General features: G+C 50.1%; 59 protein-coding genes and 1 riboswitch (2 of these 60 cut by a window edge). Of the genes, 12 read left to right on the top strand and 47 right to left on the bottom strand.

Annotated elements, in window-relative coordinates; translation table 11 throughout:
• From I8U17_RS03510 to I8U17_RS03605, 20 genes are all read right to left on the bottom strand, one after another.
• Positions 1-428, bottom strand: partial view of a TlyA family RNA methyltransferase gene (locus tag I8U17_RS03510; protein ID WP_198059039.1) — the 5' portion only. Its footprint begins 394 nt before the window's first position; 428 of the gene's 822 nt are visible here — the first part of the coding sequence; it begins with the start codon at positions 426-428; its stop codon lies beyond the left edge, outside the window.
• A 9-nt stretch (positions 429-437) separates the two neighbouring features.
• Positions 438-2,327 (bottom strand): 1-deoxy-D-xylulose-5-phosphate synthase, encoded by a 1,890-nt coding sequence (dxs, locus tag I8U17_RS03515; RefSeq protein ID WP_198054973.1) that lies wholly within the window; start codon positions 2,325-2,327, stop codon positions 438-440.
• Positions 2,308-2,931 carry a hypothetical protein gene (locus I8U17_RS03520; protein ID WP_198054974.1) on the bottom strand — a complete coding sequence of 208 codons (624 nt, stop codon included), beginning with the start codon at positions 2,929-2,931 and terminating at the stop codon, positions 2,308-2,310. Before I8U17_RS03520 ends, dxs begins: the two co-directional genes overlap by 20 nt.
• A 736-nt stretch (positions 2,932-3,667) precedes the next feature.
• Positions 3,668-4,564: a polyprenyl synthetase family protein gene (locus I8U17_RS03525; protein WP_370589208.1), complete on the bottom strand. Its 897-nt coding sequence runs from the start codon at positions 4,562-4,564 to the stop codon at positions 3,668-3,670.
• The gene (gene xseB, locus I8U17_RS03530) at positions 4,565-4,825 is read right to left on the bottom strand and encodes an exodeoxyribonuclease VII small subunit (RefSeq protein ID WP_198054975.1); all 261 of its coding nucleotides are present in this window, start codon (positions 4,823-4,825) and stop codon (positions 4,565-4,567) included.
• Positions 4,818-6,182 (bottom strand): exodeoxyribonuclease VII large subunit, encoded by a 1,365-nt coding sequence (gene xseA, locus I8U17_RS03535; protein ID WP_198054976.1) that lies wholly within the window; start codon positions 6,180-6,182, stop codon positions 4,818-4,820. Before xseA ends, xseB begins: the two co-directional genes overlap by 8 nt.
• Before the next feature lie 26 nt (positions 6,183-6,208).
• On the bottom strand, positions 6,209-7,066 hold the full coding sequence (folD, locus tag I8U17_RS03540; RefSeq protein WP_033101929.1) for a bifunctional methylenetetrahydrofolate dehydrogenase/methenyltetrahydrofolate cyclohydrolase FolD: 858 nt from the start codon (positions 7,064-7,066) through the stop codon (positions 6,209-6,211).
• A gap of 133 nt (positions 7,067-7,199) precedes the next feature.
• Positions 7,200-7,631 (bottom strand): transcription antitermination factor NusB, encoded by a 432-nt coding sequence (nusB, locus tag I8U17_RS03545; protein ID WP_033101930.1) that lies wholly within the window; start codon positions 7,629-7,631, stop codon positions 7,200-7,202.
• Positions 7,632-7,707: 76 nt separating this feature from the next.
• The gene (locus I8U17_RS03550; protein WP_033101931.1) at positions 7,708-8,106 is read right to left on the bottom strand and encodes an Asp23/Gls24 family envelope stress response protein; all 399 of its coding nucleotides are present in this window, start codon (positions 8,104-8,106) and stop codon (positions 7,708-7,710) included.
• Between the two features lie 6 nt (positions 8,107-8,112).
• Positions 8,113-9,465 (bottom strand): acetyl-CoA carboxylase biotin carboxylase subunit, encoded by a 1,353-nt coding sequence (gene accC / locus I8U17_RS03555; protein WP_033101932.1) that lies wholly within the window; start codon positions 9,463-9,465, stop codon positions 8,113-8,115.
• A 23-nt stretch (positions 9,466-9,488) separates the two neighbouring features.
• Positions 9,489-10,007, bottom strand: a complete 519-nt coding sequence (accB, locus tag I8U17_RS03560) for an acetyl-CoA carboxylase biotin carboxyl carrier protein (protein ID WP_198059040.1) — start codon at positions 10,005-10,007, stop codon at positions 9,489-9,491.
• A gap of 345 nt (positions 10,008-10,352) precedes the next feature.
• Positions 10,353-10,910, bottom strand: a complete 558-nt coding sequence (locus tag I8U17_RS03565; RefSeq protein ID WP_033101935.1) for a SpoIIIAH-like family protein — start codon at positions 10,908-10,910, stop codon at positions 10,353-10,355.
• Positions 10,911-10,924: 14 nt separating this feature from the next.
• Complete coding sequence (gene spoIIIAG, locus I8U17_RS03570) at positions 10,925-11,551, bottom strand: stage III sporulation protein AG (RefSeq protein ID WP_033102358.1); 627 nt, start codon at positions 11,549-11,551, stop codon at positions 10,925-10,927.
• 11 nt (positions 11,552-11,562) lie between these two features.
• Complete coding sequence (gene spoIIIAF, locus I8U17_RS03575) at positions 11,563-12,201, bottom strand: stage III sporulation protein AF (RefSeq protein WP_033102359.1); 639 nt, start codon at positions 12,199-12,201, stop codon at positions 11,563-11,565.
• Between the two features lie 9 nt (positions 12,202-12,210).
• Positions 12,211-13,413, bottom strand: a complete 1,203-nt coding sequence (spoIIIAE, locus tag I8U17_RS03580; protein ID WP_198059041.1) for a stage III sporulation protein AE — start codon at positions 13,411-13,413, stop codon at positions 12,211-12,213.
• A gap of 12 nt (positions 13,414-13,425) precedes the next feature.
• Positions 13,426-13,815: a stage III sporulation protein AD gene (spoIIIAD, locus tag I8U17_RS03585; protein WP_033102361.1), complete on the bottom strand. Its 390-nt coding sequence runs from the start codon at positions 13,813-13,815 to the stop codon at positions 13,426-13,428.
• Between the two features lie 15 nt (positions 13,816-13,830).
• On the bottom strand, positions 13,831-14,037 hold the full coding sequence (gene spoIIIAC, locus I8U17_RS03590) for a stage III sporulation protein AC (RefSeq protein ID WP_033102362.1): 207 nt from the start codon (positions 14,035-14,037) through the stop codon (positions 13,831-13,833).
• A 21-nt stretch (positions 14,038-14,058) separates the two neighbouring features.
• Positions 14,059-14,577: a stage III sporulation protein SpoIIIAB gene (spoIIIAB, locus tag I8U17_RS03595; RefSeq protein ID WP_033102363.1), complete on the bottom strand. Its 519-nt coding sequence runs from the start codon at positions 14,575-14,577 to the stop codon at positions 14,059-14,061.
• On the bottom strand, positions 14,574-15,548 hold the full coding sequence (gene spoIIIAA / locus I8U17_RS03600) for a stage III sporulation protein AA (RefSeq protein WP_198059074.1): 975 nt from the start codon (positions 15,546-15,548) through the stop codon (positions 14,574-14,576). The genes spoIIIAB and spoIIIAA overlap by 4 nt, the downstream gene beginning before the upstream one ends.
• Before the next feature lie 127 nt (positions 15,549-15,675).
• A complete protein-coding gene (locus I8U17_RS03605; RefSeq protein WP_198059042.1) occupies positions 15,676-16,083 on the bottom strand; it encodes a CD1247 N-terminal domain-containing protein in 408 nt (135 codons plus the stop codon).
• A gap of 139 nt (positions 16,084-16,222) precedes the next feature.
• Between I8U17_RS03605 and I8U17_RS03610 the strand changes: the two genes are divergently transcribed.
• From I8U17_RS03610 to I8U17_RS03620, 3 genes are all read left to right on the top strand, one after another.
• A complete protein-coding gene (locus I8U17_RS03610) occupies positions 16,223-17,500 on the top strand; it encodes an MFS transporter (protein ID WP_198059043.1) in 1,278 nt (425 codons plus the stop codon).
• Between the two features lie 74 nt (positions 17,501-17,574).
• Positions 17,575-18,387: a phosphosulfolactate synthase gene (gene comA, locus I8U17_RS03615; protein WP_198059044.1), complete on the top strand. Its 813-nt coding sequence runs from the start codon at positions 17,575-17,577 to the stop codon at positions 18,385-18,387.
• A gap of 58 nt (positions 18,388-18,445) precedes the next feature.
• On the top strand, positions 18,446-18,901 hold the full coding sequence (locus I8U17_RS03620) for a DUF441 domain-containing protein (protein WP_198059045.1): 456 nt from the start codon (positions 18,446-18,448) through the stop codon (positions 18,899-18,901).
• A gap of 44 nt (positions 18,902-18,945) precedes the next feature.
• Here I8U17_RS03620 and I8U17_RS03625 read toward each other — a convergent pair whose 3' ends face one another.
• The 10 genes from I8U17_RS03625 to I8U17_RS03665 all read right to left on the bottom strand — a co-directional run bounded on the left by I8U17_RS03625 (position 18,946) and on the right by I8U17_RS03665 (position 28,135).
• Positions 18,946-20,106: a conserved virulence factor C family protein gene (locus I8U17_RS03625; RefSeq protein WP_198059046.1), complete on the bottom strand. Its 1,161-nt coding sequence runs from the start codon at positions 20,104-20,106 to the stop codon at positions 18,946-18,948.
• A 74-nt stretch (positions 20,107-20,180) separates the two neighbouring features.
• The gene (gene efp, locus I8U17_RS03630; protein ID WP_033102366.1) at positions 20,181-20,738 is read right to left on the bottom strand and encodes an elongation factor P; all 558 of its coding nucleotides are present in this window, start codon (positions 20,736-20,738) and stop codon (positions 20,181-20,183) included.
• A gap of 17 nt (positions 20,739-20,755) precedes the next feature.
• A complete protein-coding gene (locus tag I8U17_RS03635) occupies positions 20,756-21,826 on the bottom strand; it encodes a M24 family metallopeptidase (protein WP_198054985.1) in 1,071 nt (356 codons plus the stop codon).
• Between the two features lie 25 nt (positions 21,827-21,851).
• Positions 21,852-22,289, bottom strand: a complete 438-nt coding sequence (gene aroQ, locus I8U17_RS03640) for a type II 3-dehydroquinate dehydratase (protein ID WP_033102368.1) — start codon at positions 22,287-22,289, stop codon at positions 21,852-21,854.
• Positions 22,290-22,521: 232 nt separating this feature from the next.
• Positions 22,522-24,456, bottom strand: a complete 1,935-nt coding sequence (locus tag I8U17_RS18740; RefSeq protein WP_370589209.1) for a PEP-utilizing enzyme — start codon at positions 24,454-24,456, stop codon at positions 22,522-22,524.
• Entirely contained in the window at positions 24,356-25,141 is a 786-nt protein-coding gene (locus I8U17_RS18270) for a PEP/pyruvate-binding domain-containing protein (protein ID WP_370589210.1), read from the bottom strand. The genes I8U17_RS18740 and I8U17_RS18270 overlap by 101 nt, the downstream gene beginning before the upstream one ends.
• 173 nt (positions 25,142-25,314) lie before the next feature.
• Positions 25,315-25,776 carry a pyridoxamine 5'-phosphate oxidase family protein gene (locus tag I8U17_RS03650; RefSeq protein ID WP_033102369.1) on the bottom strand — a complete coding sequence of 154 codons (462 nt, stop codon included), beginning with the start codon at positions 25,774-25,776 and terminating at the stop codon, positions 25,315-25,317.
• A gap of 107 nt (positions 25,777-25,883) precedes the next feature.
• Entirely contained in the window at positions 25,884-26,114 is a 231-nt protein-coding gene (locus I8U17_RS03655; RefSeq protein WP_198054987.1) for a non-oxidative hydroxyarylic acid decarboxylases subunit D, read from the bottom strand.
• Positions 26,115-26,130: 16 nt separating this feature from the next.
• Positions 26,131-27,552: a non-oxidative hydroxyarylic acid decarboxylases subunit C gene (locus I8U17_RS03660; RefSeq protein ID WP_033099152.1), complete on the bottom strand. Its 1,422-nt coding sequence runs from the start codon at positions 27,550-27,552 to the stop codon at positions 26,131-26,133.
• A complete protein-coding gene (locus tag I8U17_RS03665) occupies positions 27,542-28,135 on the bottom strand; it encodes a non-oxidative hydroxyarylic acid decarboxylases subunit B (RefSeq protein WP_198054988.1) in 594 nt (197 codons plus the stop codon). Before I8U17_RS03665 ends, I8U17_RS03660 begins: the two co-directional genes overlap by 11 nt.
• A 226-nt stretch (positions 28,136-28,361) precedes the next feature.
• Here I8U17_RS03665 and I8U17_RS03670 point away from each other — a divergent pair, with 226 nt between their 5' ends.
• The 3 genes from I8U17_RS03670 (at position 28,362) to I8U17_RS03680 (ending at position 30,568) form a co-directional block, all read left to right on the top strand.
• Complete coding sequence (locus I8U17_RS03670) at positions 28,362-29,234, top strand: LysR family transcriptional regulator (RefSeq protein ID WP_198055135.1); 873 nt, start codon at positions 28,362-28,364, stop codon at positions 29,232-29,234.
• 125 nt (positions 29,235-29,359) lie between these two features.
• The gene (locus tag I8U17_RS03675; RefSeq protein ID WP_198059075.1) at positions 29,360-30,289 is read left to right on the top strand and encodes a DUF1385 domain-containing protein; all 930 of its coding nucleotides are present in this window, start codon (positions 29,360-29,362) and stop codon (positions 30,287-30,289) included.
• 18 nt (positions 30,290-30,307) lie between these two features.
• On the top strand, positions 30,308-30,568 hold the full coding sequence (locus I8U17_RS03680) for a hypothetical protein (RefSeq protein WP_033099156.1): 261 nt from the start codon (positions 30,308-30,310) through the stop codon (positions 30,566-30,568).
• A 49-nt stretch (positions 30,569-30,617) separates the two neighbouring features.
• Here the strand turns inward: I8U17_RS03680 and I8U17_RS03685 are convergent, their stop codons facing one another.
• The 4 genes from I8U17_RS03685 to I8U17_RS03700 all read right to left on the bottom strand — a co-directional run bounded on the left by I8U17_RS03685 (position 30,618) and on the right by I8U17_RS03700 (position 33,384).
• Positions 30,618-31,595 carry a patatin-like phospholipase family protein gene (locus I8U17_RS03685; RefSeq protein ID WP_081943625.1) on the bottom strand — a complete coding sequence of 326 codons (978 nt, stop codon included), beginning with the start codon at positions 31,593-31,595 and terminating at the stop codon, positions 30,618-30,620.
• A gap of 53 nt (positions 31,596-31,648) precedes the next feature.
• Entirely contained in the window at positions 31,649-32,080 is a 432-nt protein-coding gene (gene mntR, locus I8U17_RS03690; protein WP_033099157.1) for a transcriptional regulator MntR, read from the bottom strand.
• Between the two features lie 63 nt (positions 32,081-32,143).
• A complete protein-coding gene (locus tag I8U17_RS03695) occupies positions 32,144-32,695 on the bottom strand; it encodes an NADPH-dependent FMN reductase (protein WP_033099158.1) in 552 nt (183 codons plus the stop codon).
• Between the two features lie 221 nt (positions 32,696-32,916).
• Positions 32,917-33,384, bottom strand: a complete 468-nt coding sequence (locus I8U17_RS03700; protein WP_033099159.1) for a hypothetical protein — start codon at positions 33,382-33,384, stop codon at positions 32,917-32,919.
• 221 nt (positions 33,385-33,605) lie between these two features.
• Here I8U17_RS03700 and hutH point away from each other — a divergent pair, with 221 nt between their 5' ends.
• Positions 33,606-35,138, top strand: a complete 1,533-nt coding sequence (gene hutH, locus I8U17_RS03705; protein ID WP_198054990.1) for a histidine ammonia-lyase — start codon at positions 33,606-33,608, stop codon at positions 35,136-35,138.
• 78 nt (positions 35,139-35,216) lie between these two features.
• Positions 35,217-35,510, top strand: a complete 294-nt coding sequence (locus I8U17_RS18745; protein WP_052153851.1) for a DivIVA domain-containing protein — start codon at positions 35,217-35,219, stop codon at positions 35,508-35,510.
• Positions 35,511-35,608: 98 nt separating this feature from the next.
• Here the strand turns inward: I8U17_RS18745 and I8U17_RS03715 are convergent, their stop codons facing one another.
• The 3 genes from I8U17_RS03715 to I8U17_RS03725 all read right to left on the bottom strand — a co-directional run bounded on the left by I8U17_RS03715 (position 35,609) and on the right by I8U17_RS03725 (position 41,085).
• Positions 35,609-36,775 (bottom strand): lactate 2-monooxygenase, encoded by a 1,167-nt coding sequence (locus tag I8U17_RS03715; protein WP_198054991.1) that lies wholly within the window; start codon positions 36,773-36,775, stop codon positions 35,609-35,611.
• 134 nt (positions 36,776-36,909) lie between these two features.
• Positions 36,910-37,641: a metallophosphoesterase gene (locus I8U17_RS03720; RefSeq protein WP_033099161.1), complete on the bottom strand. Its 732-nt coding sequence runs from the start codon at positions 37,639-37,641 to the stop codon at positions 36,910-36,912.
• A 171-nt stretch (positions 37,642-37,812) separates the two neighbouring features.
• Positions 37,813-41,085 carry a vitamin B12-dependent ribonucleotide reductase gene (locus I8U17_RS03725; protein ID WP_232330880.1) on the bottom strand — a complete coding sequence of 1,091 codons (3,273 nt, stop codon included), beginning with the start codon at positions 41,083-41,085 and terminating at the stop codon, positions 37,813-37,815.
• A gap of 109 nt (positions 41,086-41,194) precedes the next feature.
• On the opposite strand from I8U17_RS03725, the gene I8U17_RS03730 reads away from it, so the two are divergent.
• Positions 41,195-41,377 (top strand): hypothetical protein, encoded by a 183-nt coding sequence (locus tag I8U17_RS03730; RefSeq protein WP_198059047.1) that lies wholly within the window; start codon positions 41,195-41,197, stop codon positions 41,375-41,377.
• A 23-nt stretch (positions 41,378-41,400) separates the two neighbouring features.
• A complete protein-coding gene (dat, locus tag I8U17_RS03735) occupies positions 41,401-42,243 on the top strand; it encodes a D-amino-acid transaminase (RefSeq protein WP_198055137.1) in 843 nt (280 codons plus the stop codon).
• A gap of 12 nt (positions 42,244-42,255) precedes the next feature.
• Here dat and I8U17_RS03740 read toward each other — a convergent pair whose 3' ends face one another.
• From I8U17_RS03740 to gcvT, 9 genes are all read right to left on the bottom strand, one after another.
• The gene (locus I8U17_RS03740) at positions 42,256-44,112 is read right to left on the bottom strand and encodes a hypothetical protein (RefSeq protein WP_198054994.1); all 1,857 of its coding nucleotides are present in this window, start codon (positions 44,110-44,112) and stop codon (positions 42,256-42,258) included.
• 323 nt (positions 44,113-44,435) lie between these two features.
• Positions 44,436-45,251: a lipoate--protein ligase family protein gene (locus I8U17_RS03745; protein ID WP_198054995.1), complete on the bottom strand. Its 816-nt coding sequence runs from the start codon at positions 45,249-45,251 to the stop codon at positions 44,436-44,438.
• An 80-nt stretch (positions 45,252-45,331) separates the two neighbouring features.
• Complete coding sequence (gene cdaS, locus I8U17_RS03750; RefSeq protein WP_198059048.1) at positions 45,332-45,973, bottom strand: sporulation-specific diadenylate cyclase CdaS; 642 nt, start codon at positions 45,971-45,973, stop codon at positions 45,332-45,334.
• 297 nt (positions 45,974-46,270) lie between these two features.
• Positions 46,271-48,211, bottom strand: a complete 1,941-nt coding sequence (gene ptsG, locus I8U17_RS03755) for a glucose-specific PTS transporter subunit IIBC (RefSeq protein ID WP_198059049.1) — start codon at positions 48,209-48,211, stop codon at positions 46,271-46,273.
• 206 nt (positions 48,212-48,417) lie between these two features.
• Entirely contained in the window at positions 48,418-49,257 is an 840-nt protein-coding gene (glcT, locus tag I8U17_RS03760; protein WP_198054998.1) for a glucose PTS transporter transcription antiterminator GlcT, read from the bottom strand.
• 153 nt (positions 49,258-49,410) lie between these two features.
• On the bottom strand, positions 49,411-50,178 hold the full coding sequence (gene fadH / locus I8U17_RS03765) for a 2,4-dienoyl-CoA reductase (RefSeq protein WP_232330881.1): 768 nt from the start codon (positions 50,176-50,178) through the stop codon (positions 49,411-49,413).
• 433 nt (positions 50,179-50,611) lie between these two features.
• Positions 50,612-52,069, bottom strand: a complete 1,458-nt coding sequence (gene gcvPB / locus I8U17_RS03770) for an aminomethyl-transferring glycine dehydrogenase subunit GcvPB (protein WP_033099170.1) — start codon at positions 52,067-52,069, stop codon at positions 50,612-50,614.
• Positions 52,066-53,415, bottom strand: coding sequence for an aminomethyl-transferring glycine dehydrogenase subunit GcvPA (gene gcvPA / locus I8U17_RS03775; protein WP_198059050.1), 1,350 nt, complete (start codon positions 53,413-53,415; stop codon positions 52,066-52,068). The genes gcvPB and gcvPA overlap by 4 nt, the downstream gene beginning before the upstream one ends.
• 29 nt (positions 53,416-53,444) lie before the next feature.
• Positions 53,445-54,539 (bottom strand): glycine cleavage system aminomethyltransferase GcvT, encoded by a 1,095-nt coding sequence (gene gcvT / locus I8U17_RS03780; protein WP_033099172.1) that lies wholly within the window; start codon positions 54,537-54,539, stop codon positions 53,445-53,447.
• 165 nt (positions 54,540-54,704) lie between these two features.
• Positions 54,705-54,794: riboswitch (glycine riboswitch) on the bottom strand.
• Between the two features lie 164 nt (positions 54,795-54,958).
• On the opposite strand from gcvT, the gene I8U17_RS03785 reads away from it, so the two are divergent.
• Positions 54,959-56,683, top strand: a complete 1,725-nt coding sequence (locus I8U17_RS03785; RefSeq protein WP_052153852.1) for a DEAD/DEAH box helicase — start codon at positions 54,959-54,961, stop codon at positions 56,681-56,683.
• Positions 56,664-57,506, top strand: coding sequence for a YqhG family protein (locus I8U17_RS03790; RefSeq protein WP_198059051.1), 843 nt, complete (start codon positions 56,664-56,666; stop codon positions 57,504-57,506). The genes I8U17_RS03785 and I8U17_RS03790 overlap by 20 nt, the downstream gene beginning before the upstream one ends.
• A 161-nt stretch (positions 57,507-57,667) precedes the next feature.
• Here I8U17_RS03790 and I8U17_RS03795 read toward each other — a convergent pair whose 3' ends face one another.
• Positions 57,668-57,671, bottom strand: partial view of a helix-turn-helix domain-containing protein gene (locus I8U17_RS03795; protein WP_052153853.1) — the 3' end only. It continues 434 nt past the right edge of the window; 4 of the gene's 438 nt are visible here — the last part of the coding sequence; its start codon lies beyond the right edge, outside the window — the gene reads right to left on this strand; its stop codon occupies positions 57,668-57,670.

Consider the following 57,671-nt stretch of genomic DNA (forward strand, 5'->3'; position numbering starts at 1 on the left):
TTCAGGTCTTCCGGATTTAAATAACGGAAATTGGTGCGTTCCATCACGATGACACGCGGGTCTTGGCGCAATTTCCAGGCGAGCTGGCCGTATCCCACATCGATCGCATACACCTGTTTCGCATCGTGCTGCAGGGCACAGTCGGTAAACCCGCCGGTAGAAGCCCCGATATCCAGCATGACGCGATTTTGCAAGCGGATGGGAAAGACTCGGAGCGCTTCTTCCAATTTCAACCCGCCGCGGCTCACGTAGGAATGCAACCTGCCTTTCACCTCAATAATAGCATCTACGGGGACTTTCGTCCCCGCTTTTTCGACCCGTTCGTTATTCACATAGACCAGACCGGCCATAATGGAACGTCGCGCTTGTTCCCGGCTCGGATAATACCCTTTTTCCACCAATAAAAGATCGATCCGTTCTTTCTCCACTGGTAACCCTCAAGCTTTCTGTATTTTTTGCGATAAGAACGTATTAACAGTATCGGCAATTTGCTCCGGAGTTAATCCGACTTCCTCCAGCTGCTCGCGAATGCTTCCGTGCTCCACATAATAATCGGGAACACCGAGGATTTTTATCCGGATATCACTGATTTCCCGCGCCGCGAAATACTCGAGCACCGCGCTGCCGAAACCGCCTTCGATGCACGCTTCTTCCAGCGTGATGATCGGGATTTTCTCATCAGCCAGCCGGTCGAGCAATTCCCTGTCCAGCGGCTTGGCAAAACGGGCATTGATGACACGGGCATTGATCCCTTTTTCCTCAAGGAGCCCGGCCGCTTCCAGAGCGGTTTGCACCATGGTGCCAAAAGCCAGGAGCGCCACATCAGTACCCGGGCGGACTTCTTCCGATTTTCCGATGGGGATCAGCTTAAATTCTTCATCCATCGGAACCCCGACGCCCGCCGCTTTGGAATAACGCACGGCAACCGGCCCTTTATCATACTGAACTGCCGTATAGAGCATGTGTTGCAGCTCATTTTCATCTTTCGGCATCATGATCACCATGCCCGGCTGGTTGCGCAAATAGCTGATATCGTAGACGCCCTGGTGCGTTTCCCCGTCTTCCCCGACAAAACCGGCACGGTCGACGGCGAACACGACGGGCAACTTCTGCCGGCACACGTCGTGGATGAACTGGTCGTACCCCCGCTGCAAAAACGTGGAATATATCGCCAGCACCGGCTTCAATCCCTGTGTAGCCAATCCGGCTGCAAACGTGACCGCATGCTGTTCGGCAATACCCACGTCAAAACAGCGTTCCGGGAATTTTTCACAGAATTTCTCCAGTTTTGAACCCGTCAACATGGCGGGCGTAATGGCAACGATTCGCTCATCCTCTTCGGCCAGGCGAACCAGGGTGTCTCCGAAGACGGCGGGATAAGCCGGAGCACCGCCTGCTTTCTTTTGGAATGCACCCGATTCAATCTTGTAAGTCCCCACTCCGTGGTAAACGACCGAATCGTTTTCGGCCGGTTCATATCCGTAACCTTTGCGCGTTACGACATGAACCACCACCGGTCCTTTGGTTTGCCCGGCCATGCGCAGGCTTTCCATCAGTTCATCCAGCTTGTGGCCATCCACCGGCCCCAAATAAGTGAAGCCCAACGTTTCAAAAAAAACACCGGAAACCAGCAGATATTTGAAACTGTCCTTTATCCGTTCCAGGGTCTTGGCAAACGGAACGCCGACAGTCGGGATTTTTTTCAGGAGTTGTTCCACTTCTGCCTTCATTTTGTTGTAACTCTTATTGGTCCTAAGCCGCCCCAGGTGATTGTGAAGCGCGCCGACATTGGGACTGATCGACATCTCATTATCATTCAGGACGATCATCAGGTCTTTTTTCGTTTCACCGATATGATTGAGCGCTTCCAATGCCATCCCGCCGGTCAGGGCACCGTCGCCGATCACGGCGATCACCTTGTAATCTTCCCCTTTCAGATCACGTGCGGCCGCCATTCCCATCGCACCGGATAACGACGTGCTGCTGTGACCGGTCTCCCAGCAATCATGTGCGCTTTCTCTCATTTTCGGAAAGCCGCACAACCCTTTGTATTGCCTGAGTGTGGGAAACAACTCCCGGCGTCCGGTTAAAATTTTGTGAACGTAAGCTTGATGGCCCACATCCCACAACAGTTTGTCACGGGGACTGTCAAACAAATAGTGAAGAGCGATCGTCAGTTCGACCACCCCCAGATTGGACGCCAAATGTCCGCCTGTTTTCGATAAACTCTCGATCAGAAACCTGCGAATTTCCTCCGCCAGCTTCGGGAGTTCTTCCACAGGCAGTTGTTTCAGTTGATCCGGCGAATTAACTCGTTCGAGGAGCACGTAAAACGCCTCGCTTTCGCTTTCTTTTCTTGTTCGATTTCACATGAAACAAGGAGAGATGAAGTTTTCGGTTTACCCAGTAAAATACAATTCCCACTCGATAAATGATTTCGTTTGCATAATGAATGGCAACGGTTTTGGCCAACGCTTTCCCCCCTACTGTCAGGGCGGAAATAACCGAGACCAAAACCACATCAATCAGCCATTTCTGCTTCCCCCATTGGGGAAAGGTGGCAATAAGCGAAGCCGCCACGGCAAAACTGGCTGATCCGCTAATGACCCCGCTGATATCTCCAACCACATCGTTGCAAAAACTGGAAAATTGATCTGCCCGGCGAACAATGCCAATCGATTCCTTCGCTCCCGGAATCTTTTTGGCCGCCATCGCGTGAAATGGCTTTTCTTTAGCCGCCGCTGCTGCGATCCCCAACATATCGAACAAAATGCCGAGCACTACGATCGCGAATAGAACCACAATCCCTCCACCCCAGGTGAGCCCGGCCATCAAAGTGGTGGAGAACAGAGAGAAAAATACAGCTATAAGTGCAGTAATCAAACTGACAGTGATCGCAAAGCGCAACGATTTATGGAGTAATGAAGTCATAAAGCGCCGATTCTCCTTCTCCAAAGGCCAGTATCAGAAAAACGCCGGTCTTGAAATAGACCGGTTCCCCAATAGTTAGTATGTAATTTCCCCGGTTTCAAACCTTATATGTGGGAGCGAGTGGAAGCTATCCAGGTAAATTCTACGGCTTAGGTCCAGTAGGATTTCCCAAAGGGGTATCCCGATCGTCGCCGATCAGGCGGTTTCCCTTTACAACCCCTCTCGGCGCCGTCACCGGTCACCGGACTGGATTGCCACTTAGTCCGTACTTTAATCCCTGAACAGCCTTGCCATCACCGGCAAACAGTCTAGGAGTTTTCCTCAACAGCCCGAGCTCCCCTCCTAGCCTCTTTTGCAACAGAGCTTTCAATTCGGAACAACTCCGAATATCCCCACTTTGCCACTCAAGGCAGGCTACGCTGCACCCAGGGTTGACCCGAATGCAGGTTCATCCCCCAAGCCATCGCTGAAACGAAGTCTCAAAGCGACGAACTTGGGCCTCCGCGGGAGGAGGGTCAACGCCCGCATGCCCTTGCGGATCGCCCTTCTCCCTTAACTCCCAGCATCAGCCCGCAGCTGGGCGCCACAAGCCAACACCAAGAACTTCATCGCTGTGCCCTTTAGCGGATTTTTAGCCCCGCCTTCAGAGGGGGTGAGCTGACTAGAATACTGCACCACTCTTCCTTAAGTAAATTTTATTATAACATAAGCCGGATATGTTGGCATCATGCAGAACTTACCGATCGCGCTGTAACAGATAATCGGCGATTCCCATCAAACTGGCGGGATTCAATTCTTCATAACCTTCGACATGGCGTTTGGCCCGGTTTGTGATCTCTGTCAGTTTCCTTTTCGATTCCTCCAGTCCCAGGAGAGCGGGATAGGTAGCTTTATGCTTTTCTTCATCACTCCCCACCGGTTTGCCGATCACTTGCTGATCTCCGATCACGTCCAGAATATCATCCTGAATTTGAAAAGCAAGCCCCAAATCATAGGCAAATCGGGTCAAGGATTCAAGGACCTCCGGAGAAGCTCCTCCGAGATAAGCTCCCGTCCTGACCGAGTAGGCCATCAAATCACCCGTTTTGCGGCGATGAATGCTTTCCAGCTGCTCGAGGGAAACCGCACCGTTTTCCCCCAGCAAATCATCAACCTGGCCGCCGACCATCCCTCGTGCTCCGGCAAAACGAGCTCCTTCCTCAATAATGGTGAGCAGAATCTCCGGCGCGAGCGCAGCCTCTTTGCCCCCTTTTGCCATCAGACCAAACGCTTCGGTTAAAAGCGCATCCCCGGCCAAAATGGCATAAGCCTCGCCAAATACCTTGTGATTGGTCAATTTTCCCCGGCGGTAATCATCATCATCCATGCTCGGCAAATCGTCATGGATCAAAGAATACGTGTGGATCATCTCGATGGCGCAAGCAAAGGGAAGAGCAGCCGTTTCTTCTCCTCCCAGCGCTTCCACGGTCGCCAGCACCAGGACAGGGCGCAAGCGTTTCCCGCCTGCCAGGAGCGAGTACCGCATCGCTTCTTTTAAAAGAGGCGGAATCCCTTGCATCCGGGCCGTATACTCGTCGAGCGCCTCATGCACCCGCTCCGCTTTTTCCTCAATATAGGATTTGATCGTTTGCACCTACTCCGAATCCTCCTCAACCTTAAACGATTTTTTCACCCATTCCCCGTTCTCCTGCACCAGCATCTCCACCTGCTGTTCTGCCCACTCCAGCTTTTTGCCACAGATGTGGGCCAGCTTCATGCCTTCATCAAAAAGTTGAATCGCCTGTTCCAGCGGCGTATCTCCTTTTTCCAAAATCTCCACCACTTCCTCCAGCCGCTTCAGCGCCTCTTCAAAAGGCAGCGATTCCAAGGAAGAATTTTTTTGCGGTTCACTCATTCTCTGTCTCCTCCGATTTCCACACCTGGCATTTGAGTTGGCCTTCAGCCAGACGAACGCGAATCAGGTCCCCCGGGGCAGCCTGCCGATATGATTTTACCAGGGTTTTTCCATCATGGCGATAAACGAGCGAATATCCCCGGAGCATAACCTTCAGCGGGCTTAAGCTATCCAGTTTGGCAAGCAGATGCTGGTACTGTTTTGCCTTGTCTTTGAGCAAATTTCGCAAATGCCAGTTGGCATCCCGCTTGAGCAGTTCAAGACGCTCCGCTTCTTTCTCCACTCTTCTCTGCGGATGAAAGGCTGTTAACCGGTACACCCTTTGTTCCAACTGCCTGTCCTTTTTTTCAATCAGTTTGCCCATTGCATTTTGCAGACGGATCTCAAGCGAATCGACATGCTGGGCATATTGATACAGACGGGCATTGGGATTAGTGAAGATCGGACGATCCACATTTTTGTGCAAGCGCTCCTTTAAGCGGTTCATCAGGCTCGTTTGGGCGTAGAGCAACCTCTTGTAAAGATGGGTGAGGCGGTCATGAAGCTCGGCGATGTGCGGAACCACCATTTCTGCCGCCGCTGTCGGGGTGGCCGCGCGCGCATCGGCGACAAAATCGCTGATCGTCACATCGGTTTCATGTCCGACTGCGGATACAACGGGGATCACGGAGCGAAAAATGCTGCGGGCAACGATCTCCTCGTTAAATGCCCACAGCTCTTCCAATGAACCTCCGCCACGGCCGACGATCAGGACATCAACCTCCATCAACCTGTTCATATGATCGATCGCCTCAGCAATCTCCTTCGCCGCTTTTTCTCCCTGCACCGAGACGGGATAGAGCAAAATCGGCGTCATGGGGAGGCGGCGCCGCATCGTGACAATAATATCACGAACGGCTGCCCCGCTGGCTGAAGTGATCACGCCCACCCTCCTGGGGAAGGAAGGCAATTTCTTTTTGGGGACATCAAACAACCCCTCAGCCTGCAATTGTTCTTTCAAGCGTTGAAACGCAACATACAAATCGCCGATTCCGCTCAGGCGCATATCCTGCACATATAACTGCAAATGCCCGTCCTTCATGTAGATGGAGACGTAGCCGCGAACCAAAACCCGGTCGCCATTTTTGGGTGTAAAGCGCAAGCGGCGGTTATTCCCGGCAAACATGACCGCATCGATGGCGGTTTGTTCATCCTTTAACGTGAAATACATATGCCGGCTTTTGCTGTGCTGGGAGAAGTTGGTGATCTCACCTTCAACCCAGATTTTTTTCAGATTCTCATCCAAATCCAATATATCGTAAAGATACTGAACCAATTCGGTGACAGACCAGACCTCGCGTTCCGGTTCGCGAATCATGCGACTCCCCCTTTGAAGTGAAGGGATTAACTGATGCCGTGAATCTGTTTGGCTGCGATGACGGTGTTTTTCATCAGCATGGCCACCGTCATCGGCCCGACGCCGCCCGGCACGGGAGTGATGGCCGATGCGAGCGGAGCCACCCCGCCAAAATCGACATCGCCGACCAATTTCCCTTCGCGATTGCGGTTCATGCCCACATCGATCACGACAGCACCCGGTTTCACATGATCAGCGGTAATCATCTCCGCCATACCGACTGCGACCACAAGAATGTCAGCCTGCTTTGTAAAAGAAGGCAGATCACGCGTACGCGAATGACACATCGTAACCGTTGCATTCGCTTGCTGCAACAAGAGAGAAATCGGTTTGCCGACGATATTGCTGCGGCCCACCACCACGGCATGTTTGCCTTCTGTCTCGATGCCGGAACGCTTCAGGAGTTCCATGATTCCGTAAGGTGTGCAAGGGATGATTCCCTCCAACCCGACCAAAAGGTTCCCCATATTGATCGGGGTAAAGCCGTCGACATCCTTATTCGGTGAAATGGTCGCGATCACCTTGTTCGGATCCATGTGGGCCGGCAGCGGCAATTGCACCAAAATCCCGTGAACAGCCGGGTCCTCATTTAACTGTTTCACAACGGCAAGCAGCTCTTCTTCCGAAGCTTCTTCACTCATGCGCACCAGATTGGAACGGATTCCCACCTCTTCGGATGCGCGTATTTTTCCTCGTACATATGTTTCCGAGGCAGGATTGTTTCCTACCAAGATAACGGTAAGTCCAGGTTCAATCCCCTGTTCTTTTAACCGGATCACTTCTTGTTTTAACTCATTTCTTACCGTTTGTGCAACCTCTTTCCCATTGATCAACTTTGCAGTCATTATCCCAACTCCTTAACATTAATTGATGTAAACCTCGTTAATGTTCAGTTTATATCGTTATTTTTTGACTGTAAAGTTTCAGGTAATGTTCGTGATTTAAAAAATATGAGAGGGTGTACTTCCCCTCTCTGCGTCAACTCTCTTGTATCTGCTTTTGTTCTTGCTTGATTTGTTCCAAATTGGCGACGACACTACCGAGCACTCCATTGATAAATCTTCCCGACTCGGGCCCGCCGAACGCCTTGCCAAGTTCAACCGCTTCGTTTAAGACAGCCGCTTTTGGCGTATCTTCAAAAAGCAATTCATAGACGGCCATACGCAGGATGGTACGGTCAACCGAAGAGAGCCGGCCAACTGACCAACCTTTTTTCAAAAACCGGGTGATAATCGCATCAGCGCCGGCGGCATGTTGCCTGATCCCGTGAGCCAGGCGCAAATAAAACGACCGATCCTCTTCGTTCAGCTTTCCGCCGCGGCTCGCGATTACCTCTTCTACATTGTCCGGGTGAAAATCGCACTCATAAAGTGCTTGAACCACTTTTTCTCTTACCGTTCTTCTGCTCATTCCAACTTTCCTCCAAAAAGAAGCCCGAGCCGTAAAGCCCGGTTCAAATATACGCCCCTGAAGGGCTGATCATTCTCTATCTTACCCTCCCGGAAGATTCCTGTTCGGTATTTTTTTCCTGAGGGAATTTGATGCCGTCAACCCGGACTACCACCTGATCGACAATCAATCCGGTCATGCTTTCCACAGCCGATTTTACCTGCTCCTGAATTTCCTGACCCACTTCGGGGATGTTATATCCGTACTGTACGACTACAGCCAGTTCAATCACCAATTGATCATCCAGCTCTACGCGAATCCCTTTTTTAACATTTTTTCTCCCCAACAGCTGGTTCAGGTTGCTGGCAACGCCACCGCTGAGACCGACCACACCTTCAACACGGGAAGCGGCAATGCCGGAAATGATCTGAATCACCTCGGGAGCAATCTCCACTTTCCCCAATTGGTTTTCGTCGTAGCGATATACTTCGTTCATTTGATCCTAACGCTCCTCATCTAAATTAGTCGTTTCCAAAAACTGGATATGGAAATCACCGGAGATGAATTTTGAATGGTTAATGACTTGTAAATGGAACGGGATGGTGGTGTAAACCCCATCGACAGCAAATTCCCGCAGGGCGCGATTCATGCGATCGATCGCTTCCTGGCGGTCTTTTCCCCATACGATCAGCTTGGCGATCATCGAATCGTAATACGGAGTAATCCGATATCCCTGATAGCAGGCGCTGTCCACGCGCACACCGTTTCCGCCGGGCGGCAGGTAAAATTCAACCGTTCCCGGAGAAGGCATAAAGTTTTTATCCGGCCGTTCCGCATTGATGCGGCACTCGATGGCCCAACCGTCAAACCGGACATCTTTCTGGCTGATTTCCAATTTCTTTCCGGCGGCGATGAGAATTTGCTCTTTCACGAGATCGACACCCGTAATCAGTTCCGTCACCGGATGCTCCACCTGAATGCGTGTGTTCATCTCCATAAAGTAAAAATTGCCTTCGCGGTCAAGCAAAAATTCGACTGTTCCCGCTCCGGAATAATTTACCGATTTCGCCGCCCGAACAGCCGCCTCCCCCATTCGCTCCCGCAGCTCGGGATTTAAGGCCGGCGAAGGGGCTTCTTCGATCAGCTTTTGATAACGGCGCTGAATGGAACAATCCCGTTCTCCCAAATGGATGCAATTCCCGTAGTTGTCGGCCAAAATCTGGATCTCGATATGTCTTGGTTGCACCAAAAATTTTTCCAGATAAACACCCGGATTGCCAAAATTGGCTTCCGCCTCTTTCTGTGCGAGATTGATGGCGCGTTTTAATTCTTCTTCGTTATGAACGATGCGCATTCCTTTGCCGCCACCGCCCGCAGTCGCTTTGACAATGACGGGGTAGCCGATTTCTTTCGCTGTTTTGGCGGCTTCATCCAGATCCTCGATAATGCCCTCCGTTCCCGGAACCGTCGGTACCCCGGCCTCCTTCATCGTTTCTTTTGCTGTGGTTTTATCGCCCATCCTCGTAATCGCTTCCGGCGATGGTCCGATAAAGGTAATATTACATTCGGCGCAGAGTTCGGCAAAATCCGCGTTTTCCGCTAAAAAACCATACCCCGGATGGATGGCATCCACTCCGACGAGCGTCGCAGTACTCAGCAGGTTGGTCATATTGAGATAACTCTCTTTTCCCGGTGCCGGACCGATGCAATAGGCTTCATCCGCCAATGTTACATGAAGCGCATCGCGATCGGCTTCGGAGAAAACCGCGACCGTGCTGATACCGAGTTCCCGGCAGGCCCGAATGATCCGGACCGCAATTTCGCCGCGGTTTGCGATCAATACTTTCTTAAACATTCAGTGTCTCCCCTTCCACGGCCTTACGAACGTTTTACCAGGAACAGCGGCTGACCGTATTCAACCAGTTGACCGTTTTCAACCAGCACTTTGACAACAGTGCCGCGCACTTCCGCCTCGATCTCGTTCATCAGCTTCATCGCTTCTACGATGCAGACAACCGTATTCTCCTGAATTTCATCCCCTTCTTTGACATAGGGGTCTGCATCCGGCGAAGGAGCGCGATAAAACGTTCCAACCATCGGGGATACAATTTTATGTAAGTTTGCGTCATCCAGTTCATCTGCCGGCTTTTTCGGTTCGGCCGGTGCTTCGGCAGTCACTGAGGCAGCTTGGGTTTCAACCGGTTTTACCGCAGCCGCCGGTACCGCTGCGGGCTTTGCCTCTCCGGCAATTCCCGGTTGCGGCAAAATCGCTTCCGCACGTCCGGTCGCTTTTTTGATGATTACTTTTGCCCCTTCGTTGTCAAGTTCAAATTCCTCGATTTGCGATTCATCAATTAAACGAATGAGTTCGCGAATTTCATGCATTTTGAATGCCATTTCCAGCCCCTCCTGGTTTTCGGAAAAAATGTAGTTTCATAAGTCCTTATAACCGTTTTGAGTGTTTCCGCACTCCATGGCCTATTATACTTGTGCCCTCAGCACACCCACAAGGGGGAGCCCGCTCCCCGGGGGAAAGTCAGAAACCTCCGCCCGCTTCTCATAAAAATCAGTTTTTTTACCGACACCGCTAATAGCATAACTTTTTTTTAAGGCTTTGACCACCCCCAGATTCGAGACAAACACAGGTCTTACTATTTTTTCCATGCCAGAGATGAAAAAACCGGTTTTGATAAAATAAAAACCAGTTCCTTTGCGGAAACTGGCCAACGCAAAATGCGTATATTACTGCCGGTAAGCGACAGAGACGTGTTGCGGAGAAACATTGAGATGCTGACGGACAAGGCTGATCAGCTTCACCACTTGCTGCGGGGTTAATTTGTCACTCTGCACAACGACATCGACATGCGGATTGTTTGTAACGACAACCGCGTCACTGTACCCTTGCTTGCGAATCAGATCTTCCAGAACGGTTTCCTGATTGTCCACTTTCATCAACTGCTGAATTTTGCTGTTTGCTTCCTTTAAATCCTGATCCGAAGCATCGGGATTGGTCAGTACTTTCATGTAATCTTCCACCATCTTTTGCCTCAGTGTACTGCGTTCCAACTGATAGCCGACAAAATAATCATCGTCGTTTTGCTGTTTGAGGATATCCTTTTCCGATGCTGCCGGCTGATCGACCGGTTTGATATCCACATTGATCCCTTTGGCCGCTTTTTCGGACCGGCTCGCTTCCTGCCCCACCGGCTCAACCGGACCGGTGACAATATAATAGGCTGACAAAACCACCATAATCGAAAGCATGGTAATTAACCAAACTGTTTGTTTGTTGATGGACATTTTTTACCCTCCTTTTATCCTCTTGGCAAAACTGAAATTCGATGCAGCGGAACATCGAGTGTACGCTGGATCGCTTCAATGACCAGCGCTTTCACTTTCAGATTTTCCACGCCCCTGGCAACGACGAGCACCCCTCTCACTTTTGGCTTCAACCGTTTGACAATCACGGGCACCTCCCCGTTCTCTCCGCGGTAATACGCGGTTTTGCGATCAATGGTGTTTTGGGTGATGGAACGGTTGCCGCCATTTTTATCGCGTTCGGTGGTCACCTGCTCGGATTCGCGCTCATCGGTCTGTACCACTTCTTCTTCAGTGGAATCCAAATTCACGATGACCGAAACATCATCAACCCCGACGATCTCGCTGAGCACTTCTTTCAATTCCGTTTCATACATCCGCTCATACTCCTGCATGCTTCCACTGTCACCCCGGCTTTGCAGGGGTTTTGCCCCGGTCTCCAGCGAAGGAGGATTGCCCGTGGAAAGTTCAGGCCCGTCATTTTCCCTGACGTTGAAAAATGAGGATAAAATCATGATCATCAGCCCGACTCCGCCCATAATGATGATCAGGCCAAAGCGGTTTTTTTGCTTTTCACTCCCCCCCATTTTCCCGATGATTTGATCCAGCCATTTCTTAAACATGCTTTCACCTCCTACCCATCCGGCTGTGTAAAGGTGACGATGATCTGATCGGGAGCCAGATCCCAGCTGTCGGCGATAAAACGGGAGATGCGCTCGCCGATCCGCTGTTGTTCGTCGTTTTTGGCCCGTTGCGGACTTTCATCCCCGACTTGGATGTGTACCGGTTCGATCGGCTTCATTGCCGGATTGGCCGGATTTTCATCCGCTTTCCCTTCTTCCAGCAGAATCCGAACCTGTCTGATTTCCCATTGATTCTCCTTTTGCGCCAACGTCACATCGGCATCGGCTACCGTGATGTGAAAGTGACGGTTTATCTGATCCTTGATTTCCTGAGCCATCGCCTGCTCCGACCGGTCGCGGATCTGCTCCGTCTGGGAATGTTTCACTTTTGCGCTGTCCTCCCGGATTTGCGAAATCGGCTCCATGCCTTTTCCCGTCGGATTCATTGTTCCAAAGGCGATCCGGGACAAATCCAGATCCTTGGAAAGCAGATGGAAAATCGGCGACAAGATCGCCATGATAATCAACAGCCCCATCACCAGCTTCACATACCGGTCCAATGAATGATTGGGCAGCAGCAAATCGATAAAAGCGGCGATGAGAATCAGCAGTATCACTTGTTTTAACCAATCGCCGAGCCACTCGATCAATGTAACCACCTACCTGACCATCGCCGCGATGTTCCCGGAAGCGACGATAATCGTAATTGCCAGAAAAAACATCAGCCCGACCGTCGCCAGCGCGGCAAAAATGTAGATCAAAGTCCGGCCGATGGTCTCAAGGCTTTCGATGATCGGGCTGTTGCCCAAAGGTTGCATCACCGCCGCAGAGAAGTTGTAAATCAGCGCGAGCGAAAGAATTTTAACCGCCGGAAAGGCGCAAATCATCAGTAAAATAATGACACCCGCCAGACCGATGGTGTTTTTCACCAACAGCGAAGCGCCCACCACCGTGTCAGCCGCTTCCGAGATCGTGCGGCCGATGACCGGAACGAAATTGCCGGTAATATACTTGGCCGTGCGCAAAGTAATGCCGTCCGTCACTGCCGAAGCCGTTCCCTGAATGGACAGGACACCGAGAAATATGGTCAGCAATCCGCCAAGCAACGAGATGCTGATTTTCCGCATCAGCCCCGCCAGCTGATTTACCTTGTATTTATCCGACAAGCTGCTGACGATGCTGAGGATCGCCGAGAAAAAAAGGAGCGGAAAGACCAGGGTATAGATAAAGGTCCCAATCGTATGAATCATAAAGACGATAAACGGGTGAAACAACGTGGCCGATCCGATATTTCCCATCGTCATCATCAGTGTCAACATGAGCGGAACCAGGGCGAGCATGAAATCGATCATGCGTCCGATCGCGGTTCTCGCGGCTTCGACGGCCACATGAAAGCTGTTCACCATCAAAATAATCAAAACCAAAAACGCAATCGCATAAGCGACTTTGCTAACTTGATTTCGTTCAAAGGCCGTCTGCAGGGTCTGCAGAATCATGCTGAAAACAGTCAGGATGAGAATGCTGCCAAGCAATTTCCCGTTATAAAGAATTTCATGAAAAAAATAGCGCAGAAAAGCCAGGGCAACATCTTTGATGCTCCATTCCTTTTTGCCGGACAACAGCATGTCAAACAGGTTCGGAAAGTTTCCCCGGTCGAAAAACTGGCCGTAATCATCGCTGAGCTGGCTCCAAAACGACTCTACCTGCTTTGTCTGCAACTGGTTAAGCTGGGATCGTATGAGCTGATTGGTGATCGAAGCATCCTGTCCTTCCCCGCCTTCTTGCGCCCCGGCGATGAGCGGGGTAAACCAAAGGGCCAGGATCACCGGAAGCATCCAGAAAAATCGCCTTTTCCATCTCATACGGGTTCATCCTTACGAAGGTAAAATTTGCATAATCGTTTCGATGATCACAGTGATGATCGGAATTGCCATAACCATGATGAGAATCTTGCCGGCGAGTTCAATCTTGGATGCGATGGCTCCTTGTCCCGCATCGCGCGTCACCTGGGCGCCAAATTCAGCGATATAGGCAATGCCGATAATCTTGAGGATCGTCTCAAGGAACAAGTTGTTCACGTGCGCCTGATGGGCCAGATTTTCCAGTACGCCGATCACTTCGCTGATTTTTCCGACAAGGGAAATAAAAATGATAATCCCGACAAAGGTCGCCAGCAAAAAGGCGAAAACCGGTTTTTGCTCTTTAATGACCAAGATCAGAAACGTCGTGACGAGGCCCAGACCCACCACCTGGATAATTTCCAAGCGGATCGCCTCCCATCATGCGCGAAAAAGAAACACATTTTTGATTGTTTGAAACAAATCCTGAACCAACATCGCCACCATAAACAACACCACCACAAATCCGAACAATGTCACCCAATGGGCGAAATCTTCTTTTCCCATCTGCTTTAGCACCGTGTGAATCATCGCGACGATGATCCCGATCCCTGCGATCTGGAAGACTGAATCCAAATGGTACGGCATAGTCACCCTCCATCCGCCACGTTAAATCAACAAAATTACCAATAGCGCACCGGTCAAAATCCCCATCGTTTTATACATTTTTTCATACCGTTCCTGTTCGGATCTTGCTTTGCTCTCTTCCATTTCCAGCCGGGTGGCGGCCAGCTGCAAATGATGAAGTTGATCCGCGCGACTTGAATTGCCCAGCACATGGCACAATTTCAACAGAATTTCTTTCTCTGTTTTGGACAGGGCAGTATGACGCCACTCCTCCTCGATCGCCCGGTGCAAACACTGGTATGTAGATTCACCATCCATGCTGAGCAGATTTTTGCTGCCTTTTTCGAGAATTCGCGCAAGGGCGCCGCCGGCTGTTTCAGCGATCCGGGACAGAGCGTCGGCCAATGGCCGGACTCCATAATTGATTTCCGTCTGCAACAAGGCGAGACACGAGCGCAATTCCCTTATTTGCCGCGGCCTTTCCCGGAGATTTCCGGCGAGCAAAAACCCCGCCCATGTGGAAGCGATCAGAATGAAAATCGCGCCCGCCCATTTAATCACAGGGGATGCACCTTCCGCGAACGGGACACGGACAAGTCAAGCGGTTCAAACATGTGGTTATATATCGCTTCCACCGTACCCGGTCCTTTGGAACGGCTCAGGACGATCACGCGGGAAAAAACTTCCTCCTCCATCAGCTCGGACAAGATGGGCCGCCGCCGAATCTCATCCACCGATTGGCCGTGAACGGTAACAAAGAGGCGGATCCCGGCATAGACCGCTTCATGGACGGCCTGGCTGTCTTCTTTGCTGCCGATTTCATCCACAACCAGAATGTCGGGGGACATCGAGCGGATCATCATCATCATGCCTTCTGCTTTCGGACACGCATCCAAAACATCGGTTCGCGGCCCCAGATCGTGTTGCGGCACCCCGCCCACGCTGCCGGCGATTTCAGATCGCTCATCCACAATTCCCACTTTATGCGACCGGTGATGATCTCCGCCCAGGCTCGCCAACCGTGCCAGATCGCGAATCAGCGTGGTTTTGCCGCATTGTGGCGGTGAGACGATCAGGACATTTTCCGCACGCCCATGCGGGAAAACGAACGGAATCAGTGATTCCCCCACCCCCTTGATCTGCCTGGCAATCCGCACATTAAATCCGGTGACATCGCGCAGTAGCTTTACTTTTCCTTGCTCCATCACAACCCTGCCCACCAGTCCCACCCGATGGCCTCCTTCGATGGTCACAAAACCTTTTCTCAGTTCTTCATCCATGGCATATAATGAATGATTGCTGATCAGGTTCAGTATTTTCAGGCAATCTTCTTTGCCGGGAAGAAACGAACCGCGCGGAGCATGTGTCAACTGGGCCAAATGATTGACAAACCAGGATTGCTCCGAAGTGATGATCTCCAACGGCCGATCTTGCCGAATTCTGATTTCCTCAAGAGACTCCAAAATCGTCCGGGGAAGGGATTGGATCAATTCCCGAAGAGCCAGGGGAAGAATGCGCAAAACGGGTTTGATCGACATGGAGCACCTCCTGTCCCAGAAAAATCTTTTATTCCCATTCTTATGTAAGCTTGTTCGTATTATGACAAGCATAAAAAAAGAGCGGCCTTTTCCGCTCCATCCAGATCAAAAAGGGATCCATCTATTCAGTGGCGGTAATTAAATCATCCACTTCCTCTTCGTTCACATCTTCCACTTCAAGCAGCGTATGGCATTTGGGGCAGAGGAGTTCGACGGAATCATCTTCCAAATCCTCTTCATCCAGCAGCACTTCTTCGCCGCATTCCGGGCAGACGACCTCAACCATCCCTTCATCATCCTCCTCACCATAAGTGAGAAGCTCCACATCATTCAAGTCCTCGTCAATTGCTTCCACATACTCTTCCAGTTCCGTCAGACGGCGGGCCATTTGCTCATTGGCCTCGATCAACTGATCGATGATATCGAGCAAGCGGTTTAATCCTTTATATTCAACATGGTGTTGGTGGCTGGAATCCCCCTCCAGAAGGCCCTGGATATAAGAAATTTCCCGTCTTAAACTTTCGTACATGTCATTTCACCTCATCCACTTGAGCGTTATCGTTATTGTTCCACGTTTCCGGGACAAAAATCATTCAATAACTGGCAGATAGAAAATGATTTGACAGGGAAAGCTAAGATCAATCTGATTTGCACGAGAGGTGAACTTCATGGCTCAAGCCTCAACTGTGGAGAGCAAAGACCGTGCGCCGACTCTTTGGGCTCTCATCACTTTAAGTTTCATCCCGTTTATCATGGTTCTTGGCAACTCCATGCTCATACCCGTTTTGCCCACAGTCAGCAAAGTGCTGAACGTAACGTCTTTTCAGGTCAGCTTGTTGATTACGTTATTTTCCATTCCTGCTGCCATCGTCATCCCTTTAGCCGGCATTTTATCCGACAGGGTCGGGCGAAAAAAGGTGGTGATCCTTTGTCTCCTGCTGTACGGTCTCGGAGGCTTGCTGGCGGGATTTTCTTCCATATGGAAAGGCGGTTCTTTCACATTGCTGCTCGCATCCCGGATCATCCAGGGCATTGGTGCAGCCGGAACAGCCCCCATCGCGATGGTTTTGGTCGGTGACCTCTACAAAAAGCAAAACCGCAGCAAAGCCCTGGGCATCATCGAAGCTTCCAACGCGATGGGAAAGGTATTGAGTCCGATCCTCGGTTCCTTGATCGCCATGATCACCTGGTATGCCATGTTTTTCGCCTTTCCCCTGCTTTGTGTTCCTGCTGCGGTCGCGCTGTGGAAACTGGTTGATGAACCGGCGGCAAAAGAAAAACCGCAGCCTCTTTCCGAGTACAAACAACATATCATAAAGATTTTTCACCGCCAGGGAAAATGGATGTCCGTCGCTTTCCTGGCCGGTGCGATCATCATGTTTACGATGTTCGGTGTTCTCTTTTATCTGTCCGATTTCTTGGAAAAAATTTATAAAATTGACGGTATGTTTAAGGGGGTCATTTTGGCCATTCCACTTCTTGCGTTATGTTTGACCGCCTATCTGAGCGGTTCCCATGTGAAAGAAAAAACGAACAAAATGAAAAAATTTATCCTGATCGGCCTCGTTTTGGCCACTTTGTCCGTCGCCGCAGTACCCTGGTTTAAAAATGTGTATTGGCTGGTGGGCTGTTCCTTCTTCATCGGGATTGGCAGCGGATTGATCCTTCCCTGTCTCAATACCCTGATCACTTCGGCGATCGGACTTCAGGAACGCGGAATCATCACCGCCTTATACAACAGCGTCCGCTTTTTTGGTGTCGCGTTGGGGCCACCCGTTTTCAGCAGTTTGTCCAACCGTCCTTTCCCCTTATTTATCGGACTGGGGATCATGCTGATCATTACCTTTTTCCTGGCGCTCATCTTTATCCGGCGGCCTCAGCGCCTGAAAGGGAAAGATGGACAAACCCGCCTGTTGCTGCGAAAAAAACGCCTTTCCCCTGTTTAAGCAAATGAAAGGACACATGGTCATTCGCCTATGCATAAACTGGGAATGAAGCCCATTTAGAGGAGGCGAATGGCTTGAAGAAAAAGCAATGTATATGGGATGAGGAGTTCACCGATCTCAGCCTCGCACGTGCGGAAAAACCCCGGCAAACCGGCCTGACCATGGTAATGGACAAAGGGCTGGGGTTAACGGCGTTTCGCGATCTGCTGGAACTAGCCGGCTGCCATCTTGATTTTATCAAGATCGGTTTTGGTACCGCCGCGGTCACTCCGGCGGACATTTTGCGGGAAAAAGTCGCTTTGGCCAAGCAGCACGGTGTCTTCCTTTACCCCGGGGGAACCTTTTTTGAGATTGCTTACAGCAAAAATAAATGGGAGCTGTTCATCGAGACAGTCGCCGAATTAGGGATGGAGTGGATGGAGGTCTCGGCCGGGACGATCGATCTTCCCTCCCAGAACCGGAAACAAATCATCAGACGCTGCCGGGAGCAAGGACTCCAAGTGGTAACGGAAATCGGAAAAAAGCAATCCGGTTACCTCCATCCTGTTTCTTCATTTGTCAAAACCTATGAGGAAGATCTGGAGAGCGGAGCCTCCTACGTGATTGTGGAAGGAAGGGAAAACGGCAAGGAAATTGGCATCTTTGACCGTGAGGGAAAAATCAGGTTATCCGATCTCTACCAGCTGATTGAACGCACAAACCCTGACCGTCTGATCTGGGAAGCTCCCTGCAAAGATCAGCAAATCACGCTCTTAAAGATCCTTGGGAGCAATGCCAATTTCGGAAATATTCCGCATTACGATATTTTGGCGCTCGAATGCCTGCGGAGAGGACTCCGGGCGGATACGTTTGCCAGCTATTGCGGTATGATCCGTGAATTTCGTTAATAAAATAACCAAGCCCTTCATAAAGTGGTACAAACACCACAAAATAGGGGTAAATTTCATGAATCCCGATCTTTTGCTCGTCGGTCTCATTATTATTGGTATGTTAGGGAAATCGCCCATTATCTCAACTGCGGCAAGCCTTTTGCTGATGTTGAAATTTATTCACCTGGAACGTTACTTTCTTGCGCTGGAACGCCGCGGCATGGAGTTCGGCCTTCTATTTCTGACGATCGCCGTTCTTGTCCCTTTCGCCAGCGGACGCATTCAATCGAAAGATATCGCTCAGGTGTTTTTAACTCTCCCCGGAATCCTGGCGCTCCTCGGTGGGGCACTGGCGACATACATGAACGGGAAAGGGCTTGATCTCCTGAAAGTCGATCCGCAGTTGATCGTCGGCATGGTACTCGGCTCCATCTTCGGCATTTTATTTTTAAGGGGCATTCCAGTCGGACCGCTGATGGCTGCAGGAATCACCGCCTTTTTATTGAAACTGTTTAAATGGTGGCTGAACTGAATCGATTGCAAGCCCTTCACTTTTCGGCGAAGGGCTTTTCTCTTTCACTGATCTTTGCGGTCTTCTTCCATTTTCCTCATCATCTGCTGCCACACGGTTCCGCTGGCTTCTTCTCCCCGCTCAATCCTCTCCAGCGCCATTCTGGCCTGTAAACGCACTTCAAATTCCCGATCGTTTGCCGCCTGACGAAGTGCCGGCAGAGCCGTTTCATCGCCGATTTCATATAAAAATCTCGCCGCGCGCCACCGCACCAATTTGTTCGGGTCCGTCAACACTTCGCACATCGCCGGAATGGCTTCTGCATACCCCAGATCCGACAACGTATCGCCTGCCGTCCGGCGCACGATCGGCGACGCATCTTTCAAGGCGCGATAAAGGAAGGGAAGCACCTCTTTGTTTTCCAAAAACCCCAGATAAACCACCGCCAGGCGGCGAATTGCAGCTTTGGAATCGGACAGGGCCAGATCCAAAATGTCGGTATCATCCAGGCTGGGTTCAAATTGTTCCAAAGCCGCATACCGCTTTTTCCAATCCTCCTCGCGAAAAGCGGCGAGCACTTCTTCCCTGCTGATGGCCGTTTTTTGCTTCTCTTTCTCCTGATCGGAAGCAAAGGCGAGTTCCACCAGGCGCTTGAGGCGCTCTTCATCATACGCGGCCGATATCTCTTCAACCACCTGGGCCCCCACTTCCTGAACATCGCCATAGCGCGGTTTCTGCTGCACCCATTTCCGCTCAAAAACGAGATTGGTCGTCGCCTTTTGCGCCTGCATCACGGCCTCTTTAAACCGCTCCGGCAGTCCAAACCGCGTTTCCTCCCCATTTTTTATGATTTTGACTTGCATAGGAATATCTTTAATCTGCTGAATCTGCACCTCCACTTCACCAAACGACGCATCCTCCGAAGTATCCGTCACAAGATTTCCCGTCTTCGTTTCTTTTGTCGGCGCAGTTTCTCCCAAAACGGCCCGGGCCGCCGCCAACACCGTTTCCCAGTCGGCTTTGGGATGGCGCTCAAGAGAAATAAAATCAAGAACCTGAAACACTCCGGTCACCCCGTCGATGGCGACCAGTTTCCGCAGATAATCGGGGGCCCCTTCCTGCTTTTCTCTGCTCACATTATAGCTCTTGCCCGGTTCAAGCGATTCATCCAGATTCAGTTTCATCACATTCGGGCTGGGTGTTGGTTCAACTGAGACAATTTTCATTCTTCTCCTCCTCTTCACGGAAATAATACAAAACCTCCATAGCCTTTGAGCCACAGAGGTTTTTGAGGACAGACTTACGCGCGGGACACATATTCTCCGCTGCGGGTATCGACCACGAGACGATCCCCCACGTTGATAAACAACGGAACCTGAACGACGAATCCGGTGGAAAGCTTTGCCGGTTTGCTGCCGCCGGTCGCTGTATCCCCACGGATGCCGGGATCGGTTTCCACCACTTCCAGTTCCACGGTGTTGGGCAATTGAATCCCGATTGTTTCACCCTTGTATGAGACGATGTTCACATTCATGTTTTCTTGCAGGAAATTGAGCTCATATTCCAGGCGTTCTGCCGGAAGGGTGATCTGATCGTAAGTTTCATTATCCATAAACGTGTACTCTCCGCCGCTTTCATACAGATATTGCATTTGGCGGGTTTCCACCATCGCGCGCTGCACTTTTTCACCGGCGCGGAATGTGCGTTCCTGAATATTTCCGTTGCGCAAGTTGCGCAGTTTGGAACGGACAAAGGCTGCCCCTTTCCCCGGTTTTACATGTTGAAACTCCAATACTTGCCAAACATCACCATCCAATTCGATGGTAAGGCCGGTACGAAAATCGTTTACACTGATCATGCTTGCATCCTCCAACTCTAATCGATGATAATCAATTCTTTATTGGCATGGGTGATCACTTCATTGCCGGATTCCGTAACAACGACATCGTCCTCAATGCGCACCCCGCCAAAATCAGGGAGATAAATTCCCGGTTCCACGGTAACAACCATTCCCGGGGTGAGCACCGTGTCACCCATGGTGGAAAGCCTCGGCGCTTCGTGAACTTCCAGGCCCAGCCCATGGCCGGTTCCATGGCCGAAATAATCGCCATACCCGTGTTTGCTGATGTAATCACGGGCGACGCGATCAGCCTCGCGCCCGGTCATTCCGGAACGAACCGCGGATACGGTTTGTTTGTTAGCCTCTAATACAATATCATAAATCTCTTTTTGTTTCCCGTCCGGTTTGCCGAGCACCACCGTGCGCGTGATATCGGAAGCGTATCCTTGATAATAGGCGCCAAAGTCGAGCGTTACCAGGTCACCTTTCTCCAGTTTTTTCTCACTTGCCGTTCCATGCGGCAGCGCCGAACGTTTTCCGGAAGCAACGATCGTCTCAAATGAGGATGAAGAGGCTCCCATTTCCCGCATCAGCACTTCAATGCGCAAAGCGACCTCCTTTTCTTTCATCCCCGGTTTCAGCTCCCCGATGAGGGTTTCAAAGGTGCGGTCGACGATTTTCGCGGCATCCCGGATGATCTTCAGTTCTTCCGCATCTTTGATCATGCGCATTTCTTCAACAATCCCGCTGACCGGTTCCGTTTCGATTCCGTCCAATGTGGCTTTGAGCTTCATCGCCTCGGCAAAAGTCAGATGATCCTGCTCAAAGGCCAGTTTTTTCACGCCAAGTTTCTGACATTCTTTGGCAACCGTCCCGAAAATCGACCCCGTGTGCTGAACCAATGTCATATGGGGGGCCTGCTCTTTCACCTGCGTCAAATAGCGAAAATCGGTGATCAAGATCGCTTCTGAAGCGGTGATCAACACCAGGCCCGCCGAACCCGTAAACCCGGATATGTAGCGACGGTTATACGGATTGCTGATCAAAAAGCTGTCCAAACCGGCTTCAGCCATTTTTGTGCGCAAGCGGTCAATCCTCTGTTCCATTGGTTTCACCCCGTTCTTTATCAGATTAGGTCTGGCTCCACTGCCGGACTGCCGACAGGGCCAATTCATAACTCAAGGGGCCAAAGCCGACAATTTGTCCACGGCAAACGGGCGCAGTGACAGAAGTATGCCGAAATGCCTCCCGGGCATGGATATTGGATAAGTGCACTTCAATTACGGGAACATCGACGGAAGCGATCGCATCGCGCAGAGCATAACTGTAATGGGTATAGGCACCCGGGTTGAAAATTATGTAGTCGAATCGGCTCTCTGCGCCGTGAATTTGATTGATCAGTTCCCCTTCGATGTTGCTTTGGAAACATTCGACATCCAGTCCCCACTCTCTCCCCATGGAGATCAATCGGCGATTAATCTCCGTCAAACTGGTCTGACCATAAACCTGCTTCTCCCTTTTACCCAGCAAGTTCAAGTTGGGACCGTGCAAAACAAGCACCTTCGCCACCCTATCACCTCCCCGCTTCCTCCCGTCATTGTACCACAAAATTACGGGAAAGGAGAGCAGGAGGAAGAATCTCTTCTTTTGACGGGAAACATTCATGCCTTCCGGAAGCGGCCAGTCGAGAGGTATTCCCGCTTTCACAGAAAAATTCCCCCGATCAACGAGGGAACAGGAAAAATAAAGGGGTATGAACCTTCGATTCAGATAATAGTTTAACCCCGCTATTGATTTCTATTCAACCGGCCGTTTGCGCTAAGATTTCCACAAATCCTTGATTTCCGTCCACCCGAATCCTCTGCCCGTCCTTGATCTTTCCGGTCGCCCCGTCGACTCCGACCACAGCTGGGATTCCATATTCCCGGGCCACGACGGAACCGTGTGTCATCAACCCGCCCACTTCTGTGACCAGCGCTTTGGCTGACTGGAATAACGGAGTCCAGCCGGGATCAGTATGAGGGGCAACCAGAATCTCTCCTTCGTTCAGATGAGCTTCTTCCGGTTTGAGAACAACCCGGGCGATTCCTTCTGCCACTCCGGCAGAAGCGGGAGTTCCGATCAGCGCGCCGCCGGGAAACTCTCCTTTTCTCGGGGAAGGGGTAACCACCTCTCCTTCGCTCGTCATAACCTTTGGCGGCTTTAACGTCTGATGCCATTCGTATTTTTCTTTGCGATCGGCCAGACAAGCGAAGATATCCCGATAAAACTCTCCCTTTGTCAGTTGAATCAACTCGTCAAGAGTAAAGAAAAACGCATCTTCCTTCTCGTTGAGAATTCCTTTCTTCACCAGTTCTTCCGCTTCGGCCAGGATCGCTTTTTTGCATTCATCCAGAATGGAAACAAACAGATATTTGGGGTGCTCCCGCAGTTCGCCCATATAGCGGTACACCTCAATGAGACGCCGAACCCGTTTGGACTTAAAACCGCTTTGCTTTACCTGATCCATTATCCGCTGTGCCGCTTCCCGGGCTTCCTGTTCGCCACGGATAAATTTATGCCGATGTTCTCCCGGCTTCACGCTGCGCATGTGTCCCAGGATGGCGGGAACCAGCCGGGTCGGTGCTTCACGCCAGCGGGGCCTTGTCAAATCGATTTCCCCCGGGCATCTCATTCCGTATTTGGCGATAAAAGCTGCAAAGGCTGCCTTGAATCGCTCTCCTCCGCGAACTTGTAAAAGCCCTTCATAAAAAGTCGCGTCGTTTGCTTTTTGCAAATATGCTTCTACCTCAGGCAATTCCCGCACCAGATCAGCCAAATCGCCGATCTCCAGCCCCATTCTGCTCGTGATATTGCCAGGGAGGGATTTATTTAATTGATGCAATTCTTTGACATCCCCCAGCATTTTCTTCAACAGAAGAAAGGCGATCGGATAACAGGCGACGTATGGCAAGAGTTTCGGGGCAATCTCCTTCCCCAAAACGCCCAATTGATGTTGCACTGCTTCCAGCCGGCTTGCCCCGCTTTTCCCCTGCAACTCTGCACGGATTTCCGATTGCTTTTTCTCCATAAAGCTTTCAACTTTGCTTTTTGCCGATTTCGGATCGCGCTTCCACAAGTTTTTCCATATATCTTTCACGATGGGAACCATCATCCGGACCATGAGTCTGATCAATCCCGGCCCGGGAGAAACCCGTTCAAACTCGGGCCGCCGAATCACTTCATCAATCGCCCGGGCGAGTCCTTCATCGAATAACTGCTCATACGCTTTGGGCACTATTCTTCTTCCCGGCTTGGTGCGAAGCAATTCGGTCGGATCAATAAAAAGACGTCCTCCTGCTTCCAAAAGAACAGATTTCGGAAAAACCGTTCGCATTACGGAGATCCCAAGCGGTTTCATGGCATCGGTCATCATTTGCATATAGCCGAATGAGACCAGGACATGCAGAGGCTCTTGCGGAAGTTCCGGCAAGGGATACAGTGATGTGACCGGACGGCTCTGCACCACAAAAATCCGTCCGTCTTCCAGACAAAACTCGATATCCTGCGGGGAACCAAAATGAGCCTCGATTCTTTTTCCCAGGTCAGCCAGCTGCACGATCTGTTCGTCTGTCAGCGCTTGCTGTCTTTGTTGGTCAAGGGGCAACTCCTTTTTCACCGTTCCCCCTTCCGGCAGGGAAAAAATCGCGATTTTCTTTTCGGCGATTTTTTTGTCGATGATCCGTCCCGCTCTCACCCTGTATAAATCCGGTGAGACGATTCCCGATACAATCGCTTCCCCCCAAGCCGAAACCGGCATCGATGGAAATGATTTGGCGGTTCCCGGAAGCCGGATCAGCCGTGAACATAATCCCCGATATTTCCGGATTCACCATTCGCTGCACCACGACCGAAAGATAAACCTGGCGGTGATCAAAGCCGTTTTTGGACCTATATGAAATTGCGCGGTCGGTAAACAGAGATGCCCAGCATTTCCGGACATGACGCAACAATTCATCCTGTCCCCTGATGTTCAGGAAAGTATCCTGCTGGCCGGCGAAGGAAGCGGCAGGCAGATCCTCCGCCGTCGCACTGGAACGAACCGCATAAGCATACTCTTTTCCGACCTTTTCCCAGGCTTGAACAATTTGCTCCGCCAACCGGACAGGGATGTCCAATTGCCGGATATGTGCGCGGATGCGCTCTCCCAACTTCCGCAGCCGTGGTAAATCATTCGGGTTTACGGCATTCAGTTCATCAAGCATTGCATCCATTTCCGGGCTTGTGGCCATAAAATCCTGATAAGCGAATGTTGTCACACAAAAACCGTCCGGCACCGGAAAACCGGCCTTGGTCAATTCACCCAGGTTTGCCCCTTTCCCTCCGACAACGGAAAGGCTGGATCGATCCACCTGATCGAAAAACAAAATATATGAATCCACCCGACATATCCCCTTCCAGCCCGAACTTTAATAAGGTAAGTACTTACTTTCCTCATGTTCAGCCTAATATAGTGATATCCCATTGTAAAGCGATATATCCCAAAGACGTGTACATGAAAAAAGAGTTGCTCTGTCTCGTCACAGAACAACTCTCGGCGAACCTGATTCCTTTATTATTTGGCCAATTCCTCCAGCGTTTCACTCCAACGGGTGAGAACCGCATCCGGATCTTTCAAATCGATTGTGACGCCTGAACGGATCTCCGCGTATTTCGCCACATCTTCGCGTGCGGAAACAACGGACGCCGCAAAACGTTCCCGCTTGTGTCTGGCCCCCGGCAATTCGGGCAATCTTTTCAAAGAGAGCCGGACATAGTGCGCTTTTCCTGCAAAGAAAACAACAAGCGTTGCTTTCCCTGTGCGGAGGATATTCGCTGTTGTAGTCGTTCCAGGCCAGAGCGCCAGGCGCAGATGCGTCCGGTCAAGCGCCAGAATTTCCCCCACACTCACCATGGCAATATGCGGCCACAGATCTTCCGTCACAGTCAGCAACATCATGGCCTCATGCTGCTTCTCCTCAAGCGACCGGCCATTGAAGAGCTGGCATAATTCTTCGGAAATCCTCTGATTTTCCATCTTTCTCACTCTTTCCTTGAACAGCATCGCTTTTGAAACAGCGAGCTTCCCGTTTCATTGCACCAGCTGTCACCTTCTTCGCAAAGGTGCTGTCACGCCAGTGGAGATCATTTGACGATCCGCTCCGGTACAGCCGGCACCTTGGTCGCACGCGGAACATCGGCAGGATCAACTTTAAACGCCTTGTTGTATTTTTTCGGATCCGTGATCGTTTCAGGTTCGGACGAACGCCAGGTAAACAGGCAAACCGGGCACTGATATACTTCCCAGGCCCCTTCAACCGGTGATTTGGTCACCACTTCCGCTTTCTCCGACTCACATCGCGGACACGTATGCATGGCTACACACTCCTTTTTACTTTCTAAGCATATCACCCAGGATCTTCTCCCATTTCTCCGTACCCAAAGGAGAATCGAGCGGCTGGGAATAATGCCCTCTCGTTTCCGGAGCCACCGGTGTTGTTGCATCAAGAATCATTTTATGCGTAATGCCGGCCGGATTGGAGCCGGGGTCAAGCGGAAGAACCGACAGATCCGGAATGATGACGGCATCGTGTTTCGGGTGCATCTTCGTCGATAAAGCCCACATCACCTGCGGAAGATTAAAGGGATCGACATCTTCGTCGACGACGATGACAAGCTTGCAATATCCCAAACCGTGCGGTGTCGTCAACGCCCGCATCCCCACCGCTTTGGCAAAACCGCCGTAACGGCGTTTGGTGGAAATAATGGCAACGAGGCCATGGGTATACATGGCATTGACTGCGACAATTTCTTCCGGGAACGCTTCTTTCAGTTGTTGATAAAGGGGAACGCACGTGTTGATGCCGATCATATAATCGACTTCCGTCCAGGGCATGCCTAAATACAGATGTTCAAAGATGGGATTTTTACGGTGGTACACGCGTTTGATCTGGATCACAGGCATGCTTCTCCCGCCGGAATAATGGCCGGTAAATTCTCCAAACGGACCTTCGAATTCACGCACTCCGGCCAGGATTTCCCCTTCCAATACCACTTCTGCACCCCAGGGGATATCGAGATCGGAAAGTTTCGCTTTGACGACCTTATACGGTTCTCCTTGAATGGCACCGGCCATTTCATATTCGGATTGATCGTATAAGAGCGGTGTGGCGGCAACAGTGGAAATCACCGGTTCACAACCGAGCGCAATCGCAACCGGCAAATTTTCGCCCCGCTCTTCCGCCTGCCGCAAATGAATGCCAATATCGTGTTGCGGAACCGGTTGAATTCCCAGACGGTCTTTTCCTTTTACCTGCATTCTGTAAATCCCCACGTTTTGCTTGCCGAAATGCTCAGGATCATTCACATCGCGCGAGATGACACAGGCTTTGTCAATATAAAAACCCCCGTCGCCCTGGTTTAGACGAAACACAGGAAGAATCTCGAACAGGTTGATGTTTTCCGTAATTTCAACTTCATGAAAAGGAGCGGTTTCTTCCCGCTGGACGGGAACCGGAAACTGGCTGTAGCGACGGGCGAACTCAAAAAACTGTTCTTTTAGCGGCGTATTTTTGGGCAGTCCCATCATCAGAGCATGATTCGGCCAAGAACCATGGAGATTCATGACCACGCGGGCATTTTTGTATCCGTATATATTATTGAACAAAAGTGCGGGGGTCTGATCTCCCAGATTGCTGATCGCACGGGCTGCCGCCCCGAGATCAGGCTCGGGTTTCACCTCATCACTGATCGTCAGCAGTTGCCCTTCTTTTTCCAATGTCGCCAGAAAGTCGCGCAAATCTTTATATGCCATCTTCATTCCCTCCCTTTGATTGCGAATGCATTCCTTCCCATCTCTTTGCTCCCGGCAGATGAATTCCAAACTGATCAAGCGCCCGAAAAGCGATATGGTCAACCAGGTCATCCAATTTTTTGGGAAGATTATAAAAAGCAGGCATCGGCGGGAAAATAACGGCTCCCATTCGCGACAGTTCCAACATATTTTCAAGATGAATGGTACTGAGAGGGGTTTCCCGCGTCATCAACAAAAGCTTTTTTCTTTCTTTCAGAATGACATCGGCGGCACGGGTCAGGAGATTATCTGCCAACCCGATGCGGATGGAAGCCAGGGTCTTCATGCTGCATGGAGCAACAATCATCCCGTCAACCTGAAAAGATCCGCTCGATATTTTGGCTGCCTGATCCTTGTAAGAATAAGTATAGTCCGCAAGTTTTTCCACATCTTTAACCGAGTAAGGTGTTTCCAACCGGATGGTCGCTGCGGCCCACGGAGAGAGAACCAAATGGGTTTCCACTCCAGCTTCTTTCAGCAACTGAAGGGTGCGCACCCCGAAAATCGCCCCCGTGGCACCGGACATCCCCAATATAATCCTCATCCCGCCCCTCCTTTCTATCAATCAACGCTTTTTTAAAGTAGCCTTTACAAATTTAAAGTATACTCCTCTTTTTGCCATATTTGAAATATCTAAAAAACATACATATAATACTTTTAAAGTATATACTAAGAGGTCTGTTGATTAATTAAATACAAGAATGGGATGGAGTGATTTTTGAACGTTGGCAACCTCCATCCTGACATCTGAACGGAGAGAAGGAGAACGAATGGATATTCGCCAGTTAAAATATTTTGTTGCCATCGCCGAAGAAAAAACGATTACAGGTGCGGCGAGACGGCTTCATATGGCACAGCCTCCGCTGAGCAGGCAGCTGAAGAGAATGGAAGAGGAGCTGGGGGTTACTCTGTTTGAACGGAATAAAAAGAAATGCTTGACGCTTACCCATGAGGGCGAACTGTTTCTGAAAAGAGCAAAAGAAACGCTCAATCATCTGGAAACGGCCATTGTGGAAGTCCGGGAGTTAAGGGAAAGGGTCAGCGGAACCCTGGCGGTCGGGTCCACCATATATTGCGCTTCCTTGATGCTGGAAAAAGTGATGCTCCTTCGGAAACGCAATCCCGCTCTCACCTTCAACATTTGGGAAGGGGAGTCTCCCCGTTTGCTTGAGCTATTGGAAAGCCGGCAGATTGAAATCGCGATTGCCACCAGTTCGGTTTCCGGGCGCAATATCGAAAAGCGCGTTTTGCCAGCGGATCCCTGTGTTCTTGTTTTGCCGGAAAAATGGACGGTTCCGTACGACACATATACGGAACTGGCCAATATCTCCGACTTGCCCCTGATTCTGCTTCGTCCCCTGCACGGCAAAGGGTTGTATGATCAGATCATCAATGAGTTTCAACGTTTGGAACGAGAACCGAATATTCTGTGCGAATGCCATGACTCCGCCATGCTGCTCAGTCTGGTCTCAGCCGGATTCGGTGCAACAATCCTCCCTTTGTCCATGCTTTCACTCAATCCTTTCGGCAATTTTAAAATTCTCCGTTTCAAGAATGATCCTTTGGTGATGGAACCGGCTGTCATTTGGAGAGCCAACAGCTATTTATCCAGATCAGCCAAGGAGTTTTTGCATTTGTTTTAGTTTCACCTTATGTTAGAATAAAACCACCAAATGTTTGTTCCTTCCAGATAAAATGAAGGTGGTGCAACCAGAAATTGGCTGACAAACCTGTAGCATATGGCGGGCAAGCGGTCGTTGAGGGCGTGATGTTTGGCGGCCGTTATGCACAAGTGACCGCCGTGAGGCGAAAAACTGGGGAAATCGAGTTTTTTGAGGTGAAAAAACAAGGACAACCCGGCTTGAAGTGGTTAAGCAAAATTCCGCTTGTGCGTGGAATTGTTGCTCTGGTATTGGCCAGTGCCTCCGGGGCAAAGCATTTGCAGTTTGCATCTGACATGTTCGAACGCGATCATGATGAGGAAGCGGAATCAGCCGATGAGAGCGTACAGGAGAATCAATCAAGTTCCAAATGGGGGATGATTCTCGGTGTCGCCATGGTCGGCATTTTGTCCCTGCTCATCGGAAAAATGGTCTTTACCGCCCTGCCCGCCTTTCTCGCCAGCATCCTGTTTGACCGTTTCGTGCATAGTATGTTTTTGCAGAGTTTAATTGAAGGAGCCATTAAAACCATCCTTCTGCTTGCCTACCTTTGTGGCATCTCATTTACCCCCTTGATCAAGCGCGTTTTTCAATACCACGGTGCCGAGCATAAAGTGATTACCGCCTTTGAACGAGGGGAAGAATTAACCGTAACGAATGTGCAAAAACATTCCACGCTTCATTACCGCTGCGGAAGCAGTTTTATCATTCTCTCGATCATCGTCGGTGTCATCCTCTACTCATTTTTCACTTACCATAGCGTATGGGATCGCATCCTGATTCGCCTGGCGCTGATTCCGCTCGTAATCGGCCTTTCCTACGAGCTTTTACGGATGACAAACGCCGTTAAAGATATCCCGATTCTAGCCTGGCTCGGATATCCGGGACTTTGGTTGCAAAAATTGACAACAAAAGAGCCGACCGACGATCAGGTGGAAGTGGCAATTGCTGCGTTTAACCGCATGCGGGAACTGGACGCCCAAGCAGAAGCACGCCTGGCCAACGGCGTTCAGCGCACCACGCCAGCATTTAATTAAAAAGGGGTGGGGTTGATAATGAAATCAGCCAAAGCTTGGCATTACCTCATTCTCGGCTTGGCAGGTCTCGGTTTTGTGGTTCAGCTGATCAGGGCACCCTTCTCGATTTTGCTGCCTGTGATCATTATTGCGCTGATCTATTTCCTGTTTAAGACACCCCCACAGTGGTTGCTCAGATTCACTTCTGCCCATCCACCGCTCGCGAAAAAAAACAAAGGCAAAAAAGCCCGCAAAAAGAAAAGGCCGTTTCAGGTGATTGACGGAAACAAAAAATATTAAACTCCCCAGCCCTTATACCGCCTAGGACTTGCGGAATAAGGGCTGTTTTTTACCCGTTTCCGGCCTTGTCACCAGGGCGCAGATTGTAGGAAATCCCCTGTTTTTTCGCGCGGTCGGCCAAATGTTTGCGGTAATCCCATGTACTGAAGAAACTCTCTGCTGCCCGGGCCCCCGCCTGAAACAGCTCCCTCTTTTTTTCTGCCGATAATGAAAAATCAGTTAATTTAATCCCCAAAGTGGGCACTTGAATCGTCCGCACCCCATCGTGTTCCTTAATGTAGCGGTTATCATGCGCATCCATCATGGTCAAAAAAATGGAAATAAACATGCTGAACGGCCCCTCGATTTCGTGAAAAGCTTTTTCATCCGGTGAAAAAAGCCGAAAACCGAGAGTGGGCCAGCGTGGATTTTCCCGGTCAAAGATCCAGACAGGGAAATTGCTCAGGACTGCACCATCCACGATATAGCATGGTTTTCCACTCGGTTTGTGCAACAGTTTCACCGGATCAAAAAAATAAGGAATGCTGCAACTCATGCGAACCACTCTCGCCACGGAAAATGCTCCGGGATCATACCCATATTCCGTCAAATCATGTGGCAATACGAGCAAACGCCCGCGCGTGATATCCGATGCGATCAGGTGAACAGGCACCTCTTCCCCGAAATCATCGAAGGTGGCAATCCCCTTCTGCAAAAGGAGTTTCTCCACCCATTTTTCCAGGGCATCGCCGGAATAAAATCCTTTCTTAATCCATAAGCTGAGTGCCGGTCCCAGATAGGGAATACGCCCATACCAAGTCCGGATTAAAAATTCAGAAAAATCCTTTTGAAGCAAGATCTCATACAATTCCTTCGCCGTGTATCCGGCTGCCGATAACGTCGCAATCATGGCCCCTGCGGAAGTGCCGGCCACCTTTTTCCATCTGTATCCATGATCTTCGGCCACAGACAGGGCACCGACAAGCCCGATCCCCTTCACTCCCCCGCCTTCAAAGACAGCATCGGCCCAAACCTCATTTCCTTCCATCCCCATCCTCCTAGCAAAAAATGAATGAAAAAACCCAAGGACGAGTCCATGGGTTAGCGTGATTCATCATCAGCGTCTGCTTCTTTTATTGTATGCAAATGTTTTACCAAATCCGGATTATTTTCCAATAACCGAACCAAATTTTCGATACAGGTGATTGAATCCCAGCTCAAATGGTGTTCGATGCCTTCAACATCATGGTAAATCTGTTCCTCGCTGACGCCGATCAACCGCAAAAATTCCTCCAGCAAATGATGGCGGTCAACCAGCCGTTTTCCTATTTTTTTCCCTTTGGGGGTCAGAACCAAACCACGATATTTTTCGTAAACAAGATAATTACTCTGATCCAGTTTTTGCACCATTTTCGTGACAGATGAGGGGTGTACCTCCAACGCTTCGGCAATATCGGAGACTCTTGCGTATCCCTTTTGTTCAATTAACTTGTAAATGTTCTCCAAGTAATCTTCCATACTCGGTGTCGTCATTTAAGAGGTCCCCCTATCCGTCCAAAATTGATTCTCCATGCCATGCCTCCCGTCTCAAGCGGTTTATCGCGTCAAAACGCCATGGCGTGTGATTGTGGCCACCAGATTTTGCCCCAGTTCTTCCAATCGCTTTTGCAATTTTTCATCCTTGAGGGTTCCGTCCGGATTAAAGGCCATATAAGATTGGGGAACCGACGGCATCGAGGGCAGAGGCCAGGCATGCAGTGTACGGCAGATGATATTTAAAGTGTTGACTGTGTTGGTTGCCCCCATTGCCCCGCCGGCAGTGCCCACCAAAGCGACAAATTTCCCTTCAAGTTCGCGTGCACCGATAAAATCAAGGGCATTTTTCAAAACCCCGGAGATGCTGCCGTGGTATTCGGGCGAACCTAGGATAAATCCATCTGCTTCCAACATTTTTTTCTTAAACAAGTGAACATTGTCGGGATAAGTGGATTCATCCGAACGAGCGTCATAAATCGGCAACGGGTTTTTCCGCAGATCAAATACCTCGACCTCGGCTCCGGCCTTACGTGCCGCTTCCGCCACGATGCCTACAGCCAGATGGGTTGTCGAATTGGTGCTCAAACTCCCCGGAACAGCTAATATTTTCATTCCGTCCACACTCCTCTTTTCAGGAAATATGTATTTATCGTCTTTTTTATAAAATACCCATAAACATCAATATGGTTTTGCACGTTACAGTATATCGAATTTGTCTCCTCATTTCTACAAAAAAACAAAAACGATCAATCACTTCCCCGCGCAGTCCGGGGATGAAAAGAGAAGTCATACAGAAAAAGCCACCCGCCAGGCAGCTTTTAAAATGAAAAAAATCATGAAATGGAATGAGAAGCGAAACGGATATAATCAACCAGCAATTCTCCCTTCGCAAGCAAAAAGACCACAGTGGCGAATCGCGTTTTCGCAGGAGGAGGCGGAACGATCGAAAAATAAGAATACCAGCTGGAAGAGCCGGCCGGCGGTTCTATCAACAGCGGTGTTGTGCGAATCAGATTTTTTCTCCCGTCCAAATAGGATACCGCGGCATACAATATGGCTTCGCCACCACCGGACGTGACATTGAGAACGCGGAAATTCAAATAATAGGAACATTCTTCTTCAAACTCACCCGGGATGGTCTGTTTTAACACTGCGTGGTTGGTCGCACTGCCTTTCATCAGAACGGAAACGTCCCCTTCTTGAAACGGGTTCTTGACCCACTTGATTCCCGTTCCCGTCCAAGGGAAAATTCCGCTCCGAAAGTTGCCGTTTTTAAGAAGATTGCGGTTGGTGCAAGGCATGCTTTCCTACACCTCCCAACTAAACCCGTTTTCTTAACTTATGCATCTTTTTCTGTTGCGGTGAAAAGTGATCCAGCAAGATAGACGTGCCCCCGTTTGATTGCCTATAATAATAGGCAAACAAGTTTATAGAGGATGCTCTGAAGAAAGGAGGGTCGGGCCAACGCCTAACCCTCCTTTCTCTTGTATTCTCTAATTAAATAAAAAGGGAAAGTGATAATATGACGAAGAAACCGGCCATTTTCATTTACGGGGACCGCTTAACTTTCCAGCAATTTGCAGAAGTTGTTTTCAACAAAGCACCAGTGGAACTCTCCGACTGCGCGATTGAACGGATGGAGGCATCGCAGAAATATGTGGCGAAATTACTTTCCGACGAAAGGGCAGTTTACGGAATCTCCACCGGATTCGGAAAGTTGTGTGACGTTTTGATCGCCCCGGAAGAAGTGCACAATTTGCAGCACAATCTGCTGAAAAGCCATGCCTGCGGTGTCGGTGAACCTTTGCCGGAAGAAGTGGTGCGCGGGACGATGTTGCTCCGCATCAACGCGCTGGCCAAAGGTTTCTCCGGAATCCGTCCGTCCGTTGTGCAAATGCTCATCTCGCTTTTAAATCACGAAGTTCATCCGGTGATCCCGTCCCAGGGTTCTCTCGGTGCAAGTGGTGACCTGGCGCCTCTTTCCCATATGTGTCTTCCTCTCATCGGCCTGGGTGATGTGATTCACGACGGGCATCGAATCCCTGCCAAAGAAGCGCTGGCCCGGCTGGGGATGAAACCGATCCGTCTGGAAGCGAAAGAAGGACTGGCGCTGATCAATGGTACGCAAATGATGTGCAGCATCGGTGCCCTGGCTGTACTCTATGCGGAAAACTTACTGAAAGCAGCCGATATCATCGCCGCGATGACCGTGGAAGCGCTGGAAGGAATCCCCGATGCTTTTCACCCGCTCATTCAGCAGGTTCGGGGTCATTACGGACAAATCGTCACAGCGAAAAACATGCTGGCCTTGCTCGCGGAAAGCGGACGAACCACCCGGCCGGGAGAGAAAAGAGTGCAGGATGCCTACAGTTTACGTTGCATCCCTCAAGTGCATGGAGCTTCCAAAGATGCCTATCACTATGCAGCGAAGACAATTGTACAGGAAATGAATGCGGCAACGGACAATCCGCTCATTTTTGCCAGTGAAGGAGAAGTGATCTCCGGCGGAAATTTTCACGGACAACCATTGGCCCTCACCACCGATTTTCTCGCCATCGCCCTTGCGGAGATCGCCAATATCTCCGAACGGCGGACGGAACGCCTCGTCAACCCGCAGTTGAGCGGACTGCCCCCCTTCTTATCGGCCAGGAGCGGGCTTCATTCCGGTTATATGATCATGCAGTATGTGGCGGCATCACTTGTCTCGGAAAACAAAACTTTGGCCCATCCGGCTTCAGTTGATTCAATTCCGTCATCGGCCAACCAGGAAGATCATGTCAGCATGGGTTCGATCAGTGCGCGAAAGTGCCTGAAAATCATAGAAAATGTAACCAACGTCTTGGCGATCGAATACCTGTGTGCCGCACAGGCACTGGAATTTTCCAGCAAATCATGCGGAAGGGGAACACTGATTGCACGGGAGCTTTTGCGCCGACACGTTCCTCCGCTTGACGATGACCGTGAAGGACATGCAGAGATCAACATCGCCGCTCACCTGATCAAAAGCGGTTCTCTGGTTAAAGCGGTTGCGGAAAGACTGGATCTCCAGATCTAACAGGGCCGAATAGAATATTTACCGTTTTGAATATAAATACTATAATGAATTTAATAGAATGTTTAAGGAGGTTCCCGTATGCCCCGCTTGACGGCCGAAGAGATTCACGGAAAAGAATTCAAACGAGCGAAACGCGGTTATGATATCGATGATGTAAACGAATTTCTCGACGAAATTATCAAAGATTATTTGGAATTTGAACAAAATGAGGAGTCGGTTCATCACCAGGAATTTTTCCTCCGGATGGAAGAATGGATGGAACAATTGCTGTATGAAGTGCAGCAGTTAAAAGAAGAAAACCGCCTTTTGCGTGAGCAGCTCTCAGCTCTTGCTATCAACCCGGATTACCCGGCCCCTCCCTATTATCGCTGATGGAATCGGATCGGCCACAAGCGAAAAAGAACGGATTTCTTAGAGGAAATCCGTTCTTCATCGCGGTTTTCGATTTAATCCGGCAGAGCAATAAAGGTTCAAAGGAACAGCTGATCCGCTTTCACCAAAATGGAGCGGTTGAGATCCGCCAGAGAGGAAAAGCCTGCCAACGCCATGGTCAGATCAAAATCAGCCAACAAATTGCGGACCACATGCCGCACTCCGTCCTGTCCGCCCAACGCCAGGCCGAACACATAAGGACGTCCGACCAGAACTGCACTCGCCCCCAGAGCCAGCGCTTTGATCATATCCGCGCCACGACGGATCCCGCTGTCCATGAGAACCGGAATTCTCCCTTTTACCGCATCGACAACCGGCCCCAGCGCATCCAGGGCGGCGATCGCCCCGTCCACTTGCCGTCCCCCGTGATTGGAGACGATAATGCCATCGATTCCGTGTTTGAGCGCGAGTTCCGCGTCCCCGGGATGCAAAATTCCTTTTAACAAGATCGGCAATCGCGTATGTTTGCGCAAAAAAGGGAGATCATCCCACGTTAAGCTCTCATTTCCGAAAATCTGTGCCCAATAAAGGATCGCCTCTTCAAGGTCTGTTTCGGGCGGCTTGGAAAGCTTCGCCCGAAAAGCGGGGTCGGACAAATAATTGCCGATTCCTTCTCCCAGCAAAAAAGGCAAATAACCCTGATTGATGTCATTTTCGCGCCATGCCATCATCGGTGTGTCCAATGTCACGACAATAGCCGCATACCCCGCCCTTTCCGCCCGTTCCAGAAGACTCGCGGCCACATCCTGATCCCTGCTCCAATATAACTGAAACCATCTGGGGGCATCGCCCATCACCCGGGCAATCTTTTCCAGCGAATGAGTGGAAGCAGTGCTGGCGACAAATGGAACGCACAGTTCAGCTGCCGCCTTGGCCGCACCCAGCTCTCCTTCGGGATGGATGATCGACTGCACCCCGACCGGCGCCAAGAGCAAAGGATAATCATAAGTTTGTCCAAACAGCTGTACGCGAAAATCGCGTTTGGATACATCCCGAAGCATTCGCGGCACGATTTGCCACTTTTGAAAAGCACGGCGATTGGCACGTGCCGTATCCTCTGCCCCGGCTCCTCCCTCCACGTAATAAAACGGCCCCTCCTCCAGCACGTCTCTCGCTTTATCCACAAGTTCTTCATAACGGACAGGATATTTTGCTTTTTTAAACCGGCGATACACCTCAAACTGCACCCGATTGCCAAAGTGCATCAAACCTTCCTCCTCTGCCTGTGACAAGTAGCTTTCAAAACAGGAAAGATCTCTGCCCAAACAAAATTTTATACTAATTCTGAATTCATAGGCAAAAAATAAAGGAGAGCATTTCACCCTCCCTTATACACAGATCAATCCCGGATTTTGACGGGACAGAAATCGACCGCATCGCAGGCGACCAGCCGCAGGGTAATGCCATCCACTTCTCCCTGAATCGCATCTTCCCCCGCTTTGCCGTGAAGATGCCCATAGATGCACATCCGAACACCAAATTCCTTCATCACATCCATAAACCCCGATTCCGTCGATGTTTTGGTAATCGGAGGAAAATGCAGCATCACGATCTTTTCTTTGTCCGGATGATCTTTTTGCGCTGCTTCCAGAGCAATTCTCAGCCGTCCCACCTGCCGCTCATAAATCTTTCTGTCTTCGTCTTCCTTAAAAAAGCGGTCCCCCGGCAATGTCCAGCCGCGTGTTCCTGCCACCACCTTGCCCTCGACCAGGGTATAGTCGGCATCGATCCATTCCATTCTCTCCGGCAAGGCAGCGCGCACTTTCTTTTTGCTGCTCACATAATAACAATGATTGCCCGGGGACAACACTTTTTTTCCCGGCAACTGGCTGATCCAGCCGAAATCAAAGCGGGCCACTTCCAATTTCATCGCCCAGCTGATATCTCCGGGAATGAGGACGGTATCATCCTGGCTGACCACCCTTAGCCAATGATCACGGATCTTCTCATAATGTCGGTCCCAACCGAAGAGATCCATCGGTTTTTCAATGTCCTGCACCGGATCTATATCATACAGCGTGACCGCCCTTTTAAATGATAAATGAAGATCGCTTAGCGCATAAATAGCCAAAATGCTTCACACCCTTATGTATTCGTCTCGGACCGCATCCATTGTGATCGTTACCATTAATCTTTGCAAACAGCCCTTATTCAATCATGAAGGGAAAGGATTGGCAAAGTCAATAGACCGGGACGAAAACCGAAAAAAAGCACCCCGGCAAAAGGGTGCTTTTCATGGGAATCAAGAGCAGCCGGTGGTGGAGCCGCAATCGAGACACACATAACAGGAACCGTTTCGCTTTGTCATCCCGCCGCACTCGATGCAAAGTGGTGCCCCGCTGCTGGCACGGATCGCATCGAGATTGCCGGTGGATAAAGCAGCCTCATGGCTGTGGCTGTTATTCTCCCGGCTGGTGTGCTGTCCGCCGCCATCCGGCTCCTTCTCTGCATTCTTTTTCTTATCCTTGTTCGCATAATATCGAAGCTCTTCTTTTGCCGGCGGTACCTGAACGAAATCGGTTCTCCCCAGATATTCCATTCCGAGCAACCGGAACACATAATCAATGACAGACGTCGCCATTTTGATATTTGGATGCTCCACGATCCCCGCCGGTTCAAAACGGGTGAAAGTAAGGGAATTCACATATTTCTCCAGCGGAACGCCATGCTGCAGACCAAGCGATACGGCCACGGCAAAAGCATCCAGCATTCCGCGCATCGTGCTCCCCGCCTTGTGCATATCGATGAAGATTTCACCCAGCGATCCGTCTTCATATTCACCGGTGCGGACAAAGATTTTTTGTCCGGAAATTCTCGCTTCCTGGGTAAATCCTTCCCGTTTGCGCGGAAGGCGGCGGCGGATGCTGGGCACATGCCCGGTGGCAACCACTTCTTTCAGCGTTTGCCCCGTTTCTGCCGCGGACGGTTTCACCTCATTTTTTTCATCCTCTTCTTTTTTATCTCCGCGACTGTTTAGCGGCTGCGAACTCTTGGAACCGTCCCGGTACAGGGCAACGGCTTTAAGGCCCAGCTTCCATCCTTGTTCATAAGCATGCAAAATATCTTCAACCGTCGCTTCATGGGGCATGTTGATCGTTTTGGAAATCGCCCCGCTCAAAAACGGCTGGGCGGCTGCCATCATCCGCAGATGCCCCATGTAGTGGATAAAGCGGGTGCCGTGTTTTCCGCATGGATTTGCCGTATCGAAGACCGGATAATGTTCTTCCCGTAGATGAGGTGCCCCTTCAATCGTCATCATCCCGCAAATGACATCGTTCGCTTCATCAATCTGCTTTTGGCTGAATCCGAGACTGCGAAGCACATCGAAATCGGCTTTGGCATACTGCTCCTCGGTAAACCCGAGCCGTTTCAGACATTCATCTCCGAGCGTGTGGCGGTTGAAAGCAAAAGGCAACTCAAATACAGTCGGTAGCACAGCTTCGATTTTTGCGAGGTCTTCATCGTTAAACCCTTTTTCTTTCAGGCTGTCCCGGTTGATATGCGGAGCACCGGAAAGCGACAGTGTACCGGTCACATATCGCAAAATGGCATCCTGCTCTTCTTTGCTGTAACCGAGATTTTGCAAAGCCGGACGGATCGACTGGTTGGCGATCTTGAAATATCCCCCGCCAGCCAGCTTTTTAAATTTGACCAGGGCGAAATCGGGTTCGATCCCCGTTGTATCGCAATCCATCAGCAAACCGATCGTTCCCGTCGGGGCGAGCAATGTTGTCTGCGCATTGCGGTAACCGTATTTCTCTCCCAGCTCCAGCGCTTCATCCCAGGCCGCGCGCGCAGCTTTCAACAGAAAATCGGGGCAATGATCCGGATTGATGCCCATGGGCTTGATTTGCAAACCTTCATATTCCTCTTCCGGCGCCCCATATGCCGCCCGGCGATGATTGCGGATCACGCGCAGCATATGTTCGCGATTGATGGGAAAAGCCTTGAACGGGCCCAGTTCTTTCGCCATTTCTGCCGATGTGGCATAGGCGGTTCCGGTCATGATCGCCGTAATCGCCCCCGTGATGGCCAGCGCTTCATCAGAGTCATAAGGGATGCCCGACAGCATCAGCAACGTTCCGATGTTGGCATACCCCAATCCCAGTGTCCGGTACTGATAGGACAACTCGGCAATCTCTTTTGAAGGATATTGCGCCATCAATACCGAGATTTCCAGAACCATTGTCCACAGACGGCAGGCATGGCGGAAAGCTGCGATATCAAAATGGCAAGTTTCCGCATCGAAAAACTTCACCAGGTTGAGGGAGGCCAAGTTGCAAGCCGTATTATCTAGAAACATGTATTCAGAACACGGATTGGAGGCGTTAATCCGGTTATGCCGTGCTCCCAGTTTCCCGTCCATTCCTGCGGGAACAGTATGCCATTCATTGATGGTTCCGTCATATTGCACACCGGGATCAGCACATTCCCATGCAGCTTCTCCGATCTGCCGCCACAGCTCCTTTGCGGGCAGCCGTTTGCAGACTTCGCCGGTCGTGCGGTATTTCAGTTCCCAGTCTCCGCCTTCCTGCAATTTTTTAAAGAAAGAATGCGGAACCCGCACAGAGTTGTTGGAATTCTGACCCGATACGGTTTCATATGCTTCGCCGTTAAATGACGGATCATAACCGGCAGCAATCAGCGCCCTCACTTTTTTCTCTTCAACCGATTTCCAATTGATAAATTCCTCGATGTCCGGGTGATCCAGATCAAGGCAGACCATTTTGGCCGCCCGGCGGGTCGTTCCTCCTGATTTGATTGCTCCTGCCGCCCGATCACCGATCTTGAGGAAGGAAAGGAGCCCCGACGAAGTTCCACCGCCGGAAAGCGATTCCCCCTTCCCGCGGATCAGGGAAAAGTTGCTGCCCGTTCCGCTCCCGTATTTGAACAGACGGGCTTCTCTCACCCACAAATCCATAATGCCGTTTTCATTTACCAGATCGTCTTCCACTGACAAAATAAAACAAGCGTGGGGCTGCGGCCGTTCATAAGCGCTGTTTGATTTTTTCACTTCTTCCGTTTTCGGATCGACGTAATAGTGCCCCTGCGATTTGCCCGTAATCCCATAGGCAAAATGAAGTCCGGTGTTAAACCATTGCGGAGAGTTCGGAGCCGCCATCTGATGAAGGAGCATGTACACCAATTCATCATAAAACGCCTCGGCGTCCTCTTTACTATCAAAGTATCCGTTTTCTTCTCCCCATGCTTTCCAGCAACCGGCCAGACGGTGGATCACCTGTTTGACGCTCGTTTCCGCCCCCGTCACGGGCTGTCCGTTATCATCCATAAGCGGGTTCCCGGCTTCATCGTATTGTGGAACCCCCGCTTTACGGAAGTATTTGGAGATTAAAATATCCGACGCCACTTGAGACCAATCTTCGGGAACCTCTGCCCCTGTCATCTCAAAGACGACGGAACCGTCCGGATTGGTAATGCGGCAATCCCTTTTTGTATAGCGGACTGTTTCAAACGGGTCTTGTCCAGGTTGGGTAAAAAAGCGCTGTATCTTCATGAAGCCATTCCTCCGGTGCATAAGTATGTGTCAGAAATACTATATATAGAGATAATAACAGTATAACACTACTATATGTTGATACAAGTGTTATTTTTGGGAAGATCCATTGGCGATCGGAGAAGAAGCATCCTTTTTCCTGAAGGCATCTCATGTCTTTTTCGACGCACCAGGGGATGAAAGTGAAGCAAAATCGGGCAAAAATGTTGCACCACTGACCCGCTCTGCAACACTTTCACAGAAAAAAAACAAGACTTGTTGTTTTCATTCACTTCAGGCAAACTATATTTAATATAGGAAGAAAGGATGAATCAAATGATCATTCTCTATGATGACCGCCTGATCAAACGTGAAGAAGCGAATATCGACATCGAAGACCGTGCATATCAGTTTGGAGACGGAATTTACGAAGTGATTCGCGTCTACCACGGAATACCTTTCTACTTAAATGAGCATCTTGAACGTTTCCAAAAAAGCGCCGATGCGATTCGTCTCTCCCTTCCCTATCCGGTGGAAACCCTCGCGCAGAAACTGCTGGATCTGGCACGCGAAAATCAACTGGAGGAAGGAAACCTCTATCTGCAACTCAGCCGCGGAACCTCTCCACGCTCCCACGCCTTTCCCTCAGATGCCAAACCTCTGATCATCGGGTACACACAACCGGACAGCCGCCCGCTCACCGCTTTGCAAAACGGTGTCACTGCCATTACCGATGAAGACATCCGCTGGTTGCGCTGTGACATTAAAAGCCTCAACCTGCTGGGAGCCGTATTGGCTAAGCAAAAAGCGGTTGATCATGGCGCAAAAGAAGCGATTCTCGTCCGTAATGGCACGGTCACGGAGGGCAGTTCCACCAACATCTTTATGGTAAAAGGGCAAACCTTGTGGACGCATCCCGCCAACCACTTTATTTTACATGGTATCACCCGGAAGATCACTTTACAATTAGCGGAGGATTTGGGTATATCTGTAAAGCTTGAACCATTCTCCCCGTCACATCTGGCCGAAGCGGATGAAGTATTTTTGACCAGTACGACCATGGAAGTTTGCCCGATTGTGCAAATTGACGGAAAAGCAGTCGGAAATGGCAAACCCGGACCAATCACCCGCCAGTTGCAGAAAGCATTTGAAAAAGAGATTGAACGCGTTTGCCAATGAAAAAGGAGACCGTTAACTTTCACGGTCTCCTTTTTCGTCTTGCTGCTCTGTTTTATTTTCGACCAACCGGAATCCTTCAGCATCCCGCAAAGTAATATCCTTGATCATGACGGGTGTATCATTCGTATAGGTCAACGCAACCGAATTAGAATCATAAGTCAAGTTTACCGACAATTGATTAAAGTTGGACGTGATTGAAACTTGGAGTGGTTCTCCATCCTCAATGGACTTCCAGGGCACTTCCTGCTCTGCAACCTTTTGCGGCTGATCACCGATTTTATAGAGAGCGAATTTGTTCGTCTTCTTGTCCCAGACGAGGCGGAAGTGACTGTTATCCACGGCTTCGATTTCCACACTGTACGAACCTTTCTCCTGCGGCGGAACAAACAGGAACGAAGAAGAAGCGGATGCATCCAACCGTACTTGCGACAGCGGATAAACCCCCAGCTGGTTGCGGCCTTGCGAATCCACATCCAGAAGTGCCTGGCCAAAATCGATTCGCCAGGGCTGTTGGTTCATCCACATCTGTTCAAACATGTTCTGATTTGTCACTTGGTTCACATCCGGATAAAAGAACTTGACCCCGTTGCCACCGCGGAAGTGAAGCGTATAATCCCCGCTCAGCCGGGTCACGCCAACAGCCATCCATTTTTTCGATTTTCCTTCTTCTTCAATCGAAAGGCGAATCGGTTCATTAGGGAAATAATAAAGTTCAAAATTATATTTTTTGCCAGCCTCAACGCGGTACTGGTCACCGGAATCGCCGATCGGAATATACTGTCCTTTCATGATGTCATATAACTTGATTTTCCCTTCTTTATCTACGGCGAGCCCCAAAATATCGGATTTGTCGGGGGTTTCCAAATAACCTGTAAACCCGTTGAGCTGATTGAGAATAAATGAACCCTGAATGGCACTGTTCGGTTTGATCGGATACGGGTACTTAAAAGAGTTATTTTGATCATTGAAAGTAATCGACTGGAACAGTTGGCCATTCCCCGCTCCATTTTGTTTATCGTCCTGGGTGATCGGAGCAAACATATTCGCCAGCGTGCTGTCCTTCGCATCGCTGTAGCCGGCGTACCACTTCGTCACCGTCAGTGAGACCAGCACCAGCGCTGCTGCAGCAACTACAACCGTCGTCACCACTTTTTTCTTTCGGCTTCTTCTTGCCCTTCGGCTCAAATGGCTGCCTTCAGCCGAATTTACATGGCGCTCAACCTGAACCGAAAAATCTTCCAGCCCATTCTTTCGATCCAGGGCAAACATGGCAAGCTTGACAATTTTCGGCGGAATTTTTTTCGCTTCCAGTTGACGTTCAGATTGCTTCAGCCCCCCCATTGGTGCATGTCCCGTCAGGAGGTAAAAGAGCAATTCGCGCCATTTTTCATCATGACCGCTTTTTCCCGGCTCTTTCATATAATAAAACAAGATCAGCGGTTTCTGACCATTCAACAAAATATTCTTCGGATCAAGGGTAGCGCTGAGCGAAACCGGTAAACGATCCAAATCGCGCAATGTTTTCAAGCATTTGCTAACGACGCGAACAGCTGCTTCCGGATCCATTGCCCGTTCTTTGTTCACAATTAAAGGCAAGGGGTCTCCTGAAAAAGGAGGATGGACTAAAATGAGTTGTTCATCTTCTTCCATCACGTCTAAAATCGGGGCCAGATGGGGGTGCTGCATCCTGCGAAAAACATCCTTGTACCCGGAAGGCAAAGGACGGCGGGTTACTTTGATCGACTGAAGAAAGACTTGCGCCCCATCGGGAGATTTCGCCTGCAGAAGCTGTCCGGAAAAGAAATTGATTACATCTTCTACCTGAAACCTCTCATAATAACGACGCCTCGTGTGTAGTTCTTGTTTCAACGGCGTTTCCCCTAACCTTATATGGAATAAGTATAAAATAAAAAGAAAATAATATCATCACAACAAATTATGCTATCATAAGCGCTTGAAAAATCAAGTGCGATTTAAATAAATCAATTATAATTAGATATTTATATAATATTTAACACCTAAAGACGATTTGTTGATAAAATGCCCCTTCCCAATAAAATAGGACTCTTAAAAATTCAGAAAATACCCTACGTTCCCTATATTAAACGCTAAGTCTGTATAAATCAATCCATATTTAATAAAACACAGTCAAGCCAAACCCGCAACCGGCCCGGTCTCCTGTCGTTCCCCCATCAGCGGCGCAAATTCCACGCTTCTGTGCCATACCGCTCCCTGACGAGAGAATGTACCAATTCGATCTCTTCATCGATGAGACTCCCTTGCTCCAACTTTACGTTCATCCCTTCCTGAAATCCTTCATAAAAGGCGGTGATCACTTCATCGATTGTGACCGGTTGTGTCCGCAGCCGGTTAATGGCAACCGCTTTTTCACAAAATGCCGCTTTCAGCCGTTCCCTGACCCGCTCAGAAGGAAATTCCAAAACAGCAAATAAGGTTTCTTCATCAAAATCCAACAAGATGGAGCCATGTTGCAAAATAACACCGCGTTGACGGATCTGTGCACTCCCTGCCGCTTTTTTCCCCTCGATTACCAGCTCATAATCGGAAGGCGAATCAAAACATGCCGCCGACAAGTGGTCTTTGTGCGTGCGCACCGGCGGGGACAGACGGGCGTTTAATCCCAATCGGCGAAATCCTTGCAACAATCCCTGACTGATCACCCGATACGACTCACTCACCGTTTTCGGCATGAGCGGATGGTCTTCCGAAATGATGACACTGTATGTTAATTCCTGATCATGCAGCACCGCTCTGCCACCGGTCATGCGCCGGACAAACCCGAGTCCGCGTCTTTCCAATTCATCCAGCCGGATTTCTTTTCTCCCTTTTTGAAAATACCCGATTGACAGCGTGGCAGGATTCCAACCATAAAAACGGACAGTGGGAGGCACTTTTCCTTCTCTGTGCAGATGCATGACCGCTTCATCGATGGCCATGTTTTCGGCACCGGAATATCGCTGATAAGGCAGAAAGCGCCATGTTTCCATTTTCACCCACTCCTTTTTCCCAAAACTCCCTTTCTCCCTGTATTATCATTGAAAATCCCGCCGGTTGCAAAACAAAAATATCAATGCCCCATCTGACTCTGCATTCCCTCATGGGTCAGCGGATACAGTTTTCCATCCAGGGCAAAAGAGATTCGCCCCGTCTCCTCGGACACGACAAGGACAAATGCATCCGTTTTTTCCGTCAGTCCCAATGCAGCACGATGACGGGTGCCGATCTTCATCTTATGACCGGAGGTCTTTTGGGAAAGAGGCAAAACATTGGCAGCAGACAAGATAAAATCTTCTTTTACCACAACTGCACCATCATGCAGCGGATTCCCCGGATAGAAAATCGTTTCCAGCAAGGGAGCCGATAATTGTGCACGAATCGGAATCCCTTCCTGTATCCAGCTCTCAATCGGCTCTTCCCTTTCCACCACAATCAAAGCTCCGTGCCGCTTCTTGGACAAGCGTTGGGCAGCGATCGCCAGCGCCGGGTAACGGCAGGTGTATGGAGCCAAATAGGTTTCAAAATAATAGGACGAAGCCACCTTTTGGATATTCGCAAACTGCTCGCTTACTCTGGAAAAATCACTCAGGATACAACAGCGGTTGTGTTCCAGTTCGTCCAGCAGGCGACCGATCTCCTGCTTCATCTGCTCCAAGATGGTCTGCAATTTCTCCCTTGTAACCATTGACAATTCTTGCAAATAGGAATCCATGTTCTCAACCCCAACCTTCACATTCTGTCTCATCTTTAATGTGTGACGGGAGAAATTTTTTATCCTGCCGGAAATAATGGCAGAGAAGACAAGCCGGCTCATCAACCAGCCCACTTGATTAAACCGCATCGAAAGGTAACCGCATGATCGCACAGGTCCGGAAAAGGAGTCCCATCAGCCCGATATCCGTATTGGTCAAATGAAGTTCTTGCATCTCAGCGGAGCGGCAATCGGCAAGATCGCAACAACTCAGAACAAAAAAGCCGCACCTGTCAAGGCACGGCTTTTAATCAACCATTATTTTTCAAAACGAATGATGTTCGAATCTCCGGCTTTAACCTCTTCTGACTCCAGTTTTACCGTCGTTCCCGCCGGCAAATTGGTAAAGACTACAGGCGTAATCGTGGAAGTTGCTTTTTCCTTGATGAAGCTCAGATCAAATTCGAGCAGTTTTTGCCCTTTTTTCACTTGATCTCCTTCGCTGACAAACGTTTCAAATCCGTTTCCTTCCAGGTTGACTGTATCGATGCCCACATGGATCAGCAGTTCCTGCCCCGTCGTGGAACGAATGCCGATTGCGTGCTTCGTCGGGAAGAGGTTCACAATCTCTCCGTCAACAGGAGCGACAACAATTCCTTCTGACGGTTCAATGGCAAATCCGTCTCCCATCATTTTTTGCGAGAACACTTGATCAGGCACTTCGGAAATCGGAAGCAACTTCCCGGTCAAAGGAGCGGAGAACGCTTTGCCGTCAAACACCGCGTCACCTGTTTCCACCGTTTTCGGCGCCTCTTTTTCCGGCTCCTGTTTTGCAGCAGTCACCTTTTTGCCCATCATGATCTGTTTCATTTGTTCTTTGATCAGATCGGATTTCGGCCCAAAGATCACTTGCAAGTTATTGCCCATTTCCAATACGCCGGATGCGCCGAGCTGTTTCAAACGATCTTTGTTCACTTGGTCGACATCTTTGACCGACAGGCGCAAGCGGGTAATGCATGCATCCAAATGAGTCAGGTTTTCTTTGCCGCCAAGGGCTTCCAACACGTTTGCCGCCAGATCGTCCGAAGTGGTTTCGACGGCATTCTCCTCTTCCGTTTCGTCTTCGCGGCCCGGTGTTTTCAGGTTAAACTTACGAATCGCGAAGCGGAAACCGAAATAATAGATGACGGAGAAGACCAATCCAACCGGAATAATCAGCCACGGCTTGGTGTCTTGATCCCAGAACATCGCCAGGTCGATAATTCCACCGGAGAATGTCATGCCCGCTTTCACTCCGAGAATCGCCATGACCATAAACGACAAACCGGCAAAAACACAGTGAATCGCATAAAGAACCGGTGCGACAAACAGGAACGAAAACTCGATCGGTTCGGTAATACCGGTCAGGAACGAGGTAAGCGCAGCTGACAGCATAATACCGCCGACCACTTTCTTTTTCTCCGGCCGCGCCTCCTGATACATCGCCAAGGCTGCTGCCGGCAGACCGAAAATCATGAACGGGAATTTCCCGGTCATAAACGTACCGGCCGTCGGGTCACCAGCAAAGAAGCGATTGAGGTCCCCATGAACAATATGTCCATGCGCATTGTATGATCCGAATTCAAACCAGAATGGTGAATACCAGATATGATGGAGACCGAACGGAATCAAGGAACGCTCGACCAAACCGAAAATAAAGGCGGACAAGGCAACATTTTTCGTCGTAATGATATGGGAAAAGGCATCAATCCCGTGTTGGATCGGCGGCCAGATGTAGAAAAAGATCAGTCCCAACAGGAAAGAAGTAACCGCCATCACAATCGGAACAAACCGTTTCCCGCCAAAGAAGCCGAGAAAAGAAGGAAGTTCGATATTATAAAAGCGCTTATACAGCAGGGCGGCAACAATACCGATGATGATTCCCCCGAAAACGCCCATTTCCAAAGTGGGAATCCCCAATACCTCAATCGTTTGCACATGGTAATGTATAGCCATTTGTCCGAGGGCGGTATTCATCACGAGATACCCGATGACAGCAGCCAATCCGGCTGTTCCCTCTCCTTCTGCCAGACCAATGGCAACACCGATCGCAAAGATTAAGGCCAGGTTGGAGAAAACAATTTGTCCCGATTGTTCGAGGATCGGGATATGCAACTTGTTACCAAATGCGAGCAACAAACCGGCTGCCGGCAAGATCGCAACCGGGAGCATCAACGCTCTTCCGATTCGTTGCAAGACGCCAAAGATATTTTTGAACATTGCTGAACCTCCTGTGCTGTCTTATCATGCCCAACAGGATCCAAAACCTTTCACTCATGCTTCTTCTTCGAACAAAAAGGCATGAGCAAAAAAAGACAAATGGAACCGTTTGCAAAAGGAAAATCCCTTTTGAATCAAACGTCCACTTCGCCTTTTTTCACTCATGCCTGATCGAATCAGTAACACGTGAAAGGTAAAGGATCTGTTCAGTTGGGAATAATGCGTTGCAAATGCAATGTCAGATAACTGACTTCGGCAGGATGAACCGGTTTCTGCAGTGTCCGTTCCATCACTTTTGCCATTTTCCAAGCGATATTGTAACATATCGGGAATTGTTTGCGCAACATGTCTGCAAAACCATCCGGCTCAGAAATTTCTTCCTGGCGGATTGTGCGTTCAATCGCATACCGAAGATGCGTAATCAGCCGCATGTATGAAATGCTTTTGCGATCGATTTTCAAACCGGTGACCGCCTCGACGAGCTGGATCAATTTCATGATGAGTTCGGAATGTTGACGAATCTCCGTCAGATGGCGCTGTGTCAGCGCACTGTGGATATGCATGGCGATAAATCCGGCTTCGCTTTCGGGCAACTGGATCCCCTTTTTTTCATTAATCATTGCCACAATTTCTTCTGCCACTGCATACTCTCTTTCATAAAGCGCTCTCGTTTCGATCAGGAAAGGATTATTAAACTCCAGCCCTTGCTCCAAGCGTTTGATCGCAAAGCTGATATGATCGGTCAAAGCTACATGAATATGTTCATTCAGCGGAACATCAAACCGCTTTTGAATATGGTAAATAATATCATTCATCAGTTCCACGAGCGATTCGTCCACTTGCGAGAGCAACTGCCGATACTGCTCCTGCTCCTTTTTATTCTCCAATACAAAAAACTTTTCGACCGCGGGCTCGGAAATCAGTTCTCCTGCTTTCTTCTTGAAACCGATTCCTTTTCCGATCAAAACAACTTCCCCATAGGATGGATGCTCAGCGATGACTACATTGTTATTCAGTATTTTTTTTATGGTAAATGTCCGGTTCATCTCAAATATCAACCTCCTTGCCCCCGTTCGTTTTACAGAAACAGCAAAACCGATCACAGTATACAAAATTCCACTCGTTTTTTCTACATCGTCCCCTGCAAATCGATTCCAAAAAATGAACAGCCCCATCCCTGATCGGAACGGGGCGACTTATCAGAGAAACCGAAAATTCGCCATCCATAAACCGCCATCCATGGTAACGCACTCGCCATTGATATATTCCGCTTCCGCTGACAGCAGAAACTTCGCCAATGCCGCGATCTCCTCCGGGCGGCCATAACGCTTCAGCGGAACCATATTGGCGACCTTTTTCGCCATTTTTTCATTGGCGACCAGTTTTGCCGCCCCGCCTGTTTCTTCAATCGGTCCGGGTGCAATGCAATTGACTCGGATGCCGTATTTGTCCCCCCATTCAACGGCCAGTGTCCGGCTCATCGCCAGTACACCAGCTTTGGCCGCAGCGGAATGAACCACACCCGGCGCCCCTGTCCAGGCATAGGTGGCCACGATATTGAGGATCGATCCTTTCCGTTTTTTCTCAATCCATTCTTTGGCCACGGCCTGTGAGCAATACCAGGTTCCGTTTAAAACGATGTTAATCACCGAATGCCAACCATTATACGTTAAATCTTCCGCCGGCACAACAAAATTGCCTGCCGCATTGTTGACGAGATGATCGATTCCGCCAAACTGTTCCACCGTCTTTTGAACCATCGCCTTGACCTGATCAACTTCGCGGACATCCATTTGAAAAGGAAATACTTTGCCCGGCAATTCCTCCAATTCCACTTTGGCCGCTTCAAGCCGATCTGCATTGCGTCCGGTGATGACCACATTGGCCCCTTCCTGGCACAACCGCCTGGCAATCGCTTTTCCAATGCCGCTCGACCCGCCTGTCACAATCACTGTTTGTCCTTGCAATGATATGCTCCCTCTCTTTTTTTGATTTTAGTGTTTCCTCAAAAAATTATCTCTTAAAATAGGATTCTGTCAATAAATATATAAAAACTTCGCAACAAAAAATCCTTTACTTCTTTTCGGCTGAAAGATGGGGGTTCAACGCTAAAACCAGATACCAATCACACCGGACAAAAAAATGACCAGAGCCGGACGCCAATAAACTGACCGCATGGAGATGGAACTCCCCTTCAAAGTCCGTCGTACAGCATCTGACCGGTCGTGATCCGACGTATTCCATCGTAAGCCAATCCAGGGAACGGAAATCATCCCCAGCGCCGCCACGCAAACGTGAAACAGATCAAAAAAGCGGACAAGGATGCATCCCTTGCCCGCCATTCCTATTCTGGGAAAGTTGTTGCTGGCCGGGTTTCCAGTCAGTAACTCACGATGGTTTTTACTCGCTTTTTTCCCAGCGCAAGATCGGTTTGCGCGCCGCCGTCACTTCGTCCAAACGTTTGATTACGGTATGATGGGGCGCATCCTGCACGATTTCCGGATTTTCTTCCGCTTCTTTGGCAATTTGAATCATCGCGTCGATAAAGCTGTCGAGCGTCTCCTTGCTTTCCGTTTCCGTCGGCTCAATCATCAGGCATTCATCGACGATGAGCGGGAAATAGATGGTCGGTGGATGGAAGCCGAAGTCGAGCAGGCGTTTGGCGATGTCCAGCGTACGCACGCCCTGTTGTTTCTGACGTTTGCCGGACAGGACAAATTCGTGTTTGCAATGCTGTTTGTACGGCAGTTCATAATACGGCTCCAACCGGCGCATCATGTAGTTGGCATTTAACACCGCATTTTCGGAAACCAGGCGCAGACCTTCCGGTCCCATCGTCCGAATATAAGCATAGGCGCGAACCAAAATGCCGAAGTTTCCGTAAAACCCTTTGACCCGGCCGATGGAATTGGGAATGTCATGATCGAGATAATAACGGCCGGATGCATCTTTTGCCACCATCGGCGCAGGCAGGAACGGCACAAGCTCCTTTTTCACTCCAACCGGTCCGGCTCCGGGTCCGCCGCCGCCATGGGGAGTAGTAAAGGTTTTGTGCAGATTCAGATGAACCACATCAAAGCCCATGTCTCCCGGACGGGCAATTCCCAGAATGGCGTTGGCATTGGCTCCGTCATAATAGAGAAGACCGCCCGCTTCGTGCACGAGATCGGCAATCACTCTGATCTCTTCTTCAAACAGCCCCAGCGTGTTCGGGTTGGTCAGCATCAGGGCGGCGGTATCGTCTCCGAGCATCTGCTTCAAGGCCTCCACATCGACCAATCCCTTCTCATTGGAGGGAATGGTGATCGTCTTGAATCCGGCAACGGTGGCGCTGGCCGGGTTTGTCCCGTGTGCGGAATCCGGCACAATCACTTTGTCCCGCCCGGTTTGCCCTTTGGCTTCATGATAAGCGCGGATCATCATCAATCCGGTCCACTCGCCTTGCGCGCCGGCCGCTGATTGAAGCGTCACCTGATCCATTCCGGTGATTTCTGCCAAATACTGCTGCAATTCATATAAAAGCTCCAAAGCCCCTTGTACGGTTTCTTCGGGCTGATAGGGATGGATTTTGGCAAATCCGGGCAATCGAGCCACATCTTCATGCACTTTGGGGTTGTATTTCATGGTGCAGGAACCCAGCGGATAAAAACCGTTGTCCACCCCGTGGTTACGACGGGACAATTCCGTGTAGTGCCGCATGAGATCCAGCTCGGATACCTCAGGGAGTTCGGCCGGTTTTTCGCGAAGATATTCCTCCGGCAAAACGTCCGTTTCCGGCACATCGGATTCGGGCAAGCTGTAAGCGGTGCGACCTGGTTTGCTCATCTCAAAAATGAGTTCTTTTTCCTTGTTATTCATGACAACAGCCCCTCCAAACTCTCAGCCAACTGATCGATTTCTTCTTTGGTCCGAACTTCGGTGACGGCAACGAGCATGTGATTGTCCAGTTCAGGATAGAAGCGGCCGAGATCAAAACCGCCGATGATTCCTTTCTTCAATAATTCCTGATTGATTTCTCCGACCGGACGCCGCAGCCGGATGACAAATTCATTGAAGAAATGCCCGGAGAAAGCAAGCTCAATCCCGTTAATTTCGCTCAGGCGTTTGCTGGCATAATGCGCTTTTTGGAGATTGAGGCGGGCCACATCCTGAATTCCCTGCTTGCCGAGCGCGGACATGTATACAGATGCCGCCAGGGCCAGAAGTGCCTGGTTGGAGCAAATGTTTGAAGTCGCTTTGTCGCGGCGGATATGCTGTTCACGCGCCTGCAATGTGAGCACAAATCCGCGTGTGCCGTTTTCGTCAACGGTCTGGCCGACGATTCTTCCCGGCACGCGGCGCATCAATGCTTTTTTGGTGGCCAGATAACCGCAATGCGGACCGCCATAAGAGGCGGGAATTCCAAACGGCTGCGCATCCCCGACCACGATATCGGCACCGTATTCGCCCGGCGGTTTCAACAGCCCCAGCGACAGCGGATTGCTGCTGACCACCAGCAGCCCTTTATGGGCATGGGCAATTTTCTCGATTTCCGCCAAATTTTCAAGATTGCCCAAAAAGTTGGGGGACTGGACAATCACTGCTGCTGTCTCTTCATCTGCCAGCTCTTTTAACTGATTCAGATCCGTCACCCCGTCGGCCAGGGGAACTTCCACGATTTGATACCCCTGCCCTTTTGCGCTTGTTTTCAAAATTTGCCGCGCTTCGGGATGAACGGCACGGGAGATGACAATCTTCTGCTTGCGTGTCACGCCGGCGGCCATCGCAGCGGCTTCCGCCAGTGCTGTCGGCCCGTCATACATGGACGAGTTGGCCACATCCATCCCTGTCAATTCGCAAATCATCGTTTGGAACTCGAAAATCGCCTGCAATTCACCCTGGCTGATTTCCGGCTGATAAGGGGTATAAGCCGTATAAAACTCCGAACGGGAAATCACGTGATTGACGACACTGGGAATATAATGTTCATAGACACCGGCACCCAAAAAGGAAATATAGTGATCAAAGGATGCATTTTTCTCGGCGAGGCGGCTCATATGCTTGACAAGCGTCATCTCTGACATCGGTTCGGGCAACTTGAGCTTCCCCCGGTAACGAACACTTTCCGGTATTTCCGCAAACAGTTCCTCGACCGATTCCACGCCGATGGTACGAAGCATTTCCTGTTTATCCTGTTCAGTTGCGGGCAAGTAACGAAATTTCATGCAAGTTCATCCTCCTACCACCACTTCGGTTATTTGGCGCGCTTATAGAAAGGGGTTTTCACCACGATTGCTTTCAGGCGTTTGCCGCGGATTTCCACCTCAACCTCTTCACCGGGATTGGCATATTCCGCATTGATCAACGCAAGTCCCACGTTTTTCTTTAAGGTCGGTGATTGTGTTCCCGTCGTCACTTCGCCGATTTTTTCCTCACCGTGATAGACGGGATAATGGGTTCGCGGAATGCCGCGGTCGATCATTTCCAAACCGACCAGCTTGCGCGGAGCTCCTTCCGCTTTTTGCACGGCCAGCACCTCACGGCCGATAAAATCTCCTTTTTCCGGTTTTACGGCAAAACCGAGTCCCGCTTCGATCGGGGTAATCGTTTCGCTCAATTCCTGTCCGTACAGGGGGAGCCGCGCTTCAAACCGCAGTGTATCGCGCGCACCCAGGCCACACGGCAGAACTCCCGCTTCCTTTCCTGCTTCGAGAATAGCCTGCCACAGTTTAGGGGCGTCGCTTGCCGGCAAATAGATTTCAAATCCATCTTCCCCGGTGTATCCGGTACGGGATACAAGCCCTTTTACCCCGGCCAGTGCGACGTCATTTTTAAATTTAAAAAACTTGATCTCCGACAAATCCGTATCGGTCAGCTTTTGCAATACGGTCTCTGCCGACGGCCCCTGCAAAGCCAATTGGGCAATCTGATCCGAAATGTTTTCCACCGTTACATCGCCCTGACGGTGTTTCAAAATCCACTTGACATCTTTTTCGATATTGGCCGCATTGATGACCAGCCAGTACTCCTGCTCTCCGATACGGTAAACCAGCAAATCGTCCACCGTTCCCCCGTTTTCGTAACACATGATCGAGTACTGAGCATCGCCCACGTTCAATTTCGCCGCATCGTTCGTCGTCAGACGCTGGATCAGCTCGAGCGCGTCCGGTCCCTTCACCAGTACTTCCCCCATATGGGACACGTCGAACAAACCGGCGCGCGTGCGGACGGTTTCGTGTTCCTGCTTGATTCCCGAAAATTGAACCGGCATTTCCCATCCGCCAAAAGGTACCATTTTGGCTTCTTCGCAGTAAACCGAATGAAGCGGTGTCTTTTTCAGTTCTGCCATACCATTTGCACCTCACTTGTTTCCATATATAAAAAAGACAGAGAGATTCACCACCGCTGTTGGTGGGTGATTCCTCTGTCCTTATTACCAGAGAGTTTCCCTGCTGCATTAAGCAGAGTTGCCCCGTAGGTGGCTCGGCATCAAAGCGAGCGCTCTCCAGAGATGCGTCCAGCGGGCCTCCTTTTGCCTGAGAGATTCACCTCATCGGTTTGCTCCTTCGGCGCCACAAGATGTGGTCTCTCCTCCCGCCTTCAACCGCTGAACAATATCCCATTATGATATTTGTATTGTACCAGAAAATACGATCAAATACGAGAAAAATGATGATATTGTTCGTTTTTGTTCCGTATGCATTTTTTTAAACTGAGACATACTATTACGGAACTTCCATTGATCGTAAAAGAAAGGTGGAGAATCTCATGTATACACTCCCGATACGGATGGATCGAGAGTGGCTTCACCAATTCCTGAAAAGAATCGAGACAGACAGTGACTGGGCAACTTGGGAACGTTTTCAATTGGCGCTGGAAGCGGCCGAAACTGAAATGATTCCCTCGTTTGAATCTATCCAAAGTTTAAAACAAATACAAGGGTTTCGTCCACTCCCTCATCAAATCGATGTGGTGGAACGCGTGATCAATGAGATGCGCGGACGCGCGATCCTCGCAGATGAAGTGGGACTGGGCAAAACAATCGAGGCCGGTCTCATCCTGAAAGAATATCTGCTGCGCGGCCTAGTGAAACGGGCATTAATCCTTGTTCCCTCTTCGCTTGTCCTGCAGTGGACGAGGGAATTAAATCAAAAATTTCAAATTCCCGCCGTCGCCCAGAAAAAAGCCTGGATGTGGGACAAATACGAGATTATCGTCGCTTCCCTCGATACGGCCAAGAGAGAACCTCACCGCGACTATGTGCTGAATCAGCACTATGATATGGTGATCGTTGACGAAGCCCACAAATTAAAAAATCGCCGCACGAAAAACTGGCAATTCATCAATGACCTGAAAAAAAAATATTGCCTGCTTCTCACCGCCACCCCGGTGCAAAACGAAATAGAAGAGCTTTATAATCTCGTCACCCTGCTAAAACCGGGACAACTGGGGAAACAGTCCCAATTCCAAAGTGATTACGTCGCCGGCAAACGGAAAGCGAAAAATGAAGCACAGTTGCGTGAAGAAATCAGGCGCGTTCTGATTCGCAACCGCCGCCGCGACAGCAACCTTCACCTGACGCGGCGTCTGGTGCAGACGATCCCCATCGAACTCTCAGAAGAAGAACGCCTTCTTTATGAAGGCATCACCGAGTTCGTGCGCGATCGCTACCGTCGCGGAACCGACTTGAAAAGCATGCTGGCGCTGTTCGTTCTGCAAAAAGAGGTCTGCTCAAGCCGGGACGCTGTTTTTCATACTTTATTCAAGCTATTTCAAAAAGGGGAGCAGGGAAAAGAGAATCTGTCCCCGGAAGTGGCCCATCTCATTGAACTGTTACGAAAAGTGACCCGTTCCTCCAAAGTGAATGCCGCAGTGGAACTGATCAAACAGATCGCTCCGGAAAAAGTGATTTTATTTACCGAGTATCGCGCCACCCAAGAGATGCTGATCCGCGAACTGGCCAAAGCGGGAATTCATGCCGTTCCGTTTCGCGGCGGTTTTAATCGCAACAAAAAAGACTGGATGATGGAGATTTTTCAAAAACGGGCTCAGGTCATGATTGCCACGGAAGCAGGCGGGGAAGGGATTAACCTGCAATTTTGCCATCACATGATCAATTTTGACATGCCCTGGAACCCAATGCGCGTCGAACAGCGAATCGGGAGGATCCACCGCCTGGGGCAAACGAAAGATGTACACATTTACAATTTCTCCACCATCAATACGATCGAAGAACATATTATCTGGCTGTTGCATGAAAAAATCCGGCTGTTTGAATCGGTGATCGGAGAGTTGGAAACCATTCTGGAAAAAGTGGACGGAGCGTCAACCATTGAACAAAATCTGATGAAGCTGGTGTTGGAATCTGCCGACGATGACCGCATCAGGCAGGAATTGAGCAAATGGGGAGATCAATTCCATCAGAAGAAACAAGAGGTGGAAAAGCAGAAAGAAGAGGAGGAACTGCTTCTCTATGGATCAGAAGAAGGTTAGGGAATTTACGGAACGGTATCTGAAATTGAATGATTGCCACATCCTTGAATCCGGCCCAACCTATCTGCTCACGCAGCTGTCCATTCATGCCGACAAGGATTTGCTCAATCGCCCCTTTTACTGGATGTATGTGGAACGGATGAACCTGCCGCCACAGCCGGTTCGGCTCTCGTTCGTCTTTGATCCCGAGAACCATCCTGAAGAAATTCGCGGTGAACATCTTTTTTACGGCACTCCGCGCTTTGCGAAGATTCTCCAATCCGCGCAAAAGCACGGCAAATTTGTGCGGTTGTATGAGGAACCGCGATATGAACCGGCTTATACCGATTTGACCAAACCCTACAGCCCATGGCTCGCCGTCAACTATAAGGTTTCTTATGTTTGTGATCAAAAACGGGACCGGCTCTGCTCTCTGGGAATCAATTTGAATGACGGAACCATCCGGGAAGGCTTTTATGAGGTGATCAAAGACCGGCGCTGGTCGAACAGACTCCCCGCCAAACGCTATACGGTTGAACCGCGACTGCAGATGGTTGAGGCGGTCGGTGAACTGGAATATTATCTGGAGGAAACGATCCGGTGCGAAGACCTGACCTGGGCGGAAGAAGCTGAAAAACGGCTGCAATCCGAGCTTGAGCGGCTGGACGTTTTTTACCCTGATGAACCTTCCATGCCGGATGAAATCCAGAAAGAGAAGAAACGACGTCGGGAAGAAATCGTCTGGCAGTTTCATCCCCGGGTTGAAATCAGCGTAATCAATGCGGGACTCTTTTATGTCGACACCCCGCAGCAAAACCTCACGAATCAAAAAGTCTGGTTATAACGAATAAAAAAACGGCTTGCCAGAGCCGCTCAGATTGTTGACAACATTCCCGAACAGGTTTCGTCCGGTTCGGGTGCTTCCCCCTTGAGAATTGCACCCTCCACGCCGATAGAAAAACAACCCAAACAGCTTGCCTGCAGCCGCGTTTTCTTTATTCATATTTAC

This window comes from Thermoactinomyces sp. CICC 10521 (assembly GCF_016055135.1).
Taxonomy (GTDB): domain Bacteria; phylum Bacillota; class Bacilli; order Thermoactinomycetales; family Thermoactinomycetaceae; genus Thermoactinomyces_A; species Thermoactinomyces_A daqus.

Excerpts from the sequence above, each read along its gene's own strand:
- I8U17_RS03520 (WP_198054974.1), bottom strand. The coding sequence starts at position 2,931 with ATGACTTCATTACTCCATAAATCGTTGCGCTTTGCGATCACTGTCAGT.
- xseB (WP_198054975.1), bottom strand. The coding sequence starts at position 4,825 with ATGAGTGAACCGCAAAAAAATTCTTCCTTGGAATCGCTGCCTTTTGAA.
- xseA (WP_198054976.1), bottom strand. The coding sequence starts at position 6,182 with ATGATTCGCGAACCGGAACGCGAGGTCTGGTCTGTCACCGAATTGGTT.
- folD (WP_033101929.1), bottom strand. The coding sequence starts at position 7,066 with ATGACTGCAAAGTTGATCAATGGGAAAGAGGTTGCACAAACGGTAAGA.
- nusB (WP_033101930.1), bottom strand. The coding sequence starts at position 7,631 with ATGAGCAGAAGAACGGTAAGAGAAAAAGTGGTTCAAGCACTTTATGAG.
- I8U17_RS03550 (WP_033101931.1), bottom strand. The coding sequence starts at position 8,106 with ATGAACGAAGTATATCGCTACGACGAAAACCAATTGGGGAAAGTGGAG.
- accC (WP_033101932.1), bottom strand. The coding sequence starts at position 9,465 with ATGTTTAAGAAAGTATTGATCGCAAACCGCGGCGAAATTGCGGTCCGG.
- accB (WP_198059040.1), bottom strand. The coding sequence starts at position 10,007 with ATGGCATTCAAAATGCATGAAATTCGCGAACTCATTCGTTTAATTGAT.
- I8U17_RS03565 (WP_033101935.1), bottom strand. The coding sequence starts at position 10,910 with ATGTCCATCAACAAACAAACAGTTTGGTTAATTACCATGCTTTCGATT.
- spoIIIAG (WP_033102358.1), bottom strand. The coding sequence starts at position 11,551 with ATGTTTAAGAAATGGCTGGATCAAATCATCGGGAAAATGGGGGGGAGT.
- spoIIIAE (WP_198059041.1), bottom strand. The coding sequence starts at position 13,413 with ATGAGATGGAAAAGGCGATTTTTCTGGATGCTTCCGGTGATCCTGGCC.
- spoIIIAC (WP_033102362.1), bottom strand. The coding sequence starts at position 14,037 with ATGCCGTACCATTTGGATTCAGTCTTCCAGATCGCAGGGATCGGGATC.
- I8U17_RS03605 (WP_198059042.1), bottom strand. The coding sequence starts at position 16,083 with ATGTACGAAAGTTTAAGACGGGAAATTTCTTATATCCAGGGCCTTCTG.
- I8U17_RS03610 (WP_198059043.1), top strand. The coding sequence starts at position 16,223 with ATGGCTCAAGCCTCAACTGTGGAGAGCAAAGACCGTGCGCCGACTCTT.
- I8U17_RS03620 (WP_198059045.1), top strand. The coding sequence starts at position 18,446 with ATGAATCCCGATCTTTTGCTCGTCGGTCTCATTATTATTGGTATGTTA.
- I8U17_RS03625 (WP_198059046.1), bottom strand. The coding sequence starts at position 20,106 with ATGAAAATTGTCTCAGTTGAACCAACACCCAGCCCGAATGTGATGAAA.
- efp (WP_033102366.1), bottom strand. The coding sequence starts at position 20,738 with ATGATCAGTGTAAACGATTTTCGTACCGGCCTTACCATCGAATTGGAT.
- I8U17_RS03635 (WP_198054985.1), bottom strand. The coding sequence starts at position 21,826 with ATGGAACAGAGGATTGACCGCTTGCGCACAAAAATGGCTGAAGCCGGT.
- I8U17_RS03650 (WP_033102369.1), bottom strand. The coding sequence starts at position 25,776 with ATGGAAAATCAGAGGATTTCCGAAGAATTATGCCAGCTCTTCAATGGC.
- I8U17_RS03655 (WP_198054987.1), bottom strand. The coding sequence starts at position 26,114 with ATGCATACGTGTCCGCGATGTGAGTCGGAGAAAGCGGAAGTGGTGACC.
- I8U17_RS03660 (WP_033099152.1), bottom strand. The coding sequence starts at position 27,552 with ATGGCATATAAAGATTTGCGCGACTTTCTGGCGACATTGGAAAAAGAA.
- I8U17_RS03665 (WP_198054988.1), bottom strand. The coding sequence starts at position 28,135 with ATGAGGATTATATTGGGGATGTCCGGTGCCACGGGGGCGATTTTCGGG.
- I8U17_RS03670 (WP_198055135.1), top strand. The coding sequence starts at position 28,362 with ATGGATATTCGCCAGTTAAAATATTTTGTTGCCATCGCCGAAGAAAAA.
- I8U17_RS03675 (WP_198059075.1), top strand. The coding sequence starts at position 29,360 with ATGTTTGGCGGCCGTTATGCACAAGTGACCGCCGTGAGGCGAAAAACT.
- I8U17_RS03680 (WP_033099156.1), top strand. The coding sequence starts at position 30,308 with ATGAAATCAGCCAAAGCTTGGCATTACCTCATTCTCGGCTTGGCAGGT.
- I8U17_RS03685 (WP_081943625.1), bottom strand. The coding sequence starts at position 31,595 with ATGGAAGGAAATGAGGTTTGGGCCGATGCTGTCTTTGAAGGCGGGGGA.
- mntR (WP_033099157.1), bottom strand. The coding sequence starts at position 32,080 with ATGACGACACCGAGTATGGAAGATTACTTGGAGAACATTTACAAGTTA.
- I8U17_RS03695 (WP_033099158.1), bottom strand. The coding sequence starts at position 32,695 with ATGAAAATATTAGCTGTTCCGGGGAGTTTGAGCACCAATTCGACAACC.
- I8U17_RS03700 (WP_033099159.1), bottom strand. The coding sequence starts at position 33,384 with ATGCCTTGCACCAACCGCAATCTTCTTAAAAACGGCAACTTTCGGAGC.
- hutH (WP_198054990.1), top strand. The coding sequence starts at position 33,606 with ATGACGAAGAAACCGGCCATTTTCATTTACGGGGACCGCTTAACTTTC.
- I8U17_RS18745 (WP_052153851.1), top strand. The coding sequence starts at position 35,217 with ATGCCCCGCTTGACGGCCGAAGAGATTCACGGAAAAGAATTCAAACGA.
- I8U17_RS03715 (WP_198054991.1), bottom strand. The coding sequence starts at position 36,775 with ATGCACTTTGGCAATCGGGTGCAGTTTGAGGTGTATCGCCGGTTTAAA.
- I8U17_RS03725 (WP_232330880.1), bottom strand. The coding sequence starts at position 41,085 with ATGAAGATACAGCGCTTTTTTACCCAACCTGGACAAGACCCGTTTGAA.
- dat (WP_198055137.1), top strand. The coding sequence starts at position 41,401 with ATGATCATTCTCTATGATGACCGCCTGATCAAACGTGAAGAAGCGAAT.
- I8U17_RS03745 (WP_198054995.1), bottom strand. The coding sequence starts at position 45,251 with ATGGAAACATGGCGCTTTCTGCCTTATCAGCGATATTCCGGTGCCGAA.
- cdaS (WP_198059048.1), bottom strand. The coding sequence starts at position 45,973 with ATGGATTCCTATTTGCAAGAATTGTCAATGGTTACAAGGGAGAAATTG.
- ptsG (WP_198059049.1), bottom strand. The coding sequence starts at position 48,211 with ATGTTCAAAAATATCTTTGGCGTCTTGCAACGAATCGGAAGAGCGTTG.
- glcT (WP_198054998.1), bottom strand. The coding sequence starts at position 49,257 with ATGAACCGGACATTTACCATAAAAAAAATACTGAATAACAATGTAGTC.
- gcvPB (WP_033099170.1), bottom strand. The coding sequence starts at position 52,069 with ATGAATAACAAGGAAAAAGAACTCATTTTTGAGATGAGCAAACCAGGT.
- gcvPA (WP_198059050.1), bottom strand. The coding sequence starts at position 53,415 with ATGAAATTTCGTTACTTGCCCGCAACTGAACAGGATAAACAGGAAATG.
- gcvT (WP_033099172.1), bottom strand. The coding sequence starts at position 54,539 with ATGGCAGAACTGAAAAAGACACCGCTTCATTCGGTTTACTGCGAAGAA.
- I8U17_RS03785 (WP_052153852.1), top strand. The coding sequence starts at position 54,959 with ATGTATACACTCCCGATACGGATGGATCGAGAGTGGCTTCACCAATTC.
- I8U17_RS03790 (WP_198059051.1), top strand. The coding sequence starts at position 56,664 with ATGGATCAGAAGAAGGTTAGGGAATTTACGGAACGGTATCTGAAATTG.